Here is a 56,124-nt window from a genome sequence, read left to right on the forward strand (position 1 = left end):
CTCTGTGTGGACCCGAAGGTCCTCGCTCTTTCGAGCGGTCGCTCACTCTCAGAAAACTGACTGACCAGATCCGAAGATCCAGTCACGTTTTGCTGTGCGAGCACTGTATAACTTGTGAAGCAACACTGTCCGAAGACAGTGGCGTCCGCTACCCAGCGCCCACACTTATCGGTTGTTTGGTTGTTAAAGAACTTCGCCGCCGGCTTTGCCGTTCAGCGCCGCTGCGTTGTCTGCAGCAGAGAAACAAGATTATGCAGAGCTTTCTTCGTTTCGTCAACCGTTTCAGCATCTTTTTTCGCTGCGGCCAGCGCGCCAACTTCGCTGCGCCAACCCTTCCGGTCGACCCCGCAACCCTTGCTGCGTCTGCTTTGCAGCGCTGCGTTGTGTTGCGAGGGGGCGAATATTAAGTGACCGCAGCGGGGTTGGCAAGGGGTTTTTGAAAACTTCTTCGTGCCACCATCAGCGCCGCCTTAGAATCGGCAAATGCCTGACATGCCTACCTACCTGCCGTCGCGCCTGCCAGCGGACGGGGCGCGCCTGCTCGACGCCCAAGCTCTCGCCGCGGCGCTGTCGCGCCCTATTGTCTTTGTCGACCTGGAGACCACCGGCGCGGACGCCCAGCGCGACCGCATTACCGAGATCGGCGTGGTCGAAGTCGGCCCGGACGGCATCATTGAATGGGACACCCTGCTCGACCCCGGCATGTCGATCCCGCCGTTCATCCAGCGCATGACTGGCATTACCGAAGAGATGGTGCGCGGCCAGCCGAGCTTCGAGTCACTGGCGGAATCGCTTGCCGAACGCCTGCAAGGCCGCTTGTTCGTGGCGCACAACGCGCGCTTCGACTATGGCTTCCTGAAGAACGCCTTCCGACGTGCCGGCGTGACCTTCCGGGCCGACGTGCTGTGCACGGTAAGGCTGTCGCGCTCGCTGTTCCCCTCCGTGGAACGCCACGGCCTGGATGCGCTGATCGCGCGCTTCGGCCTGACGCCCAAGGGCCGCCACCGCGCGCTGGCCGATGCCGAGCTGCTGTGGCAGTTCTGGCAGAAGATCCATGCCACGTATTCGGTCGACCTGGTGGAATCGGCCGTGCGCACGCTGGTGCGGCGGGCCAGCCTGCCGGCCGGCCTGGACGAAACCGCGCTGGAAGACGTGCCGGCGGCGCCCGGTGTCTATATCTTCTATGGCGACCAGGACGTGCCACTCTATATCGGCAAGAGCGTGCACCTGCGGCAACGGATCGGCGCCCACTTCTCCGGCGACTACCGGTACGGCAAGGATATGCGGCTGGCCCGGCTGGTACGCCGTGTGGAATGGCGCGAGACCGGCGGCGAGACCGGCGCGCTGCTGCTCGAAGCCCGGCTGGTCAAGGCGATGCAGCCGGTGCACAACCAGCTGCTGCGCCGCAATGCCCGGCTCTATGCCTGGGAACTGCCGCAGCAGCTGCCGGTGCCACGCCTGCGCTCGGATCGAGATACGGATTTCTGCCGGCATCGCGACCTGTTCGGCGTGTTCGGCAGCCGCGGCGCGGCAGAGGATCGCTTGCGCGCGCTGGCGCAGGAACACGGCCTGTGCCTGGCCACGCTGTCGCTGGAGAAAACCACCCGCCGTGGCAGCCCCTGCTTTGCGCGCCAGGTCCATCGCTGCGCCGGTGCCTGCGTCGGCGCCGAGCCGTCGGGCGCGCACCGCGCCCGGCTGGCCGCCGCGCTGGCGCCGATCGCGCTGATGCCCTGGCCCTTCGATGGCCCGGCTGCCTGGCGCGAGCAGCACGACGGACGCACCTGGTGGCATGTCGCCGACGACTGGTGCTACCTGGGCTGCGCAGCCACGCTGGAAGAAGCGCAGGCGTTGGCGGCAGCACCAGCGCATTTCGACCTCGATACATACCAGATCCTCGCGCCGCGGCTGGCGCAATGGATGCCGCAGGCGGTGCCGCTGTCCGTGCACAGGCCGTTCACGCTGACCGCCCCCGAGGCCCCCGCCCGGGCGCCACGCCCGGCACGCATCCCGGCCGGACAGACTGCCCGCAAGGCGCCACCGGCTGCCGCACAGCAACCCCTGGGCCTGGTCTCCGACTGAAGCCGGCCACGCTCTGTGCGTCATCGCGCAGAGCACGCTTGCAGCGAGGCACGCGGCTCCGCTAGCCTGCACAGGCCGGCCCTTGCAGCCGGCTGCGCCGATGCGGAGCCTACATGCCAGCCAACCCAATCCTTCCGGCCGAAACGGCCCGCGGCGCCGTCAGCGTGCGTGCAAGCCTGGCCGTCTTGTGGGCGGCTGCCATCACCGGTGCCTGCGCCGGCCTGGAGGCCAGCGCCATGCAGGACGTCTTCGATTCCTGGAAAAACGTCCCCGTCGATGAGGCGAAGCGCCAGTGGGGTCCGCCGCAATCGGTGCAGGTCCTGCCCTCCGGCACGGCCTATGTCTGGAACGATTCGATTGCGCCCGCGCGCCCCCCGGGCAGCGGCCCGCGCGATGCCGGCATGGAGCGCACGCCGGTACCGGGCCAATGCCAGCGCAAGCTGGTGACCGGCCAGGACGGCATCGTCATCGGCGGCGAATGGCGCGGCGATGCCTGCTGCATCACCGCGCTCGTCGGCCACTGCGCAAGCCTGAAATATCGGGGCCGCAGCTGAGCCATGAGCCACGGCACCCGCGGGTGCCCGCCCGGGGCTCAGTCGATACTTGCGCCCGACGCCTTCACTGCCTGCCCCCAGCGCTTCTGCTCCGCCGTGATCGTGGCGGCAAATGCCTCCGGCGACTGCCATGCGGGCTCGGCACCCTGCTGCTCGAGCTTCGCCTTGGTGTCGGGGTCGGCCAGCACCGTGCGCAAGGCACCGGACAGGCGTGAGACCACCTCCCTGGGCGTGCCCGCCGGCGCCAGCATGCCGTAGAAGCCAACCACCTCGAAGCCCTTCAGCCCGGCCTCCTGCATCGTCGGCACATCCGGCAGCGCGGGCGAGCGCTGCGGCGACGTCACCGCCAGCGCACGCACCTTGCCTGCCTTGATGTACTGCGTGAACAGCGGGATCGAGTCGGCCATCATCTGCGCCTGGCCGCCCATCACGTCGGTCAGCGCCGGCGAGCTGCCCTTGTACGGGATATGGACGATGAACGTGCCCGAAGCCTGCTTGAACATTTCCGGCATCAGGTGCGAGATGCCGCCATTGCCGCCCGAGGCAAAGTTCAGCTTGCCCGGGTTGGCCTTGGCATAGCTGATGAACGCCTTCAGGTCGCGCGCCGGCACGTTGTTGTTGACCACCATCACCAGCGGGATCAGCGCCGTGCGTGCCACCGGCGCGAAGTCCTTCGGCATGCTGTAGGGCAGCTTGGGATAGAGCGAGTTGTTGATGGCCATCTGCCCAGTGTTGGCCAGCAGCAGCGTGTAGCCGTCGGGCGCGGACTTGGCGACGTTGTCCGAGCCGATATTGCCGGCGGCGCCGGCCTTGTAGTCGATCACGATGGTCTGGCCCAGGATCGGCTGCAGCTTTTCGGCCAGCAGGCGCGCGTGCGTGTCGACCGGGCCGCCGGGCGGGAATGCCACCACCAGCCGGATCGGCTTTTCCGGCCAGGCCGCTTGCGCGGTCCCCGCCGCCAGTGCCAGCGGCGCGGCGGCCAGGGCCAGCAGTGCGTGTCTCAGGATGTCCCGGCGGGCTTGCGGCTTGTTCTTCGTCTTGTCCACGGTTGATTTCTCCTTGATACAGGGCTGCCCGCCAGCGCCCTGGTTCCGGGTGCTACGAACAGTCGCCAGCCGCCATTGTGACTCTTTTGTGACTTTATGATGTCATTTTTATGACAATCTCCCGGACTACCGGACTCAACGCACCGGCCACGCGCCCGTGTCCGCCAACACCGGCGAGTATTCGCGAAAACCGAAGCGCAGCGGCAATACCGCCGCACGCCGCACCACGCGCTCGACATGCAGCCGCACCAGCCGTTCGGCGCCGGCGTATGACGCCAGTTCATCGCCCTCCCAGATCACCTCGGCGCGCCCGCCCACATGCAGCAGCGAGCCATCGGCAAAATCCGGCACCACGATCCCGGCTTGCGGATTGGCCAGCAGGTTGCCGACCGTATTGAAGAAGTTGTTGCCGTTGAAGTCCGGGAACGTCAGCGTGCCGGCCTCGTCGACGCGGATAAAGCCAGGCTTGCCGCCGCGGTGCGAGACATCGGCGCCTCCGGTGTGCTCGCCCTCGTCCTGCGGAGATGCGGTGTGGCTGGTGGCGATGAACAGGGTATCGGCGCCGCGCAGCCAGGCCACCGCCTGCTCATCCAGCGCGTCGCCGTGCCAGGCGGGCGGCGCGGGCGCCGGCTCGGCCAGGCTCACGTCGCGCAACTGGATATAGCGCGGGCAGTTGCCAAAGCTCTGCTCGACCTCGACTGTCATCCCGCCCTCGTCGCGCGCCACGATGACCCCGTTCAGGCGGTTGCGCCGGCGCGTAGGCAGCTCGATCCCGAGCAGGCCGATGCGCGCGCCCTGCGCCAGCGCCGGGGCCGCCGGGTCGCCGGGCAGCGGCACGGCGTCGATACGCAGGTGGGTGGCATCAGGCGTATGCGCAAACCCCGGCGTCCCGGCCAGCATCGTGGCCCAGGGCTGCCCGTCGGCATCGACGGCGCCAACCAGCAGGAACGGCAGCTGCGCAAAGAACGTGCGGTGCTGCTCCGGCATCTCGCCACGGATTACCCGCGGGCCGGACGCGGCCATGCGTTCGCGCTTGCCGGCGCGCTCCTGGGCGGCCAGTTCGCCGGCGTGGAATGGCAGGCCGGCGTGCGGCCATGTGGGCAGATCCATGACTAGCTCCTTTTCCTTGTCGGATCGATTGGCGATACGCGGGTCCGGCAGGCGCTACGCCGCCAGGCCGACCTTCGACACCAGCATCGGCACGAAGCCGGGCAAGGCTTCGATGCGGCGCAGCCAGTCGTTCAGCGCGGGGTACGGCGCCAGCGGCACGTTGCCTTCCTCGGCGCGGGCGATATAGCTGTAGGCGGCAACGTCAGCAATGGTGGCATGGTCGGCCGCCAGGAACGGCTGCCCGGCGAGCAGGATTTCCATCAGCGTGAACAGCCGCTGCGCGCGGGCGATGGCATCGTCCATCGCCACCGGCCTGCCGAACAGCACGCCCAGGCGCGCCGCCGCCGGCCCGAAGGCAATGTCGCCGGCGGCCACCGATAGCCAGCGCTGCACGCGCGCCGCGCCCACCGGATCGCGCGGCAGCCAGCGGCCGTCGTCATAGCGCGTGGCCAGGTAGACCAGGATGGCGTTGGAATCGCCGACGACCACGCCGTCGTCATCCAGCACCGGCACCTGGCCGAACGGGTTCAGGCGCAGGAAGGCCTCGCCGCGCTGCTCGCCGCCGCGCAGGTCGACGTCCACCAGCCGGCAGGGCAAGCCCAGCAGCCCCAGGAACAGTTCTGCGCGATGGGCGTGGCCGGACACCGGCGAGCGGTACAGCACCAGCGGCTTGGCGGGGCGATTGGTTTCTTGCATGGCACTCTCCTCAACGGTTGGGATAGCCGGATTCTGGGCGCCGAAGCCGTTGCAATAAATAGGGCAATTGATATTTGACTACTCCAAAGAATGGAGTAATGTGTGGCGCCATGGACAAGCTACGCGCGATGCAGACCTTTGTGCGGATCGTCGACGAGGGCAGCCTGACGGCAGCCGCCACGACGCTGCATACCTCGTTGCCGGCGGTGGTGCGCACGCTGGCGGCGCTGGAATCCGAGTTGCAGGTCCGGCTGCTCAACCGCACCACGCGGCGGCTGTCGCTGACCGGCGAGGGGCGCAGCTACCTGGACAGCTGCCGGCGCATCCTGGCCACCATCGACGAGGTCGAGGCCGGCCTGACCGCCAGCCATGTCGAACCCAGCGGCCAGCTCACGCTGACCGCCTCGGTGCTGTTCGGCCAGATGTATGTGGCGCCGGCGGTCACGCGTTTCGTGCAGCGCTATCCGCGCGTGCGCTGCCGCATGGAATTCACCGACCGCGTGGTGAACCTGCTTGAAGAAGACCTGGACGTGGGGGTGCGCATCGGCCCGCTGGCTGATTCCACGCTGGTGGCGCAGACCGTCGGCAGCATCCGCCGCGTGGTGGTGGCCACGCCGGCCTACCTGCGCAAGCACGGCGTGCCACGCCATCCCGAGGAACTGGCCAGCGCCAACTGCGTGCGCTTCACCGGCAACCACGCGCACTGGTGGACCTTCCAGGAGGACGGCCGGGAGTTCCACGTGCAGGTCAGCGGCAACCTGGAATTCAACCAGACCGCGCCCGCCGTGGCTGCCTGTGCCGAAGGCGCGGGCTTCGGCCACTTCCTGTCCTACCAGGTCGCGCAACTGGTCGAAGCACGCAAACTGCGCATCGTGCTGCAGGATTTCGAGCAGCCGGCATGGCCGCTATCGCTGATCTATCCCCATGCGCGACTGTTGCCGGCACGCACGCGCGCCTTTATCGAATGGATGCGGGATGACCTGGGCCCGCGCTTCAACTGACAACGCTCCATCGCAAAAGGACCATGCCCCTGTCGAGCGCCCCCACTCCAACCGGCTTCGGCACCCGCGTACGGCGCCTGCTCCATCGACCGAGCGGCAACGCCTTGCGCGCAGCCGTGCTGGGCGTCAACGACGGGCTGGTGTCCAGCTTCTGCCTGGTGATGGGCCTGGAGGGCGCGGCGGCCTCGCGCGAGGCCGTCATCCTGGCCGGGCTGGCGGGCCTGGCGGCGGGCGCTTGCTCGATGGCGCTGGGCGAATGGCTGTCGGTGACCAACAGTCGCGAGATGAACAACAAGCGCCTGCGCGACATGGCGCACGAGCTCGCGCATGATGCCACCCGGGCCCGACAGCGGCTGGTCACGGTGATTGTGGGCAAGGGCGTGCTGCCGGCCGATGCCGAGCGTGCCGCCGACGAGATCATGCGCAACCCGCGCGCGGCCCTGGACACCTTTGCGCGCGAAGTGCTGGGCATCAACCCGCAGGAGCGCGGCGGCAACCCGGTGCAGGCGGCGGTAATTTCCTTCGTGCTGTACAGCAGCGGTGCGCTGGTGCCGTTGCTGCCGTTCCTCGTGACCGCAGGGCCATCGGCGCAGTTCGGCAGCATCGTCGCGTGCCTGGCCGGCCTTGGCCTGGTTGGCTGGGGCACCTCGTCGTTCAATGGCCGCCCGGGATGGTTCTCGGCGCTGCGGCAGGTGCTGATCGGGGGCATGGCGGCAGCCTTCACCTACGGACTGGGCACCGTGTTCGGATCGCTCTGACCCGCGCCGAGGCAAGCGGCACATGCGCGCCGCAACGCCACCTCCGGCGCAGCCCACCCACCCGCCACGCCGGGCTGCCACCCGACAAAATCCTTGACGCGTCGCGGCACGCACCGGTATTTTCAAATTCGAATCAGAATTCGAATACGGAGTGCCAATGTCAGCGACCCAATCCGGCTTCACCGCCAACGCCTCCTTTCCCCGTATCGATACCCCCTCGATCCTGCAGCCGCCGCGCCAGCGCCGTGCGCGTGAGACCGAACAGGCCTTGCTGGGCGCGGGCCGCGAACTGCTTGCCTCGCGTGACTTTGCCGCCGTTTCCGTGGCGCAGATCGCCGCGGCGTGCCAGGTATCGGTGGGTGCCTTCTATGGGCGCTTCCGCGACAAGATGGCCTATTTCGAGGCCTTGCGTGCGCTGGTCATGGAAGAAACCGCCGCGTCGACTGAGCGCTACCTGGCGCAGGAGCGCTGGGAGGACGTGCCGACACCGGTGCTGCTGGAAAAGGCCACGCGCTTCATGGTGCTCGGCACGCTGGCCAACCGCGGCGTGATCCGGGCATCGCTGCGGCATGCGTCCACGCGGCCCGAGGAATGGGTGCCCCACCGCCAGAGCGGCGAAGCCATCGTGGAGCGCATGGTGCAGTTGCTGGTGCCGCGGCTGGCGATGCCTGCCGACACCGCCGAGGTGCGCGTGCGCTTTGCCATGCAGGCGGTGTTCAGCGTGCTGGTCAATGCCGTGCTCAATGATTCCGGCCCACTGCACCTCGACGACGAACAGATGATCCCGGAACTCAACCGCCTGATGGCCGGCTATCTCGGCGTCCCCTGCGCAGAGCCGGCCTGAGCACACCACCGGCCCGCGCCACCCGCGGTAATGCAGCCAGGCCATGGCTGCCATGAATTGCGCAGCGCTTGCTTGGCTGGCGCGCCGGACCTCCCTAGAATGTGCCCACGCCGGGCGCCGTGCCCGGCGCCCCCGGCCTGCCGCAAAACGGCGCGCCGGGCGCAGCCCTATCCGCCTCACGTTTACCGGGACCGCTCATGGCCACGCTTTTCCTCGTCCGGCACGGACAAGCCTCGTTTGGCGCCGCCAACTACGATTGCCTGTCGCCGACCGGCCGCCAGCAGGCGCGCTGGCTGGGCGAGTATTTCCAGGAGCGCGGCGTCAGCTTCAGCCGCGTGGTGTCCGGCACGCTGGTGCGCCAGCAGGACACCGCCAGCGAGATCCTGGCCGGCATGGGTCAGCCGCAGACAGCGATCGTCTCGCACGCGGGCCTGAACGAATACGACGGCGAGGCGCTGTACCGTTGCCACACCGGCGGCGCCGACCACCGCGCGCACCAGAACGGCGACTACAACGACTACTGGCGCACCTTCCGCGCGGCCTACGCCGCATGGACCCAGGACGGGCTGGCCGAGATGCCCGAGAGCTGGGCCGATTTCGGCGCCCGCATTACCGGCGCCCTGGCGCACGCAAGCGAAGGCATGACGCGCGAGGATGCCATCCTGGTGGTGAGCTCCGGTGGCGCCATCGGCCGCGCCACGGCCGACCTGCTTGGCGCACCTGCACAGGCCGCCATCGAGATGAACCTGCAATTCCGCAATACGGCGTTCTGCGAGATCATCGTCGGCCGCGGCGTGCAGCGGCTGCTGAGCTTCAACAACGTGCCGCACCTGGAACGCGCCGACCGGCGCAGCGCAGTGACGTTCGCCTGACGCGCGCGACACACCGCAAACAAGAAAAGCCGCGAAAATCGCGGCCCCCTTTTCCGGCTGCTGGCGCGGGCACTCTGACATGCCCGCGCCGCCGGTCCTTCTCCCTTTACTACTCCTTGCTGCGGCGATCCATGCGCTGCGTGCCTGTGCGGCACGCAGCGACTCTCACAGCTTTACAGGCGCTCGACGATGGTCACGTTGGCCAGCCCGCCGCCTTCGCACATCGTCTGCAGGCCGTAGCGCTTGCCGTGCGTATGCAGCGCATGTACCAGCGTGGTCATCAGCTTGGCGCCCGAGCCGCCCAGCGGATGGCCCAGCGCGATCGCGCCGCCATGCACGTTCAGGCGCGCCGGATCGGCGCCGGTGGCCTTCAGCCAGGCCAGCGGCACCGGGGCGAAGGCTTCGTTGACTTCGAACAGGTCGATATCGCCGATGCGCAGGCCCGCCTTCTTCAGCGCGACTTCCGTGGCCGGCAGCGGCGCTTCCAGCATCACGACCGGATCATGGCCGATCACCGTCATGGCGTGCACGCGCGCCAGCGGCTTGACGCCAAGCTTCTTCAGTCCGGCCTCGTTGACCACCATCAGGCCGGCGGCGCCGTCGCAGATCTGGCTGGCGGAAGCGGCAGTCACGCGGCCGCCTTCGGCGATCAGCTTGACGCTGCCGATGCTTTCCAGCGTGGCGTCATAGCGGATGCCTTCGTCAGTGGTGTGCATTTCACCGTTGGCACCGTCGGCCGTGCGCACTTCCACCGGCAGGATTTCGGCGGTGAAGCGGCCCGACTTGGTGGCGGCGATGGCGCGCTGGTGGCTCTGCAGGGCGTAGGCATCCAGCTGCTCGCGCGACAGGTCGTACTTGCGCGCAATCATTTCGGCGCCGGTGAACTGGCTGAACTGCACGCCGGGATAGCGCGCCTCGATGCCGGGGCTCTTGGGCACACCGAAACCGTTCTTGGCCGGCAGCTGCGACGACAGGCCCATCGGCACGCGCGTCATGCTTTCCACGCCGGCGGCGATGACGATGTCCATCGCGCCCGACATCACTGCCTGCGCGGCAAAGTGCAGTGCCTGCTGCGACGAACCGCACTGGCGGTCCACCGAGGTGCCGGGCACGCTTTCAGGCAGGCGCGAGGCCAGGATGGCATTGCGCGCCACGTTGCCGGCCTGCTCGCCGACCTGGCTCACGCAGCCCATGATGACGTCTTCGACCAGCGCCGGGTCGGCGCCGGTGCGTTCCACCAGTGCGTCCAGCACCTGTGCGGCCAGGTCGGCCGGATGCCAGCCCGACAGCTTGCCGCCCTTGCGGCCGCCGGCGGTACGGACCGCCGCGACGATATATGCCTCTGCCATGTGATCTCCTTGGTTCGGTGCAGGCTGCCGGGGCAGCCATGGTGTTGTCCGGAGTGCCGGCATCTGGCGCCGGCAGTGTCGCTTTGCATTGTTGCGCCGCGGGTGGTGGCAAGCGTCGTCGGAAGCGACGAAGTTTGCCGCAGGCCTCAGGTGCGCGGCGCCAGCACTGCAAAGATTGCGGTCGCGCGCAGCAGGCAGCGCTCGCCACTGACCAGCCGGCAGGTGCCATAGCGCAGGCGCGAGCCGAGCTTGTCGAACTCCACGCGGGCCTCGACCCAGTCGCCCAGGCGCGCGGAATCCAGGTAGTCCAGGCTCAGGTTGACGGTCACCGCGCTTTTGGAGCGCCCGGTTTCCAGCGACATCATCATGCCGATGGCGGTATCGGCCAGCGTCGCCAGCATGCCGCCGTGCGGGATGCCCAGGTTATTCAGGTGACTCTCGTCGATGCGCACCGCCAGCGTGCGGCGCTCCGCATGCAGGTAGAGCTGGCCGAAACCTGCCATGTAGCCGCTCATGCTGCGCAGCGGGACGAAGCCCTCCGGCACGTCCCCGCCGGCAGCTTCGCCCGGCGCGGCGATGGCCTGGGTCATCGCCCGCTCGATTTCAGCCTCGGCCATGGCGTCAGGCAAAGAAGCGCGAGGCCACGCTGAGGTGCTCTCGGCAATCGGCCACCATGCGCGTGATCAGTTCTTCGCAGCTGGGCACGTCGTCGATCAGGCCCACGCACTGGCCGGCGCTGATGATGCCACTGTCGGTCTCGCCCGCCTTGAGCGCCGCCTTGCCGCGCACGCCGGCGACCAGGTGCTTGACGTCCTCGAACTGCGCGCCGCCCGGGCGGCGTTCAATGCTCACCACCTCGTCCGACACGGCGTTCTTGAGCACGCGCGCGGTGTTGTGCAGCGTGCGGAAGATCAGGTTGGTATCGCGCTCGCTGGCCTGCACCAGCGCCTTCTTGACGTTGTCGTGGATCGGCGCCTCGCGCGTGGCGCAGAAGCGCGTGCCCATGTTGACGCCCTCGGCGCCCAGCACCAGTGCCGCCGCCATGCCGCGTCCGTCGGCGATGCCGCCGGAGGCGATCACCGGGATCGACAGCTTGCGCACCGCCTGCGGGATCAGCACCATGCCGGGCACGTCGTCCTCGCCGGGGTGGCCGGCGCACTCGAAGCCGTCGATCGACACCGCGTCCACGCCCAGGCGCTCGGCCGACAGCGCATGGCGCACCGCCACGCACTTGTGGATCACCTTGATGCCGGCGGCCTTGGCGCGCGCGATATGTTCCTTGGGGTTGTTGCCGGCGGTTTCCAGCACCTTGATGCCGCTTTCGATGATGACGTCGAGGTAGCGCGCGTACGGCGGCGGGTTGATCGACGGCAGCAGGGTCAGGTTCACGCCGAACGGCTTGTCGGTCATCTCGCGGCAGCGGCGGATCTCTTCGGCCAGCGCCTCGGGCGTGGGTTGCGTCAGCGCCGTGAGGATGCCCAGCCCGCCGGCGTTGGAAACGGCGGAGGCCATCTCGGCGTAGCCAACCCATTGCATGCCACCCTGGATAATCGGGTAGCGGATGCCAAGCAGTTCGGTGATTCGTGTCTTCATGGTTGTCCCTTTGCTGTCTGCGCCGGCAGGCGCGCGGTAGTGCCGGCCCTGCCGCTTGATCGGGGTCAGTCTACGGCCAGGTGCCGATTCCGAGCCTCGTCGGAAGCGACGATTGCGGGCGGCGCATTCTGCACTAGTGTTGACCGAGCCCCGTGCCGGCGCCCCGCCCCGGCACACTTCCTCCCATATTCGCAGCATCCCGGCAGGAGCCCCCCATGACGCAAGCCACGCCTTCGTTCGAAACCCTGCGCTACGCCGTTGCAGACGGTGTCGCCACCATCACCCTGCACCGCCCGGACCAGCTCAATGCGTTCACCGCGCAGATGATGCATGAACTGATCGCCGCGTTCGACGCCACCGATGCCGACGACAACGTGCGTGCCGTGATCGTCACGGGCTCGGGCCGCGCCTTCTGCGCCGGCGCCGACCTGTCCGGCGGCAGCTCCACCTTCGACTTCGAGAAGCGTTATGGCGCCAGCCCCGACAGCGCGCACCGCGACGGTGGCGGGCGCGTGTCGCTGCGCATCTTCCGCAGCCTCAAGCCGGTGATCGCCGCGGTCAACGGCGCCGCGGTCGGCGTGGGCGTGACCATGCAGCTGCCGATGGATATCCGGCTGGCGTCGACCGACGCCAAGTTCGGCTTTGTCTTTGCGCGCCGGGGCATCACGCCCGAAGCGGCGTCGTCGTGGTTCCTGTCGCGCGTGGTCGGCATCTCGACCGCGCTGGAATGGTGCTATACCGGCCGCGTGTTCTCGGCCCAGGAAGCGCATGAGCGCGGCCTGGTGCGCTCGCTGCACGCGCCGGAAGACCTGCTGCCTGCCGCCCAGGCCATTGCCCGCGAGATCGCCGCCAATGCCGCGCCGGTTTCGGTAGCGATCTCGCGCCAGCTGATCTGGCGCATGGCCGGCGCCAGCCACCCGATGGAAGCGCACAAGCTCGACAGCCGCGCGATCCAGTCGCGCGGGCGCTCCGCCGACGTCAAGGAAGGCGTCAGCGCCTTCCTGGAGAAGCGTCCCGCCGCCTTCCCGGAAACCGTGTCGCACGACATGCCGGACTTCTTCGACTGGACCAGCGAGCCGCCCTTCATCTGAAGCGCGCCCGTCGATCAACTTTTCCGGAATTCGCATGAAAGTCAGCCAAGCCGTCGCCAGTCGCAAGTCCGTCCGCGGCTTCCTGCCCCGGGCCGTTGCGCCCGACACCATCCGCCGCGTGCTCGACGCCGCCGCGCGCGCCCCCTCGGGGGGCAACCTGCAGCCCTGGCATATCCATGTCATCGGCGGCGAGGCCCTGGAGGGGCTGCGCGCCATCATGCGCAAGCGCATCGCCCAGGCGCCCGCGGGTGAAGAGCGCGAGTACGACATCTACCCGCGCGAGCTGGTCTCGCCCTACCGCGACCGCCGCTTCCAGGTGGGCGAGGCGCTCTACCACTACCTCGGCATCCCGCGCGAGGACAAGGCGCGGCGGCTGGCGCAGTTTGCCAACAACTTCACCTTCTTCGGCGCGCCGCTGGCGCTGTTCTGCACCGTGGACCGCCGCATGGGCCCGCCGCAATGGTCGGACCTGGGCATGTACCTGCAGACGGTGATGCTGCTGCTGCGTGAAGAAGGGCTGGACAGCTGCGCGCAGGAATGCTGGGCGATGTACCCGCAGACCCTCGGCAAGTTCCTGTCGCTGCCGGCCGAACGGATGCTGTTCACCGGCATGGCGATCGGCTACGAAGACCCCGAGGCGCCCGCCAACCAGCTGCGTTCCGTGCGCGCACCGCTGGAGGAATTCACGGAGTTCATGGGCATCTGAGCCGCAAGCGCGCGCGGGCTGACCTGCGCGCGCGGCCTCAGAGCAGCCCGAGCTGGCGTGCAATGGCCACCGCCTGGGTGCGGTTGCTGGCGTGCAGCTTGGCGCTGATATTGCGCAGGTGCGTGCGCACCGTGGTTTCGGACACGAACAGGCGCTCGGCCATGGCCACATTGGAATAGCCCTCGGCCAGCAGTTGCAGCACCTTCTGCTCCTTGGGCGTCAGCGGCTCCACCAGCGCCGCCGGCGCCGGCCGGCCGGTACCGGCGGCCTGCTCGCTCCCGGCCTGGCCGCAGGCCTGCAGCAGCCTTTCCACATAGGGGGCAGGCAGGCTGGCCGACTGGCGCGAGCAGGCATCGGCCACCAGCCTGCGCACATCGTCGCCCTCGTCGGCAAAGATGCGGACAAAGCCTTCGGCAGCGCCGAAACGCAGCGCCTCGCCCATCACCACCAGCGCGTGCGCGCCGTCGCCGGTGCGCTGGCACGCCTGCGCCAGCAGGATGCGCAGCTTGAGCGCGCGGCGCATCAGCTGGTTGCCGGCGGCAGCCGCCAGCTCGCGCTCGATGACCTCGCGCACCGGCGTGCCCGGGCGCGCATACAGGTCCAGCCGCAGCCGGCCAAGGGTGATGTCCTCGACATCGCTGGCAAAGGAGCTGACCCCGGGCCGCGTGCGCCACAGCGCCGGATCGGCGGCGCGTTCGATCGCCTCCTGCGCCGCGTGAACATTGCCCTGGCGCAGTGCCAGCCGTGCGCGCTCCAGCATTGCCGCCATCACCAGCCGCGTCAGCCCGCGGTGGTGCCCCAGCGCTTCCAGTTGCGCCAGCCATTCATGCGCCTGGTCGGCTTCGCCGCGCTCGAAGGCAATGCGGGCCAGCACCGTGTGCCCGGTGATGATCTGGTCAGGCAGCCCGAGGTCGCGCGACAGCGGCAGGTAGACGTTGAGCAATCGGCTGGCGCGCTCGGAATCACCGCTCTCGTACAGGCCTTCGGCCAGCAGGATGCCGGCCATGGCATTGCCGTTGGTGGGCCCGAAGCGGTTCGGCAGCATCGTGCTGGCGGCGATGCGAAACCGCGCCAGCGCCTGCTGCAGCCGCCCCTGGCGCAGGTCGATCAGCCCTTCGACCGATTCCGAGAAAATCTTGTTGAAATTGCTGTCCGAGCCTCGCACCGCGTGCCGTGCCACCTGCAGCAGCCGGCGCGCCTCCGGGTAGTCGCCGGCGACCGCAGCCAGGCGTGCCATCGACGTGCCCAGGATCGCATCGGGGAAGGCATAGCCCATCGGCAACGGCGGCAGCTCATTGCGGGCGAAGGCGCGCGCATCGTCGAAGCGGTCCATCATGTTCAGCAGCATGTGGCGCAGCGCGCGGATATGCGCCAGCAGGTCGCCGGCCGCGCCCTCGGTGGGGATCTGCTGCAGCAGGGCGATGGCTTCGGCCGGGCCGCGCGTGAACGACACCGCCCACACGCGCGCGATCTGCAGCTTGGGCCAGCGCGCCAGTTCTTCCGCCGGCACCGCCTCCAGCCAGCGCGTCAGCAGGCGCATGCGGCCCTGCGCCAGCAGGTCGTCCGCGGCGCCGTCCAGCAACGGCAGCGCGCGCGCCAGCGCACCGGCCGCGAAGGCATGCTCGATGGCGGGCACCGGGCGCCCCTGCGACTCATACCAGCGCGATGCCGACAGGTGCAGCTGCGGCACGGCGTCAGGCATGGCCTGCGCCAGCTGGCCGCGCAGGAAGCCGGAAAAGAGGCTGTGATAGCGGTACCACTGCTCCGATGCCGCACCGGAGCCACGCTCGCCATAGCGTTCGCTCTCCAGCGGCAGCAGGAACAGGTTGGCGCGCTCCAGCCAGGCCAGGATCTCGTCGCTGCTGCCAGCTGTCGCGGGCTTGCACACGGCGTCGCACAGCGGTCCGCACAACTGGTCCAGGATCGAGGTGCGCAGCAGGAAGTCGCGCACCGCCTCGGGCAGGTGCAGGAATACGTCTTCGACCAGGTAGTCGGCAATCGCCGCGTTGGAGCCGGAGAAGCCGGCGATAAAACCCTCTGGCTGGCTGCGCCGCTCCAGCGCGACTGACGCCAGCCACAATGCCGTGGCCCAGCCCTCGGTACGCCGGTGCAGCACGCTGATGGCCGCCTGCTCCAGCTTCAGCCCGCGCGCACGGCGCAGGAAGGATGCAGTTTCGCTGGCGGAAAAACGCAGCTGCGCGGGTTCGATCTCAAGCAGCTCGCCGCGCGCGCGCAGGCGGCCCAGGCCGGATTCCGGAACCCAGCGCGTGCCGATCACCACGCGGCAGCCGGGCGGCAGGCTTTCCACCAGTTGCCAGACCAGCCCGGTCACGGCGGCGTTCTGGATCGCTTCGAAATCATCGAGGAACAGCGTGAAGGCGCCGTTATGGCTGGCCAGGCGGTCGATCAGCGCGAGCGCCTGCTCGCCGGGATCCTGTGCCAGCGTCGCGTGCGCGGACCGGCCGGGGCCGCCGCCGCCCAGGCCCTGCGCGATGGCAGCTTCGACCGACCCCAGAAAGCGCGAGGCATCATTGTCCGACCGATCCAGCGTCAGCCAGGCGGTGCGCCCGCCCGCGGCCTCCAGGCGCGCGCGACACTGGAGCATGGCCGTGGTCTTGCCGAAGCCCGCCGGTGCACGCACCAGCACAAGCTTGACGAAACCGGCCGCGCACACGGTCTCGCAGATCGCCGCGCGCTCGACCTGGAACGGGGTCAGCAGCGGCGGACGCAGTTTGGCCGCCAGCGATGCGGCGCCGGCGGGCGGCGGCGCGCGCCGTCCGGTCTCCTCGATACTTGCCATTGGCTGTTGTCGTCTCCCGCACATCGCTGCCGTTGCAGGCCGCGCGATGCGCCCGCCCGCGCTGCGGATGCAGGCAGGCGGGCCGTGGCTGTGATGTAACGGAGGATTATGACGTAAACCGCCGCACTCGCGAAAATGCGGGCAGCGGCAGGCGGCCCTACACCAGCTTGTTGGCGTGGCCGCCCCAGTAGCGGTCGCGCAGCAGCCGCTTGAGCAGCTTACCGGTCGGCAGGCGCGGCAGCTCGGACGCGAAGTCGACCGAGCGCGGGCACTTGATGGCCGACAGGTTGGCGCGGCAGAACGCGATCAGTTCCGCGGCCAGCTCGGGACCGGCCTGGCTCATGTCGACGGGCTGCACCACGGCCTTGACCTCTTCGCCGAAGTCCTCGTTGGGCACGCCGATCACGGCCACGTCCATCACCTTGGGATGCGTCATCAGCAGGTTCTCGGCCTCCTGCGGGTAGATGTTGACGCCGCCGGAGATGATCATGTTGGCCTTGCGGTCGGTCAGGTACAGGTAGCCGTCCGCATCCACGTAGCCGACATCGCCGATGGTGCTCCAGTCCGGCTGCTGCGGGTGGCGCGACTCCGCGGTCTTGGCCTCGTCGTTGTGGTACGAAAAGTCGCGGCCTTCGGCAAAGTAGATCGTGCCCGATTCGCCCGGCGGCAGCAGCGCGCCGTCCGGCCCGCAGATGCGCAGCTTGCCGACCATGGCCCGGCCCACCGTGCCCTTGCGCTCCAGCCACTCCGGCGTGCTGACCACGGTCACGCCGTTGCCCTCCGTCCCGGCGTAGTACTCCCAGATCACCGGCCCCCACCACGCGATCATGGCTTCCTTGACCTGCACCGGGCACGGCGCGGCCGCGTGGATCGCCACGCGCAGCGACGACACATCATAGGCCTGGCGCTGCGCCTCGGGCAGCTTGAGCATGCGCGAGAACATCGTCGGCACCAGCTGCGTATGCGTGATGCGGTGCTGCTGCACCAGCTGCAGATAGTGCTCGGCATCGAAATGCTCCATCACCACCGCGGTCCCGCCCAGCGCCTGCACGGTCATGTTGTAGCGCAGCGGCGCCGCGTGGTACAGCGGCGCGGGCGACAGGTAGCGCGTCTCGGCATCGAAGCCATAGAGCCGCTGGCACAGGCTGGTCAGGGTCGTGGGATCGTCGATATTCGGGCTTGATGGCGGCGCATACACTCCCTTGGGCCGGCCCGTGGTGCCGGACGAATACAGCATGTCGCCGCCGGTCACTTCGTCATCGATGCGCGTTGCCGGGCAGCGCGCCAGCGCGGTCTCGTACGCGTCATAGCCCGGCATTGTGCCGTCCAGCATCAGCCTGCCGCGCAAGGCCGGCGTCTGCCCGGCCAGGGCTGCCGCGACCTCGGCCTGCGCGTGCGTGGTGACCAGCAGCCTGGCGCCGCTGTCATTGATGATGTGGGCGGCATCGGCCACGTTCAGCCGCGTGCTCAGGCAGACATAGACAATGCCGCTGCGCTGCGCGCCCCAGCACAGTTCGAACAGGCGCGGATGATTCTCGACCATGAACGCCACGCGGTCACCGGGCTGCAGTCCCTGGCTGCGGAACAGGTGGGCGACCTGGTTCGAGCGTTCGTCCAGTTCGCGGTAGGTGACGACTGCGCCGCTGCCACCCATGATGACGGCTGGTTTTTCGGGTGTGCGCTGCGCGTGGATGTGCGGATGCATGGCGTTGGACTCCTCGAGGGTGTCGGTGTGTTGGCGGATGCCGGTACCGCATTCTCGGAACCCCAGCCGGTTCAACCATCGTCGGAAGCGACGAAGCGGCACCGCCACCGTTTTGCCGCAGTGCCACAAAAAAGGGCTGCGTTCGCGCCGGAACAGCTTCGTCCGATGCGACGATGCGCCACCGGGCGGCCTGGCAGGATGATGCCCGCCAGACTACTGCAATCACGCCTCACCCCCATTCCGAAGGAGCCAAGGTGGATTTCCAGTTCAGCGAAGAACAGTCGATGCTGCGCGACACGCTCGCGCGTTACCTGGCCGACCACTATGATTTCGAAGCCCGCCGCGCTGCCGTGCAGTCCGCCGCGGGCTGGCGCCCGGACTGCTGGCGCGCATTCGCCCGCGAGCTCGGCATTCTCGGCGCGGCCTACCCCGAGGCGCTCGGTGGCCTGGGCGGCGGCGCGGCCGAGCACATGATCGTGATGGAACAACTGGGCCGCCACCTGGCGCTGGAGCCCTACCTGGGCACCGTGGTGCTGGGCGGGGGCGCGCTGATGCACGGCAGCCCCGAGCTGGCCGCGCAGTGGGTGCCGGCCATCATCGGCGGCGAAGCCACCGCCGCCTGGGCCCACGCCGAACCCGCCAGCCGCTACTGCCGCCACGACGTGCAGGCCGGCGCCACGCGCCAGGGCAACGGCTACAAGCTGAGCGGGCACAAGCACGCCGTGGTCGGCGCGCCGTTCGCCACCCACCTGGTGGTCAGCGCCCGCACCTCCGGCGCGCGCCGCGACCGGGACGGCATCAGCCTGTTCTGGATTGCGCGCGACACGCCGGGCGTGACGCTGCGCGAGTACCCGACCTTCGACGGCCTGCGTGCTGCCGAGGTGCTGCTCGACAACGTGCAGGTGCCGGCGAGCCAGCGCATCGGCGCGGAAGGCGAAGCCTTTGCCCTGATCGAACAGCTGTGCGACGAAGCCATGGTCGCGCTCTGTGCCGAAGCCAATGGCGCGATGGCGCGCATGCTGGCCGACACCATCGACTATGCGCGCCAGCGCAAGCAGTTCGGCGTGCCGATCGGCACCTTCCAGGTGCTGCAGCACCGCATGGCCGACATGTACGTGCAGCTGGAGCAATCCGTGGCGCTGACCCAGGTGGCGGCGATGCAGGCTGCCAGCGCGCCGCAGGCACGCGCCCAGGCGGCGTGCGCGGCCAAGATCCAGGCCGGCCAGGCCGGTGCCTTTGTCGGCCAGGCGGCGGTGCAGATCCACGGCGGCATGGGCGTCACCGAAGAGCTGGCCGTGGGCCACTACTTCAAGCGCGTCACCGCGATCGACCTGCAGCTGGGCTCGGCCGAGCACCACCTGCGCCGCTACGCCGACCTGCTCTACCCCGCCCTGGCCGCGGCCTGAAGCCGGCATCCCCGAACCCAGACGATTACCCAGCGAGGCCCGTCGATGAATCTCGATTTCTCCCCGCAAGATCAGCAGTTCCGTGAAGACGTGCGCGCCTGGATCGCCCAGGCCTATGACGCCGACCTGCGCGCGATGATGGCGCAGTCCAAGAACGGCTACCTCGACAAGGCCGCGCAGCTGCGCTGGCAGAAGGCGCTGCACGCGCGCGGCTGGGCCGCGCCGAACTGGCCCAAGGAATACGGCGGGCCGGGCTGGACCCCGACCGAGCGCTTTATCTTCCAGTCGGAACTGGCCGCCGCCGGCTGCCCGCCAGTGTCGCCAATGGGCCTGAAGATGGTGGCGCCGGTGATCATGAAGTACGGCACGCCCGAGCAGAAGCAGCGCTTCCTGCCGCCGATCCTGAGCTCGGACGTGTGGTGGTGCCAGGGCTATTCCGAACCCAACTCCGGCTCCGACCTGGCCTCGCTGCAGATGCGCGCCGACCACGGCACCGACAGCGACGGCGAGCACTACATCCTGAATGGCTCCAAGATCTGGACCACGCATGCGCAGTGGGCCGACTGGATGTTCTGCCTGGTGCGCACCAGCCGCGAATCGAAGCGCCAGGAAGGGATTTCGTTCCTGCTGCTCGACATGCATACGCCCGGCATCACGGTGTCGGCGCTGCCGACGCTGGACGGTCCCATGACCGGCCAGCAGGAAGTGAACCAGGTCTTCTTCGAGAACGTGCGCGTGCCGGTGGCAAACCGCATCGGGGAGGAAGGCAAGGGCTGGACCTATGCCAAGTACCTGCTGGAGTTCGAGCGCGGCGGTACATATAGCCCGATGCTGCGCAAGCAACTGTCGAAGATCGCGGAGATTGCCGCGGAGCAGCCTGCCGACGACGGTGCCCGCCTGCTGGACGATCCCGCCTTCCGCCGCAAGCTGGCGGCGCTGCACCTGCGTGCTGCCGCGCTGGAAGCGGTTGAGTTGCGGGTGTTCTCAGGCGTGGAATCCGGGACCTCGATCGGGGCCGCGTCGAGCATGCTGAAGCTCACGGGCACTGAAACCCTGCAGGCAGCAAGCGAACTCGCGGTGGAAGCCGCGGGGCCGGCGGCGTTGCCGTTCGTGCAGGATACGTGGGCTGCGTTGCAAGGGCGCGAGGCCGCGCCGCGTGTCGGGCCGGATTATGCAGCCGTGCTGGCGCCGCGTTATTTCAACTATCGCAAGGCGTCGATCTACGGGGGGTCTAACGAGATCCAGCGCAATATCATTGCCAAGCTTGTGTTGGGGCTTTGAACGGTTCTGTTCCAGCCATGGTTTCAAAAGCAGCCGCCGTGTGCGGCTGCTTTTTTGGGACTTGGCGATATCGCATCAACGCCTTCGGCTGCGCCCCGCGCAAACGCAGAAAAAACCGACAGCGCACTTTGAGCCTGCGCAGCAGCCGTAGGCGTCCCCGCGATACGGTCGGCAGCAGGCGGCCTACACCCTGCATGGGGATCGTCCAATAGTGGGTTAACGCAGGCACTGCCCCACACTCACATGGCGTAGCAGGGTCGAACGGGCACCCACGCCCAAACGGCAAGCACCACCGCTCGAACCACCAACGCCGCGGAATTGATTGCCAGCCGCATAGGCGACGCGTTTTTTGGTTACTTTTTGTCGCTCGGACAAAAAGTGACTCGCCGGCCACGCCGGCGAAACAGCCACGCTGCCAGAAGCCACAAACCGACCGCATTGCCCCAACTCCATCCCCACCAAAGGACTGAAAACCACTCCCTAGGGTTCACCCTTAATTGACTGGCTACACCTGCGCTCATATATTTTTATGAACATATAGTTCATTTTTGAACACAACCAAGCAGGTAGACTAAATGCCCCTCAAGATCGGAATCAACGGCGCCGGCATCGGCGGCCTCGCCGCAGCCATCGCACTGCGCAAGCTCGGCATGGACGCAATCGTCTACGAACAAGCCCCCCGCTTCGCCCGCGTAGGCGCCGACATCAACCTGACCCCCAACGCCGTGCGCGTCCTCGACGGGCTAGGCATCGGCGACGCCCTGCGCGAAACCGCCGCACGCCCCAGCCACCGCATCAGCCGCACGTGGGACACCGGCGAAGAAACTTCCCGCCTGCCGATGCAGAAAGACGCCGAGCGCCGCTACGGCGCCCCGCAACTGACCATGCACCGCGCCGACCTGATGACCGCACTGGAAGCCGCCGTGCCGGCCGAATGCGTGCGCCTTGGCCACAAGGCCGTGGCGATCGAGCCGCATGCCGATAGCGCCACGCTGCGCTTCGCCAGTGGCGCAGAGGAGCGCGTCGATGTGCTGGTCGGCGCCGACGGCATCCACTCGACCGTGCGCACCGCCCTGTTCGGCCAGGAAAGCCCGATCTTCACCGGCGTGGTGGCCTACCGCGCGGTCGTTCCCGCCGAGCGCCTCGCCGGCGTGCCCAACCTGGGCGCCTTCACCAAATGGTGGGGCCCCGACGCCGCCACACAGATCGTCACCTTCCCGCTCAACCGCGGCCGCGACATCTTTATCTTCGCCACCGTCGCACAGGAAGCCTGGCGCCATGAGTCCTGGACCACGCCGGGCCGCGTGCAAGACCTGCGCAGCGCCTATGCCGGCTTCCACCCCGAGGCGCGCGCACTGCTCGATGCCTGCGACGAGGTGCTGATCTCCGCGCTGTACGTGCGCGACCCGCTGCCGGCATGGTGCGCCGGCCCGGTCACGCTGATGGGCGACGCCTGCCACCCGATGATGCCGTTCATGGCACAAGGCGCCGGCATGGCGATTGAAGACGGCGTGGTGCTGGCGCGCTGCCTTGCCGATGCCGCACCCGGCGGTGCCGCAGGCGTGCCCGCCGCGCTGGCACGCTACCAGGCCGCGCGCCACGAACGCACCAGCCGCATCCAGATCGGCTCGCGCGGCAATGCCTGGCTGAAGGAAGGCGGCAATGCCGACTGGGTGTACGATTACGACGCCTGGAACGTCGCCCTCGGCTGAAGCCGCGCCGATCGTTTCCGCCAGCACGGCCGCCTGCGCGGCCGTTTTCCGTTGACAGCAGACACCACCATGCCCAAATCCCGCCCACAGCCTGACCTTGCCGACGATGGCGATACCGAAGACGCCCGCGAAGCCCAGCTGGTCTCGCCGGTGATCCGCGGCCTGCGCCTGCTGCGCTTCATCGCCGAGGGCGGCGCCACCGCCAACCTGAGCGAAGTGGGCCGGCGCATCGACGTGAACCGCGTCACCGTGATGCGGCTGCTGGATACACTGGAGCATGAGGGCATGGTGGAACGCCTGCCGCAAGGCGGGCACCAGGTCGGCTTCAACTTCCTGAAGCTGGCCTCGCGCGTGCTGGCCAGCAATGACCTGACCAGCTTTGCCGCACGCGTGCTGGCCCGGCTGAGCGCATCGCTGCAGCTGTCGGCCTACCTGGCCGTGCGCGATGGCGGCGATGCACTCTACCTGCTGCGGCAGATGCCCGCGGCCTCGCTGGTCAGCAATATCCAGGTCGGCAGCCGCGTGGCCGCACACCTGACCACGCCGGGGCGGATGCTGATTGCCGAGCTGCCGCCGGAGACGCTGCGCGAGCTGCTGGGATCCGATCCCCTGCCGACGGTCACCGGCCAGAGCCCGGCCACGCACGCGCGGCTGGCTGATATCCTTGCCGCCGATCGCGAACGCGGCTGCGCCTGGAGCTTTTCCGCCTATGAACCGGGCATCGATTCCTGCGCGGCACCGGTGCGCGGCGCCGACGGCGACGTGATCGCCGCGATCAGCGTGGCGGGACCGCAGCAGCGCTTTGAAGCCGATGGCGCGCTGCGCGAGCGCGTGGAGAAGGAAGTCAGGCAGGCCGCGCGCGACCTGTCGGGCCTGATGGGATACCGCAGCGCCGCTACTCCGCGGTAATCCCGTACGCCTTGATCAGCTTCGCCCACGCCGCGGTTTCCTCGCGGATGCGGGCCTCGAGCGCCTGCGCCGTGCTGCCCACCGGCTCCATGCCCTGGCGCTGCAGCTCGGCCCGCACCGGGGGCGTGGCCAGCAGCGCGCGCACGTCGGCGCTGAGCGCATCGGCCGCCAGCTGCGGCGTGGCCCTGGGCACCAGCAGCGCATACCAGGAACTGACGTCGATGCCGGGCACGCCCTGCTCGGCCAGCGACGGCACGTTCGGCGCGGCCGGCGAGCGCCTGGACTGCGTCACCGCCAGCGCGCGCAGCGCGCCGGACTGGATAAACGGCGCCAGCGTCGGCCACGTGCCGAACAGCATCGGCACCTGTCCGCCCACCACGTCGTTGAGCGCCTGCGTGGTGCCTTTGTAGGGCACGTGCAGCAGCGTGATGCCGGCCTTGTTGCGGAACAGCTCGCCGGCCAGGTGCAGGCCGCTGCCGACGCCCGGGCTGGCGTAGCCCAGCGGCTTGCCGGACTTCTCTGCCTGCTGTGCCAGCCTGACCAGGTCCTGCACGGAATTCGCCTTTACTGACGGATGCACCGCCAGCACGTTGGGCGAGCCCGCCAGCAGCGACACCGGCCGGAAATCACGCTCGACGTTGTAGCTCAGCGCCGGCATCAGCGTGGGGTTGATGGTCAGGTTGCCGGCCGGGGCCACCAGCAGCGTGCAGCCGTCGCCCGGCGCGCGCCGCACCGTGTCGATGCCGATATTGCCGTTGGCGCCAGGCTTGTTGTCTACCACGAACGGCGTGCCGCGCCGCTGCTGCAGCCCGTGCGCCAGCGTGCGCGCGAGCTGGTCTGCCGGGCCGCCGGCCGGGAACGGCACCACGATGCGCACATTGGCGCAGCCGGCGGCTTGCGCCGCCTGCCACGGCACGCACGCCGCCAGCGCAGCGGCCAGCGCCGTGCCGGCCAGCCATTGCCGCCGGCGCGGCGGCCTGTTGTATGTCTTGCGTTGCTGCATATTGCTTCCCAATGGATGGCTGGCGGCGCGCGCTGCCGTCACGCGAACGGTTTCGGCACCTCCGGCCGGTAGTCGAGCAGGCTCGACAGCTCGGCCGCCGCCCGCCTGACCTGTTCCACCACATTGTCGAGCTGGTCCGGATCGATGCGCGAGGCCGGGATGGTCGCGCCCAGCGCCGCCACAACCTTGCCGCTGCGGTCGCGCACCGGCGCCGCGATGGTGGAGATGCTGGCCTCGAAGAACCCTTCATGCAGCACATAGCCGCGCTGGCGGTCGCGCTGGACCATGTCGTACAGCTCTTCGACAGTGCGCGGCGTGCTTTCGGAATACACCTCCAGGCGCTCTTCCGGATACAGCGTGCGCAGTTCCGCCAGCGACAGGTCTTCCAGCAGCACGCGGCCCAGCACGGTCGCATGCGCCGGCAGCCGGGTGCCAACGTTGACGGTGCTGGCAAACGGGCGCGAGGCCACCGACTTGGCCACATAGACGATGGAGCGCCCGTCGCGCACCACCAGGTTGCACGGATAGTGGATCTCGTCGCGCAGCCGGTCCAGCAGCGGGCGGCCCAGCTCGGTCAGCTCCAGCGAGGCCAGGTAGTCAAAGCCCAGCCGCAGCACCGCCATGCCCAGGCGGAATTCGCGCCCGCCGTCGGTGCGCTCGACAAAGCCCATCATTTCCAGCGTGGCCAGCAGCCGGAACACGGTCGAACGCGGCACCTTGAGCCGGCGCGCCAGCTCGGCCGCCGACAAGGTGCGCTCACGGCTGCTGAATTCGGCCAGCAGCCGCAGGCCGCGCTCCAGCCCCGGCACGATGTACTTCTCCTGGGCGCTCTCCGGGGCGCCCTCCTGGCCGCTTTCCTGCGTGTCTTCCTGCGGCGAATCGGTCGTCATGGTCTGTCTCTGCAATATTCGGTCTTGGCGTAACGCTCTCATATATCACGCCTGCACCCCGTAGGGTACCCGTATTGCCGGCAGACCCCGCCCTGGCTCCGCCTATGCCCCTGGGCGCAGGTAGTCGCGCAGCCAGGCCGCGCATTGCTCGCCCTGGGCGGCGGGCCACCGCACCACGATGGTCTCGTCGCTGCGGCGAAGCTCAACGCAGATGTCCGACAGCGGCCCGCGCGCGGCCTCGCCGCGCCCGAACAGCCGCGAGAACAGCCCGCCGGCGGCGGGTGCGGGCGCGGACCGTGTCGGCAGCACCGCATGGCCGTTGGCAGCCGCGGCCGATGCAACCGGTGCCGCAGGTGCGGACTTCGCCGCCGGCTCGGGCGCTGCCTGCGCCCCCTGCGGCGACAGCCGCGCCAGCAGGTTGGCGCCAAACTCGTCCCACATGCGGTCGGCCTTGGTCTTCATCACGCTCAGGCCGAAAGTGCCCAGCCGGCCCAGCACGTCCACCTCCACCCTGATGCGCAGCTGCGTGCCGCCATCGTCCAGGGCGGTCAGGAAGAGCTCGCTCGACTGGCGCAGCGAGCTGGCCACCGAGTCGTCCTCGCCGGTGCCCTCGGTGCGCAGGTAATGCGGCGCGCGCGTCTCGACGATCTTCGTATGCAGCCGGAAGCGCGCGTTGATGAAGGCGATCTTGACCGCCATATGGGCGATGTACTCGACATCGCTCAGCACTTCGATCGATTCCATGCCGGGCACGCACGCGCCCATCACGTTGGGGTCGAGCAGCAGCTCCCACACGCGCGCCGGCGGCGCCGCGGTGACCAGGGTCTTTTCAATTTCCACGCATTTTCTCCGCGGCGGACAGGACCGATTCAACGATGCCGACATAGCCGGTGCAGCGGCACAGGTTGCCGTTCAGGCCGTGCCGGACTTCGTCTTCGGTCGGGTTGGGGTTATTGGCAAGCAGCGCGCACGAGGCCATCAGGAAGCCCGGCGTGCAATAGCCGCACTGCAGCCCGCCGTTGTCCATGAAGCACTGCTGCAGCGGATGCAGCTGGCCGTCGGCGGCCAGCCCCTCCACCGTCATCACATGGCGCCCGCGCGCCTGCACGGCGAGCATCAGGCAGGACTTGACCACCTCGCCGTCGACCAGCACGGAGCAGGCGCCGCAGATGCCGGTCTCGCAGCCACGCTTGGTGCCGGTCAGGTTCAGGTCGTCGCGCAGCAGGTCGGACAGCAGGCGCCGCGCCGGCACCTCCACCTGGTGTTCCTCGCCGTTGACGGTGAGTTCGATGCTGACTTGGTTCATGGGGATTCCTTACTCCGATGCCACGCCGAACAGCTCGGCAATGGTGCGGCGCGCGACTACCCGCACCATCTCGCGCCGGTAGCTTTCGGACCCGCGCATGTCCGAGACCGCGTTGATGTCCGCGGCGACAATGGCGGCCGTCTCCTCGGCTAGTTCCGCGGTGACGGCCTTGCCGGCCAGCAGCGCTTCGGCGCGGCGCAGCCGGGCCGGGATCGGCGTGGACGCGCCCACCGCCAGCCGCGCCTCGACGCAGAACGCGCCCTCGCGCCGCACCGCCAGTGCCACGCTGGCGAGCGGCCGGTGCTCGGCGGCGGTGCGCAGGAAACGCGCATAGCGGCCATCGGCGCCGGCACCCGGCGCCGGCACGCGGATCTGCGTGACGATCTCGTCCGGCGCCAGTGCCGTGACGTAGTAGTCGACCAGGAAGTCCTCGATATCGATCTCGCGCTCGCCGCCTCGGCCGCTGACCACGATCCGCGCGCCCAGCGCCATCAGGCAGCCGGGCGGATCGGTGGCGGGGTCGGCATAGCAGAGGTTGCCGCCGATGGTGCCCTGGTTGCGCACCTGCGGATTGGCCACGCGCGAGGCCATGCTGGCCAGCATCGGGTAGTGCGCCTGCACCAGCGGCGAGCGCGCTACCTCGGCATGCAGCGTCAGCGCGCCGATGCGCAGGCCCTCGCGCGCATCGAAGGTGATGCCGCGCAGCGCCTTGAGCCGGCCCAGCGAGACCAGGTGGCCAGGCGTCAGCATGCGCTGGCGCATGCCGAGCATCAGCGCGGTGCCGCCGGCAAGGATGCGGCAACTGTCGCCCAGCTCGGCCAGCATCTGGCTGGCCTCGGCCACGGTGGCCGGCTCAAGGAAGGCAAAGTCACGCATGGACGGCCTCCTTCTGCTTCAGTTCGCGCAGGCCCGCCAGCACCTTCTCCGGCGTGATCGGCAGCGACTGGATGCGCACGCCCACGGCGTCGAAGACGGCATTGGCGATCGCCGCCGCGCCCGGCAGGATCGCGGTTTCGCTGGCGCCCTTGGCGCCATAGGGGCCGTTGGGGTCGTTCGATTCCACCACGTCGGTGCGCAGCATCGGCACCGCGTCGGCGGTCGGCATGGTGTAGTCGGCAAAGTTGCCGTTCATCAGGCGGCCATCCTCGTATTGCAGGTTCTCGTACAGGGTCCAGCCGATCGCCTGCACGGTCGCGCCGTGGGTCTGGCCGTGCACGGCGAGCGGGTTGATGGCCTTGCCGCAGTCGTCGGCGACAAAGCTGTCGATCACGGTGACCTGGCCGGTGCTGGTGTCGACTTCCACTTCCACCGCCTGTGCCGCGAAGGAGTGCGCGGGCGCGACGTTGCCGTAGTAGTCGGCGTCGTGCATCACCGTGGGCGCGTCATAGGTGGCGCGCACGTGGATGCCCTCGCCGCCGTGGCGGAAGATATGCAGCCGCGCGATCTCCGCCAGCGTGGCGGACTTGTCGGGCTGGCCCGGCGCGGCGATGCGGCCATCGGCAATCGCCAGTTGTTCCGCGTCCACGCCAAGCTTCTCCGCCGCGAGTGCCAGCAGTTTCTGGCGCGCCTCGCGCGCGGCACGCAGCAACGCATTGCCGGCGATGATGGTCACGCGCGACGCCAGCGAGCCCAGGCAGAACGGCGCGGTATCGGTATCCGGCGCCATCACGGTCACGTGCGACAGCGGGATGCCGAGCTCCTGCGCGCAGATCTGGCTGAGCATGGTGTTGGCGCCCTGCCCCATGTCGCACTCGCTGGTCTGCAGCATCGCGCGCCCGTCCTCGTTGATCTTGAGCAGGATGGTCGAGCCGTCCCAGTTGCCCAGCGTGCGGTTGCCGCTGACGTGCATGGCCGCGGCAATGCCCACGCCGCGCCGGCGCGTGCCGGTGCCGCGCGGCGCGGCGCGCTTCTCGTCCCAGCCGATGGCCTTGCGGGTCATTTCCAGGCACTCGGCCATGCCGGTGCTGCTGATCTTCCAGCCATGCACGCTGGTCTCGCCCGCGCCGATCGCATTGCGCTTGTGCACCTCCACCGGGTCCATGCCGAGCATGCCGGCCAGCACGGTCAGGTGGCAGTTCAGCGGAAACTGCATCTGCTGCCCGCCAAAGCCGCGGAAGGCGCCGCGCGGCGGGTTGTTGGTATAGGCCATGACCGCATGCGAGCGCACGTTCTGCACGCGGTGCATGTTGTCGCTGCGCATGGCGGTGACGTGCATCACATCACCGGCAAGCCCGGAGTAGGCGCCGCATTCGGCCGCGATGCGCACATCCTTGGCCAGGATCACGCCGTCTGCGGACAGCCCCATGCGCAGCCACACTTTCATCGGCACGCTGGCGCGCGCGCCCTGGAAGTCTTCCAGCCGGTTGTTGACCAGCCGCACCGGGCGCTCCAGCCGGCTGGCCAGGAAGGCGCAGATCAGGCTGTTGTTCTCCTCGACGATCTTGGCGCCGAAGCCGCCGCCGGTGGTCGCCTGCACCACGCGGATGGTCGAGACCGGCCGGTCCAGCGCCTCGGCCAGCCGCGCGCGCGCCAGGAACACGGACTGGGTCGAGGCCCACAGCGTGAGCCGCCCGTTGCCGTCCTGCGCCGCCACCGAGGCCATCGGCTCAAGGTAGCCCGGGTACTGCGAGTGCATGTCGTAGGTGGCCTCATACACTGCGGCGCAGGCTTCGAACGCGGCATCCACGTCGCCCCGCACGATGTGCATCTCATGGCCGATATTGCGCGTGCCGGCATGGATCTCGGGCGCGCCATCGGCCAGCGCCGCTTCCGGCGTCAGCAGCGCGGGCAGCGCCTCGTACTCGATGCGGACCAGGTCCAGCGCATCACGCGCGATCTCCTCGCTGACCGCCACCACCGCGGCCACTTCCTCGCCGACGTGGCGCACCACGCCGCAGGCCAGGATGCGCTGCTCCTTGCGGTGCGGGCCCCAGTTGCGGGCGGGCACATCGTGCCCGGTCACCACCAGCTTGACGCCGGGCAGCGCCTTCGCCGCGGAGGTGTCGATGCGCACGATGCGCGCATGCGGGTGTGGGCTGCGCAGCACCTTGGCATGCAGCATGCCGGGCAACTTGATGTCGCCGGCATACTGCGCGCGCCCCATGACCTTTTCCCGCGCGGTCACCTGCGGCGTGGAGCTTCCCACGATGGCCTTGCTCATGCCGGCCTCCTGCTTGTCTGGTTGCATGAACGCGATGCGCTGCCCTGCGTCATTCCGCCGTGATCGCGAGGTCGCGGATCACCTTGCCCAGCCGCTCGTAGTCGGCCGCGTTGACCTTTTCCAGCGCGGCCGGGGCGCCGCCCACCGGGCTGGCGCCGAAGGTGGCCATCTTCTCGGTCACGTCCGGCAGGCGCAGCACGTCGTTGAGCTGCTGGTTCAGCACCTTGACCACCTCGGGCGGCGTGCCCTTGGGCGCCATCACGCCATGCCAGGCGCCGACCACCACGTCCTTGTAGCCGAGCTCGGCCAGCGTCGGCACGTTGGGCAGCAGCGGCGAGCGCTTTGCGTCCGTGATCGCCAGCGGGATCAGCCGGCCGGTGTTGATGTACTGCGCCACCGGACCCAGCGTGACGTAGGCAAAGTTCACGTGCCCCGCCACCACGTCGTTGACCGCCGGCGCCACGCCCTTGTACGGCACGTGCTGGATCTTCACGCCCGCGGCGCGGTTGAGCATCTCGCCGGCGATGTGCATCGGCGAACCCGCGCCCGGGCTGCCATAGGTCAGCGTCTTGCCGCCCCTGGCCACGGCAATCATCTCGCCGACGGTCTTGATGCCGGCCTGCGGGTTGGCCACCAGCAGCACCGCCTGCACCGCGGTCTGGATCACGGGGGTGAAGCCGTGCAGCGGGTCATAGCTGGCCGACGGCGCCAGCTTGAGCACCATCGGCGCCAGCGTGAAAGGGTTGGGCGTGTACAGCAGCGTGTAGCCGTCCGCCGGCGCGCGGCTGACGAAGCTGGCGCCGACCACGCCGCCGGCACCGGGGCGGTTCTCGACGATGACCGGCTGCTTCAGGCGCGCCGACAGCTTGTCGGCATAGAGCCGGGCCATGGCGTCGGTGTCGCCGCCAGGCGGATAGGCCACGACCATGGTCACGGTCTTGGCCGGATACGCGGCGGTGGCCAGCGCGCTGCCCGCGGCAAGCGCAAGCGCGGCCATGGCAGTGGCTGCAAGGAAAAGGCGGCGGGGGCGTTCGTGTCTCATCAACAGCTCCTGTGGGGGCGCATTCGCGGTTGGAGTGGGCTGTTGTGCGCACCGCGAAAACAGGGTTGGCTCGGGTTACAACACTTTCGGTTGTTTTATTAGTAAAACGTACGTTCACACCAGGAACATTGATAATCCTATGTCGCCAATATTGACAACTCAACTTACGTTAAATACCTATTGACATGATTTAGTTTGCTTAATTCTCTTGCATGACACGAAAGCGACACCCGGTGGCGGAATTGGCGAGCGCCTGTGAGACAATCGGGCCCGCCAACCGGCCCGAACTCCGCGGCCGGCAGACCCTGACCAAGAGGAACGCATGCCCCGTGACGCCGCGCCCGCCAACGGCCAGCCCGCGCCAGACACCGACAACACCAGCCCGTGGACCGACCTCGACGAGGCCGGCAGCGGCCTGACCGTCGACAATTTCCTGACCACGATGCTGAGCCAGCTGGTCACCGCGCTGCGCAGCACGGTGACCAAGCCCTATGCGGAACAGTTCGGCCTGACCGTGCCGGAGTGGCGCATCCTGGCGCTGCTGGCGCACGCGCGCGAACTGCCGTTTGCCGAGCTGGTGACCCAGTCGACCTCGGACAAGGCGCTGGTGAGCCGCACGCTGCGGCTGCTGGAGGATCGGGGATTGGTGCGGCTGACCTCAGCCGGCAACACGCCGCGCAAGAAGCTGATCTGCGCGATCAGTGAAGCCGGTGCCGCGCTGCACGACCAGGTGATGCCGCTGGCGCGGCGGGGGCAGGCGCAGGTGATCCGGCAGTTGTCGCCGGAGGAGCGGGAAGCGGTTTACCAGGGGCTGCGCAAGCTGTTGCGCACGCAGGAATAAAGAAAAAGTGCCGCACCCGGATTGCGGGGCGGCCCGAAGGGAACGGGACCAGCACGCCCGTTCAGACCTCCAGTTCTTCCAGCACCCGCCCCTTGGTCTCGATGCCAAGGAAATGCACGGTGACAGCCGCCAGCGCCGGCACCACGGACAGCGCGAAGAAGGCGACGCTGAGGTTGCCGCTGCCAATGGTGCTGGCGATCAGGCCAGGCGCGAAGATCGCCGCCAGCTTCAGCCAGGCGCCGCCCAGGCCGCAGCCCATCGCGCGGACGCTGGTCGGGTACAACTCGGGCGTGTAAACATAGGCGGTGATAAAGCCGCTGGCCAGGAAGCCCATCGCCAGCGCGCAGAAGGTCGCTACCACATACACGTTCGAAGCGTGGAACACCCCCGCCAGCACCAGCGACAGCGCGCACAGCAGGAACGACACGTTGATCACCGGCTTGCGGCCCACCTTGTCGACAATCATCGCGCACACCAGCGAGCCGACCACGCCCAGCACCGAGGCGCCGGCGGCAAGGTTCAGCGCCAGCTGCAGCGGCGCGTGGTAGACGGTCTTGTAGACCGTGGGCAGCCACGTCGACAGCCCGTACTGGATAAAGCCGCAGGTTGCCCACAGCATCCATACCGCCAGCGTGCGGCCGAGGTAGGCCTTGCTGACCAGGTCACGCACGCGCCGGCGCGGGTGCTGGGTCATGCGGTCGTAGCTGCCGGCATTGACCGGCGGCGGCAGCGGATCCTTGGCGCGCGCCTCGAACGCACGCAGTGCGGCATCGGCTTCTTCAAGACGGCCTTTCTCCGCCAGCCAGCGTGGCGATTCCGGGATCACGCGGCGCAGGATGAAGAACAGCACCAGCGGCACGCCGCCGATGAAGTACATCACCTCCCAGCCGTAGTGCGGCACCAGCCAGGCGCCAACGCCGTTGGACACCATCAGGCCGATCGGGAACACCACCTCGTACAGCAGCACGAAGCGCCCACGGCCATGCGCGCGCGTGACTTCGTTGATATAGGTGGCGGCCACCGGCAGCTCACCGCCAAGGCCGAGGCCCTGCACGATGCGCAGCAGCAAGAAGATCTCGAACGACGGCGCGAAGCCGCAGGCAATGCTCATCAGGCCGATGATGCCCGCGCTCCAGCCGATCGAGCGCAGCCGGCCGAAGCGCTCGGCCAGCCCCGGGAACAGCAGCGCGCCGACCAGCTGGCCGACCGAAGGCGCAGCGATCAGCACGCCGATCTGGCCCGGCGTCAGCGACCACTGCGCGATCAGCAGCGGCAGCGTGGCTGCGATGGCGATGACGTCGAAGCCATCGAAGAAGGTGGCCAGGCCGATCAGCAGCCGGGCGCGGATATGCATGGCATTGCCCGGCATGCGCTCGATGCGGGCAACGATATTGCCGCGCGTGAGCGGGCCGCTGCGGGCCGCCGCCGCGCTCTGGCCGGCGCTGTCGGCCGTGGTCACGATACCTGCGGTGGCGGCCACCGGTGCGCCGGGGGACGCTGCGTCTTGTCTCTGGGTTAACACGGGGCTTCTCGGTTTGATTCTTCGGGGGTTGCTCCCCTCTCCCGCTTGCGGGAGAGGGGCCGGGGGAGAGGGCAGGCACTTGATAACGGCAGATGCCGCGGCTTGCCCGGCGGCCTGGGAAGAGGCAGTCGGGATTCGACAGCGCATCGGCTACGGCGTGCGCTGGCCCTCTCTCCCGCCCCTCTCCCGCGCGCGGGAGAGGGGAGAACACAATCGCGAAATTACAAGTCCAGCACCAGCTTGCTGCCCTTGCACCCCGACACGCACACCATCATGGTCTTGTTGCTGGCGCGCTCGCTGTTGCTGAGCACGCTGTCGCGATGATCGGGGCAACCTTCCAGCACCGCGGTCTCGCACGAGCCGCACACGCCTTCGCGGCAGCTGTAGTCCATCTGCACGCCGGCATCGAGCAGTGCGTCCAGCAGCGACTTGCCGGACGGCACCTTGACGGTGGTGCCGGTGCGCGACAGCGACACGGTGTACTCGCCCTCCTGCACCGCCTCGGTCGAGGGGTCGGCGGCAAAGCGCTCGATATGCACGTTCGGGTAGCCATGCGCTTCGCAGGCAGCCTCGAACGCCTTCAGCATCGGACCGGGGCCGCAGCAGTAGAAGTGCGTCTGCACCTCCTGGCCGGCCAGCATCGCGTTCAGGTCCGGCGGCACGCCGGCCTCGTCGTCGAAGTGAAAGTGCACGGCATCGCCATGGGCCGACAGCTGTTCGACGAATGCGGCCTCGGCACGCGAACGGGCGCAGTAGATCAGCGTGAACGACCTGCCCAGCTCGGCCAGGCGGCGCGCCATGCAGACGATCGGCGTGACGCCGATGCCGCCGGCGACCAGCACGGTGTGCGCGGCGCTTTCGTCCAGCTCGAAGTTGTTGCGCGGCGCCCCCACGGTCAGCGTGGCGCCCACGCGCAGCTGCTCATGCACGTAGCGCGAACCGCCGCGGCTGCCGCGGTCCAGCAGCACGCCCACGGTATAGCGCCGGCGCGCTTCGGGCGCGCCGCACAGCGAGTAGCTGCGCACCAGGCCGTTGCCCAGGTGCAGGTCGATATGGGCGCCCGGGCTGTACTCGGGCAGGGTCTTCCCTTCGGGATCTTGCAGTTCGATGCTGACCACGCCGCGCGCTTCATAGCGCATGGCGTGGACGCGCAGGGTCAGGGACTGGTGGGCACTCATTGCTGCTTCCTTCGATTGCTGCTGACTTACCGCTTCTCGGTCAGGAACTTGCCTGCCGGTCCGCCCGCGTTCTTCTGGCGGCGGGTGTTGCCGTCGATGCCGCCTTCGATCGCCCATTCGGCGAACATGGTCGGGCCCGGCTCGAAAGCGCGCGGCTCCCAGTGTTCGTCGAGCTGGTCTTCGTCGGCGTAGTACTCGATCAGGCCGCCGGCCGGGTTCTTGAAGTACCAGAAGTAGGCCGACGAGATCGGGTGCCGGCCCGGGCCGAGCTGCGTATCCCAGCCCTTGCGCGAGACATGCATGCCGCCGCCGAAGACTTCGTGGATGTCGCGCACGGTGAAGGCGACGTGATTCAGGCCGCTCTTCGGTTCCGGCAGCTGCAGCAGGAACAGGTCGTGGTGGCCGCCTTCGGGCGTGCAGCGCAGGAAGGCGCCGCGGTCCGGGTAGCGGTCCGACGGCACGAAGCCGAACTTCTCGACATAGAAGCGCTCAGTGGCCTTGACGTCCTTGACGAAGAACACCACGTGGCCCACTTCGATCGGGGTGGCATGGTCGTAGATCGGGCTGCGCTGGTTCAGGCGCGGCTTGTCGTTCCACGTGTTCATCAGCGCGCATTCGACCTGCACGTCATGCTTGCGGGTGACCTGGAAACGCACGGCCAGGCCGTTCGGATCGGTGCAGCCCACGCGCAGCGTATCGCCCTCGCCTTGCTTCACGAAGCCCGGTGCATCAGCGATTGCCTTGGCGAGCTGGTCCAGCGAGGCCTGTGACTCGACGCCCCACACCACTTCGCGCAGCGTCGGGCCGGCCTCGATCGCGGGCGGCAGCGTGGCATCGTCGATGCGGCGCACCAGCACGCGGCAGCCGTTCAGCGTTTCAAAATCCAGGCCCTGCGCATCGTCGCGCTTGATGGCCAGGCCCCAGTCGGTGAAAAAGCCACGGCAGGCGTCAAAGTCATCCGCGCCGTAGACGATCTCGTCGATCCCCAATACCTTGATCATTGCTTCTCTCCAGCCTGCCGGGTTCAGTGGTTGGCCCACGGCAGCGGTTGTTCGTTCAGACCCCAGTACACGCTCTTCTGCTCCATGTACTGCAGGATGCCAAGCCGCCCCTTCTCGCGGCCCAGGCCGCTGTCGCGCCAGCCGCCGAACGGCGTCGCGATCGAGAATTGCTTGTAGGTGTTGATCCACACATTGCCCGCCTGCACGGCGCGTGCCACGCGCCAGGCGCGCTTGTAGTCGCGCGTCCAGATGCCCGCGGCAAGCGCATAGACGCTGTCGTTGGCCTGCGCGATCAGGTCATCCTCGTCGTCGAACGGGATTGCGACCAGCACCGGCCCGAAGATCTCTTCCTGGCAGATGCGGGCGTTGTTATCCAGCCCTTCGATGATGGTCGGCGTGTAGAAATAGCCGTTGGGCAGGCCGGCCACGTCTGGGCGCAGGCCGCCGGTGCGCAGCTGGCCGCCCTCTTCCACGCCGGCGGCCACGTACGACTCGATGCTGTCGCGGTGGCGGTCGGTAATCAGCGGGCCCATCTGGGTACGCTCGTCGGCGGGGTCGCCCACGCGCAGGTGCGCGGCGCCCGCGGCCAGGCGGTCGATAAAGGCCTCGTACTGCGAGCGCGCCACGAACAGGCGCGAGCCGGCGATGCACGACTCGCCCGACGAGCTGAAGATGCCGTACAGCACGCCGTTGACCGCGTGGTCCAGGTCGGCATCGTCGAACACCATGGTCGGCGACTTGCCGCCCAGTTCCAGCGACACCGGCATCATCTTGTCGGCGGCGATATGGGCGATGTGCTTGCCGGTGGTGGTGCCGCCGGTGAACGACACGCGGCGCACCAGCGGATGCTTGGTGATGGCGTCGCCGATGACCGAACCCTTGCCGGGCAGCACGCTGAGCAGGCCCTTGGGCACGCCGGCCTCTTCGCAGATGCGCGCCAGCTCCAGCGCCATCAGCGGCGTGACCTCGGCGGGCTTGACCACCACGGCGTTGCCGGCGGCGAGCGCGGGCGCCATCTTCTGCGCCTCGCTGGCGATCGGCGAGTTCCACGGCGTGATCGCCGCAACCACGCCCATCGGCTCGTACACGCTCATGGTCAGGCAGTCGCCGCGCTGCGGCGTGATGGTTTCTTCCAGCGTCTCGCAGGCGGCGGCAAAGAACTGGAAGGTGCCGGCGGCGCTGGCCACCAGGGCGCGCGTCTCGCTGATCGGCTTGCCGTTGTCCAGGCGCTGGCGCTGGGCCAGCTGCTCGCCCTGGGCGCGGATCAGCTCGGCCACGCGGTACAGCACGGCGGCGCGCTCATGCGGCTTGCGTTGGGCCCAGCCGCTGGTGAGGAAGGCCTGATGGGCGCCCTGCACCGCTTCTTCCACGTCCGCCAGGCTGGCGGCGTTCAGTTCTGCCACCACTTCGCCGGTAGCCGGATAGCGGGTGCCATAGCGGTCGCCGGTCCCCAGGCGCCATTCGCCCGCGATGCAGATGGGGAGTACTTCTTGCGTCTTCATTGTCGTTGCCTGCTAAGTCTGTGGGGCGTTGGCTGCCGGGACTAGATCGATACCGCGTGCGCCCGGTTTCCCAGTGCGCGCACCACGCTGAACACGGTCAGCGCGGAAGTCTTGGGATTGGCCGCCAGCGGCTTGCCGCGCATCGTCAGCTCGAAGCCGCCGAAGGCGCCGCGCGCTTCCACGTGGTGCACGTTCTCCACCGCATGCGGGTCGGCCAGCAGCTTGACCGAGGTGCGGTCCAGCCCCAAGCCTGCCAGCGACACCGTGGCGGCCACGTTGGCGTTCTTGGGATACAGACGCGCCGCGTCGCGGGCCGTGCCTTCGAAGATCACGGTCGCCTCGGTCAGCGCATCCAGGTCGAAGAGCTGCTCGGCCGGCGTGCCGGCCCAGGCGCGAGCCGGCTTGCGGCCGGTGTAGATGACTTCGTCCAGCCCGCCGACACGCGCCGCGGCCAGCGCATCGATCGCGCCGATCGCACCTGACAACAGCTGCACCTGGGTGCCGCCGCGGCGCGCGGCCGCTTCCAGCCGCTCGGCCATGCCGGGCTCGGACAGCGCGCCCACCGACACCACCATGCACGGGATGCCGCGTTCCAGCGCCGGCACGATGTGCTCTTCCAGCGCATGGTGGCCGGCGCACTCGACCAGCAGGTCGGGACGCTGGTCGTCCAGGTGCGTCGCCACGCGGGCGCCCGGCGCCAGCGCGGTGACCGCGTCGCGGGCCTCGTCCATCGTGTGCTCCGGCACGATCACCACGTCGAACACCACCTCGGGATCGCTCTTGAGCAATTCCATCACGCCGCGGCCGATCGCGCCGCAGCCAACCATGGACACATGCAGCATCTCCGGTCTCCCTCAGGCGGTGACAGTGGTTTGTTCGCGCGCCGGCTCTTCGTTGTCCTTGTTCACCGGGGGGCCGGCGAAGATGGTCTTGAAGGAACCGATCGACAGCATGTCGATCTCCAGCAGGAACGGGCCCGACTCGACCGTGGCCGCTTCCAGCGCGGCGCCGACCTCGGCCAGGTTGCTCACGCGCGCATGGCGCAGCGACAGCGACTTGGCCAGCGTGGCGTAGTCCGGGGTATGCAGGTCCACGTAGTGGCGGCGGCCGCCGTACTGGGCGTCCTGGATGTTCTTGATCACGCCGTAGCCCTTGTCGTTCATCAGCACGATCACCATGTCGGCGCGTTCCTGCACCGCGGTGGCCAGTTCGCCCAGGTTCAGGATAAAACCGCCGTCGCCGGCCAGCGTGAAGGTCTTCTTGCCCGAAGCGGTCGCCGCAGCACCGATCGCGGCGCCGATGCCCATCGCCAGGCCCTGGCCGATGCCGCCGCCCAGCGCATGCACGCCGGCACGCGAATCGAAGATGCGCAGATGGCGGTTGCCCCAGGTGCTGTTCGACACGGTCACGTCGCGCACCCAGTTGAAGCTGCGGCCGACCGCGCCCTGCAGCGCCTGCACCAGCGCCGAGTACGGGCCCAGGCCGTCGACCAGGCTGTTGACGGCGGTGTCATGGGCGCGGCGCAGGTCGGCGGCGAAGGCCGGGTCGATCTGCATGCGCTTTTCAAGCCGATCCGCCAGGGCGTCCAGCGCCAGCGCGGCGTCGCCGCTGACAAAGTAGTCGCTCAGGTAGCAGCGGCCTTCGGCGGCCGGGTCGGCGTCGATGCGCAGCAGCGGGCGCGGCAGCTTCAGTTCGTACTTCAGGGTTTCATTGCCGCGCAGGCGCGAGCCCACCACCAGCATCGCGTCGCAGGTCTGGTAGAAGGCCTCGACCGGCTTATGCAGGTTGTAGGCGCCCAGCGAACGGGGATCGTCTTCCGGCACGATGCCGCGGCCTTGCGTGCTGGTGACCACGCCGAAGCCCAGGTCCAGCAGGCGCTGCACCTGCTTGCTGGCGTGGCGCGCACCGCCGCCCAGCCACAGCAGCGGGCGCTTGGCCTTGGCCAGGCGCTCGGCCAGCGCGTCCAGCGCATGTGCCGACGGCACGTGCTGCGGCACCGGCAGCGGCTGCAGGTCGGCCGGCATCTCGATCAGCGCGGCCTGGATGTCGATGGGGATCTCCACGCTGACCGGGCCGGTCGGCGCCGTCAGTGCGGTCTGCACGGCCAGCTTGATGGTGCTGATGGCGGTGTCGGCGCTGCGGATGCGGAAGGCGGCCTTGGACACGGCCTTGAGCATGGTGAGCTGGTCCGGCGCTTCGTGGATGTAGGCGAGGCTCTGGTCCAGGTAAGGCGTTTCGATCTGGCCGGTGATATGCAGCATCGGCGTGCCGGCGGTCAGCGCTTCGACCATGGCGCCGGCGGCGTTGCCCGCGGCGGTGCCGGTGCTGGTCAGGCACACGCCCAGGCCACCGGTGGTGCGGGCATAGGCATCGGCCATATTGGTGCCGCCCGCTTCGCCGCGCGCCGGCACGAAGCGGATCTTGCCGCGCTCGCCCATGGCGTCGAGGATCGGCATATTGTGGATCGAGATCACGCCGAAGGCGGCCTTGACGCCGCACTGCTCGAGAAACGCCGTGATGGCGCAACCGACGGTGACCTGCTGTTGCTCGTACTGTTGTTGATTAGGCATGACGGGAGTGTCCTCCGGAGATATCGATATGGCTGCCCGTGGTGTACGAAGACAACGGCGAGGCAAGGAACAGGATGGCGCGGGCTGCCTCGACCGGCAGGCCCAGGCGGCCAAGGGGAATATGTTTCTGCTGGGCCAGGCGCGCGGTCCATGCGGCCCAGTCCAGGTGGCGGTCTGCTTCAGGGCGCGCCTCGAAGCGGCGGCGCCACTGGCCCGATTCGACCAGGCCGATCAGGATGCCGTTGACGCGGACGCCCTTGGGCGCAAACTCGGTGGCCATCGAGCGCACCAGGTTGAGCACGCCGGCACGCGCGGCGGAAGTCGCCACCATGTGCGGCTCCGGCTGCTGCGCCAGCAGCGAGTTGACGCAGACGATGGCGCCCTGGCCTGACTTCTCAAGCTGCGGCAGGAACGCGCGCGTCGGGTGGATCACGGAGAAGAACTTGAGCTGCAGTTCTTCCATCCAGGCCGCGTCCTCGGTGTTGGCGAAGGTGGAGACACGGCCCTGGCCGGCGTTGTTGACCAGCATGTCGACGTTGCCCAGCGTGGCCTGCACGGCAGCGGCAAAGGCGGCGACCTGTTCAGGCTTGAGCACGTCGCAGGTGGCGGCATGGAGCCGGCACCCGGGGAATTTCTCGCGCAGCTGCGCTTCGGCGCTGCGCAGTCGGTTCTCGTCGCGGCCGCACATGGCCACGGCGGCGCCCGCTTCGAGCAGCAGCTCGACGGTCGCCAGCCCGATGCCGGAGGACCCGCCGGTGACGACGGCAACCTTGCCGCCGAGTTCAATCATGGACATTGTCCTCACTCCCGATACAGATTCACCACCTTGGCGCCGCTGCTGCGCAGCGACGGGCGGTAGTCGAGCAGGCGCGACAACTCGCCCGCGGTATCCCTGACCTTCTCCACCATCGCATCCAGTTGCGCCGGATCGATATGCGCGGCGGGGATGGTGGCGCCCAACGCCGCCACCACCTTGCCGGTGCGGTCGCGCACGGGCGCGGCGATGGTGGAAATGCTGGCTTCGAAAAAGCCTTCCTGCAGCACGTAGCCGCGCTCGCGGTCGCGCTGCACGATCTCGTGCAGCTCGTCGACGGTGCGCGGCGTGCTCTCGGAAAACACCGCAAGCTGCGTCTCCGGGTACAGCGTGCGCAGCTCCGCCAGCGACAGGTCTTCCAGCAGCACGCGCCCCAGCACCGTGGCATGCGCGGGCAGGCGCGTGCCGACGTTGACCGAGCTGGCAAACGGCCGCGGCGACACCGCCTTGGCCACGTAGACGATCGAACGCCCGTCGCGCACCACCAGGTTGCTGGGATAGCCGATCTCGTCGCGCAGCCGCTCCAGCAGCGGGCGGCCCAGCTCGGTCAGCTCCAGCGACGCCAGGTATTCAAACCCCAGGCGCAGCACGGCCATGCCCAGCCGGAAATCCCGGCCGCCATCGGCGCGCTCGACAAAGCCCAGCATTTCCAGCGTGGCCAGCAGGCGGAACACGGTCGAGCGCGGCACCTTCAGGCGGCGCGCCAGTTCCGCTGCCGACATGGTGCGGTCCTTGCTGCTGAACTCGCTCAGCAGGCGCAGGCCGCGCTCCAGGCCCGGGACGATGTACTTGTCCGGGGTTTCGCTGGCGGCGGACGTGGCCGGGATGGGGTTGCTGCTCATGGCTTCGGTGGATGCGTGCTGACGGACGTTCGCCGGCATCAGCGCTTGATCTTCGTCAGCGGATGCTCGGGCGGGTAGGTCGGCGTGATCGGCTTCTTCGCGCCCAGCATCACGCACATCAGCGCGTCTTCCTCGCCGATGTTGATTTCCTCGCGGTAGACGCCCGGCGGCACCGAGACCAGGTCGCGGTCGGTCAGGATGGTCTCGTAGCGCTCGCCGTCCTTTTCCAAGATCAGCTTGACCTTGCCGCGCAGGATGAAGAACACCTCTTCCACGTCGGTGTGGATATGCGACGGGCCTTCATGGCCGGCCGGGATGATCATGGTGGAGAAGGTGAAATGCTCGCTCGGCACGGTGTTGGTGTCGGCGGCCACGCCGGTGCCGCCGGTGCCCAGGTAGCGCATCTGCGCGCGGCGGTACTTGGGGTCGTAGTCGGCCTGGAACTTCAGCGCGTCCCAGTCGTACTTGCGCGTGGAGAAGCGCGCCACGCGGCTTTCCATCCATTGGTCGAACGAAGCGTTCTCCGGCTGGTCCCAGGAACGCTTGATGTTTTGCGGTTGAGAAAGATCGCTCATTTGGATTCCTTCTGTTTTCAGTGGATCGGTTGGATCAATGCATGACAAAGCCGCCGTTGACCGCCAGCGTCTGGCCGGTCACGAAACGGGCGAGGTCGGACAGTGCAAACAGCACCGCGCCGCAAACATCGTCGGGCAGTTGCTCGCGCGTGATCGCGCGCTGCTCGCGGTACAGGTCGTGCCGGTGCTGCGGCACGTATTCGGTGGCTTCCACCAGCGTCAGGCCCGGGGCCACGGCGTTCACCGTGATCTGGTCCTTGCCCAGTTCACGCGCCAGCGAACGGGTCATGCCGATGATGGCGCTCTTGCTCGCCACGTAGGCAAGCAGGTTGGGCGCGCCCCACAGCGGCGTGTCCGAAGCCAGGTTGACGATGGCGCCGCGGCCGCTGGCGCGCAGCGCCGGCAGGCAGGCGGTGGTCATCAGCCAGGTGCCGCGCACGTTGACGTTCATCACGCGGTCCCAGGTGGCGATGTCGATGGCGGCGGCGTCACGGCCGCCGGAATCCGTCACGGCGGCGTTGTTGACCAGGCCGTCGAGCCCGCCCAGCGCCTTGACCGCGGCCTCGGCGCAAGCCTGCACCGAGGCCGGATCGGACAGGTCCAGCGTGACCGGCACCACCTTCAGGCCGCGGGCGCGCAGGGCGTCGGCTTCCTGCTGCAGGCGCTCGGCCAGGATGTCGGCCATGGCCACGGTGGCGCCGGCTTCGGCCAGCGCCTTGACGAAGGCCAGGCCCAGTCCGCGCGCGGCGCCGGTGACCAGCACCTTGCGCCCGGCCAGCAGCGTGTTGTTGGTGTTTGCCTCAGGCATGGCTGGCGGCTCCGGCGGGTTGCAGCATGGCGACGGGCTCGTCGGCCACTTCCTGCTCGGCGCGGCGCTTGAGCAGGCGGCGCACGCGGGTAATGCCGGCGTCGTGCTGGTACAGCATCTCGTGGTCGCGCGCGTTCGGGGCCATCATTTCCAGCACCACGCGGTCCTGCTCCAGCACGTCCCAGTGCAGCTGCTCCAGGCGGTTGCGGTACAGGAAGCGCCACACGTCGCGCTCCCAGCCCTGCACGTGGCGGGTACGCCAGAAGAACACCATGCAGTGGTCTTCATCCACCGGCGTGGCCATGCCGACGATGCCGAACGGGCCGCCGGGGCCGACGCTGGCGCGGTACGGAATCGCCAGGCGCAGCCACAGCGTGCCGGTCTCGCCAAATTCCACCCAGTCGAAATTGACGCCGCGCTGGCCGGTCTTCTCGAACACCAGGCCGTGCTCGGTCTCGCGCACCTGCATCACGGCGGACTTCTCGCCGCTGGCCATCGAGTGCGACACCGCATGCAGGTAGGCGCCGTGCATCGGGTCCATCACGTTGTCGATGGCGTAGCGGTAGTTGCAGTCCCAGTGCGCCACGCACAGGAAGTTGCTGTGTTCCTCGCTGACCAGTTCTTCCGGCAGGCGCAGTTCGTCGGGGCTGCCCTCGCCTTGCGGGGCCTGGTCCCCGAACCACAGGAAGATGGCGCCGGCCTTCTCCTGCACCGGGTAGCTGCGCACGCAGGTGCGGCCTTCCAGCGGGCAGCTTTCCACCGCCGGCACGCTCTTGACCTGGCCATCGCCGCCGACCTCGACGCCGTGGTACCAGCAGGCAACGCGGTCGCCCAGGTTCCAGCCCATCGACAGGCGCGCGCCGCGGTGCGGGCAGCGGTCTTCCAGGGCGTGGACCTGGCCTTCGCCGTCGCGCCACAGCACGATGTTCTGGCTCAGGCGGGTAATGCCGATCGGGGCATGGGACACCGCCCACGAGGCGGCGACCGGGTACCAGTAGTTGCGCAGGCCGGTGTTCAGGCGGGCTTCGGTGCGGGCTTGCTTGTTCGATTCCATGGTTTTCTCGCTTCGAGGCTGGACTTGGACTGGGGCGGGCTCAGGCACCCAGCCGGCGCATTTCGGACAGGAAGCGCTCTTCGGTCCAGGGCTGGCCGTCCACGCCCAGGAAGCCGGCGTCATTGAAGGCGCGCACGATGTCCTGCGGGTTCTGCGCGCCGCCTTCGAACGCGGCTTCGAGGGCATCGCCCAGCGCGTTCTCATAGGCGGTCGGCGCGGCGGCGCGGGTCTGCCAGACGATGTTGGCGACCTTGCCGGGCTGCTCGATATGGCCCTTGCCTGCCACGTTGTTCGGCGCCGGACGCTCCCAGGGCACCAGGTTCGGGTTGTACGAGAGGCTTTCCATTGCGCTTTGCTCCATGTCTTGCAGCGGGGGGACCGTGTTCCGCGTGCCTCGCCGACCGGTCTTGCGATCGCCTGGCTACGTTTTACTAATGAAACACTGGTTTAGATATTGAACACAGGTACGACTATAGACAACGCGGCCGCAAAAATTGACTGGGGTTAACCCGCGATCGGCATACGAAATCTGGAACGGGTGGCGCAAGCTGCGCGACACCGCTCGGGATGCGGCGGCAGGCGCCGCCGCGGTGGCTTCAGGTGGCGTCGTCCAGCACCGAGCGGATCAGCCGCGCGGTGGCGGCGGCCTGGTCGATATAGCAGGCGTGGCCGGCATCGGGGATCAGCGAGAACGGCAGGCCGAAGCGTTCGGCCAGCGTGCCGCAGGCTGGCGGCGTGGTGACGACATCGCGGCTGCCGCAGGCGATCTGCGTGGGCAAGGCATCGGGGCGCCGCGCCAGGTAGGCGTGGATGTCGTCGCCGCACAGCATCGCCACCGCCTGGCGGTAGCCGTCCGGGTTCAGCCGCTGCATGTTCCAGCGCACCCATGCCTGGGCGCCGGGGTCGGCTTCCTCGCTCAGCAGCCGGGCCGGGCCGCGTTGCGCCAGGCCATCAACGCCCAGGGATTCCAGCGCCTCCAGCCGCTGCCGCGCCACTTCCCTTGCCTGCGCCTCCCTGCCCGCGCCGCCGTAGCCTTGCGCCACGCTGAGCAACAGCAGGCGCGCGGGCAGCTGGCGCGCGTTGGCAACATAGGCCGCCGCCATCAGCGCGCCCAGCGAATGCCCGACGATCAACGCCGGCTGCACGCCCAGTGCCTGCAGCAGCCGGTCCAGCCGCTGCGCGTAGTCCGACGCCAGCGGCCGCGCCTGCGGCAGCGGCGACGAATCGCCATAGCCCGGCGCATCCCAGGCGATCACCCGCGCGTGCGCGGCCAGCAGGCTCGCGCACGGCAGCCACGACGCCGCCCCGGAACTGATGCCGTGCAGCAGCACGACCGCAGGGCCCGTGCTCCCGCCGCTGCGGTAAGCCACGCGCTCGCCGTCCGCGCCCACCTGCACCACGCGCTGGGCAAACCCGCTGTCGAGGGCTTCCAGCAACTGCCGGTCTGGCTCGGCCAGGATGTGGGGCTGATTTTGTTCCATATATAAAACTTAGGTTTGAGAATAAAACTTTTGAAGCATAGGCGTGTCGGAGCCCAGCCGGGATGAGGGTTAACGATAGAAAGATCGGAAACCTCCGCGCAGAGCCGGCGTTAGCCGTCGCGGCGTCGCCTCACTAGGGATAACCCTCCTCACATCTTGTGGAAACTCGCAGCTATATTTTGCTTGACGTTTCTTATGTTGTTTGATGTTTCATATATAAAACACAAAAGAGACCGAAACAGCATCCGCAGCCGCCATCCGCAGTGGCAGCGGACGACAAGACGACAAAACGGAAAACGGAAGGAAACTGGTAGATGAAACTTGCACGAATCGCCGCAGGCCTGGCCGCGGCTTTCCCCCTGCTGGCCTCGGCACAATCCTCGGTCACCCTGTACGGGGTCATCGACACGGGCGTCGAGTATGTGAGCAATGTCGGCGCCAACGGCGACGGCCTGGTGCGCATGCCCAACCTGACCGCGACCGTGCCCTCGCGCTGGGGCATCCGCGGCACTGAAGACCTTGGCGGCGGCCTGAAGAGCATCTTCGTGCTGGAGTCGGGCTTCTCGCCGGATTCGGGCACCTCCAACCAGGGCGGCCGCCTGTTCGGGCGCCAGGCGCTGGTCGGGCTGAGCAACCAGTACGGGCAGCTGTCGTTCGGCCGCCAGTACACCATGCTGTTCTGGGCCACGCTCGACAGCGATGTCCTGGGGCCCAACGTGTACGGCTCGGGCTCGCTCGACAGCTACCTGCCCAATACGCGCGCCGACAACGCGGTGTCGTACAAGGCCAACTTCAGCGGTTTCGTGGTGGGCGCCACCTACAGCTTCGGGCGCGATGCGGTCAACGCCGGCCCCAGCCCCTCGGGCACCAACTGCGCCGGCGAGAACGCCACCGACAAGAAGGCGTGCCGCCAGTGGTCGGCCATGCTCGGCTACGACAACAAGACCTGGGGCGTCACCGCCGCGTATGACTCGCAGCGCGGCGGCCCGGGCGCCTTCGGCGGCCTGACCAACAGCAACCTGACCGACGACCGCCTGTCTCTCGGCGGCTACATGCTGTTCCAGCGCACCAAGATCGGCGCCGGCTGGATCCGCCGCGACAACGAGGGCAGCCCCACCCCGATCAGCGACCTGTACTACGCCGGCGCGTCCTACGACATCACCCCCGCGGTCAACCTGGCCGGCCAGGTCTACTTCCTGAACTACCACGGCAGCGACAACCAGGCCATGCTGTATACGCTGCGCGCGATGTACAGCTTCAGCAAGCGCACCTCGGTGTACGCCACCGCCGGCTTCATCAACAACGGCGGCCAGCTGGCCATGTCGGTCAGCGGCGGCTCGCCTGGCTCGAACCCGCGCCCGGGCGAGAACCAGTGGGGCTCGATGATCGGCATCAAGCACGTTTTCTGATTTCCTCCGCGCCCCCCGGCGGTACCGTCCGGCGCATGCAAGGCGCCGGACGCCAACACAGCCATTGGCCCCGGCCCGTCCGGGCGCCACGTCTTACAGAGGTCTGAACATCATGAAGTCCGTACGCCGCAAAGTACTCGCCACGCTGGCCGCCGCGACCGCCCTGGTCGCTGCCACCGGCGGCACCGCCCTGGCCCAGGGTGCGTACCCGAACAAGCCCATCACCATCGTTGTAGCCTATCCGGCCGGCGGCGACGTCGACGTGCTGGCGCGCCTGTTCGCGGAAAAGCTCGCCCCGCGCCTGAAGCAGTCGGTGGTGGTGGAAAACCGCACCGGCGCCGCCGGCACCATCGGCAGCGCCTACGTGGCGCGCGCCAACCCGGACGGCTACACCCTGCTGCTGGCCCCCAACACCGTCGCCCTCGCGCCGCTGGTGCTCAAGGCCGGCACCGGCGCCAGCTATGACGTGCAGCACGACCTCACTCCCATCAGCCAGATCGGCACGCAGTCGCTGTTCGTGGTCGTCAACAAGGGCAGCGGCATCACCAAGGTCAGCGAGCTGGTGGCGCGCGCCAAGGCCGGCAAGGTGGAAACCTATGCCACGCCCGGCAATGGCTCGCCGATGCACATCATGGGCGAAATGTTCAACAAGTCCGCCGGCATCAAGATCAGCCAGGTGCCCTACCGCGGCTTGGCGCCGGCCATCGTCGACGTGATCGGCGGGCAGGTGCCGGTGACCTACATCACCTATGGCGCAATCTCGCAGTATGTCGGCAACGGCAGCCTGGTGCCGCTGGCGGTTGCGGACCAGAAGCGCTCGCCGTTCGCGCCCAACGTGCCGACGCTGGCCGAGCTGGGCTACAAGGACGTGGAAATCGGCGCCTGGCAGGCCCTGCTCGGACCCAAGGGCATGCCGGCCGACCTGGTGCGCACGCTCAACACGCACGTCAACGAGATCCTGAAGATGCCCGACGTGGTGGCGCGCATGGCCACCATCGCGGTCACGCCTGCGGGCGGCGAGCCGGCGGTGCTGTCGAAGCTGATCGCCGCCGACACCGCCCGCTACACCAAGGTGGTCAAGGAGTTCGGCATCCAGGCGGACTAGCCTGAGGCCGGACCGCCAGGCGTCCCCGCCGCGTGCGGGACGCCTGGCTTTCAGCGCAGCAAACCGTACGCGCCAGGTGTAAGAATTACCCGCGGCGCGGCGACTCCCGCGCCACAGCCGCCATCGTTGCAAAGTGGCCCGGAAGTTGCTGGGTAGCGCGCATGGACCTGTCGTTCGACTGGCGCGAAGCCCTCCTCCTGACCCTGTCCCCGCTCGAGATCATCGTGCGCGGCACGTTGATGTACTGGGTGCTGTTCCTGCTGTTCCGCTTCGTGGTCCGGCGCGACATCGGCTCGCTGGGCATCGCCGACCTGCTGTTGGTGGTGATCGTCGCCGACGCCGCGCAGAACGGCATGGCAGGCAACGGCGAGAGCGTCGCCGATGCCGTGCTGCTGGTGGTCACGCTGATCGCCTGGAACCGGCTGATCGACCTGCTGGCCTACCACTCCCCCGCTTTCCAGCGCTTTGCCGAACCCAGGAAGGTGCTGCTGGTGCGCAATGGCACCAAGCTGCGCGAGAACATGCGGCGCGAATCCATCACCGACGAAGAGCTCGAAGCCAAGTACCGGCAGGAGGGACTGGAATCGATCGACGAGGTCAAGGCGCTGTACCTGGAGGCCGACGGCAAGGTCAGCGTGGTCAAGAAGAAGTAAGCGCCTGGCCGGCGCATGGCACCGGCCGGCCGAGGCAGCCCTTGCTGCCTTAGAGATCGGCGAACCTGCGCCCCTGCGCCGCCAGTTCCTCCAGCAGTGGCGCCGGCGCGAAGTCCGCGCCATACAGCGCCTCATAGCGCCGCATCGCCGCCAGCACCTTGTCCAGCCCGATGGTGTCGGCATAGAACATCGGGCCGCCGCGATACACCGGCCAGCCGTAGCCGTTCACCCAGATCACGTCGATGTCCGAGGCGCGGATCGCCTTGCCTTCCTGCAGGATCTTCGCGCCTTCGTTGATCATCGGATAGATGCAGCGCTCCAGGATCTCCTGCTCCGACACCACGCGGCTGTTCCTGCCCTGTTTCGCGGCGAAGTCGCGAATGACCTGCTCGACCACCGGCGACGGCTTCGCGTTGCGCTGTTCGTCGTAGTCGTAGTAGCCGGCGCCGGCCTTCTGCCCGCGGCGGTCCATCTCGCACAGCACCTCGCGCAGCGTCGAGCCGCTGGACTTCTCGCGCACCCAGCCAAGGTCAAGCCCGGCGAGATCGCTCATGGCGAAGGGGCCCATCGGAAAGCCGAAGTCGTACAGCACGCGGTCCACGTCCCACGGCAGCGCCCCGTCCAGCACCAGCTTCTGGGCCTCGCGCTGGCGCTGGGCCAGCATGCGGTTGCCGACAAAACCCGGGCATACCCCGACCAGCGCCGCGACCTTGCCGATCTTGCGCGCGAGTTCCATCGCGGTGCGGATCACCGGCTTTGCGGTCTTGTCGCCGCGCACCACTTCCAGCAGCTTCATCACGTTGGCGGGCGAGAAGAAATGCAGGCCGATGACCGCCTCCGGGCGCGAGCTCGCGGCCGCGATCACGTTCACGTCCAGCGCCGAGGTATTGGTGGCAAGGATGGCGCCCGCTTTGGCGATCCGGTCCAGCTTGCCGAACAGCTCCTGCTTGACCTCCATGTTCTCGAACACCGCTTCGATGATCAGGTCGGCATCGGCCAGCAGCTGCAGGTCCAGCGTGGGCGTGAGCAGCGCCATGCGGGCCTCGACATCGGCCGCGCTCAGGCGCCCCTTGCGCGCGGTGTTGTCGTAGTTGGCCCGGATCGTCTTCAGGCCGCGGTCCAGCGCCTGCTGCGAGGACTCGACGATGGTCACCGGATAGCCGGCGTTGAGGAAGTTCATGGCGATGCCGCCGCCCATGGTGCCCGCGCCGACGATGCCGATGCGCCTGACCGCAAGGGCGGGCGTGTCGGCTCCCACATCCGGCACGTTCCATACCTGGCGCGAGGCAAAGAAGTAGTAGCGCTGGGCCGCCGACTGCGTGCCGTTGAGCAGTTCGGTGAACAGCTCGCGCTCGCGCTTCAGGCCGGCTTCGAATGGCAGCTCCACCGCCGCCTCGATGCAGCGGATATTGAACTCGGGCGCATCGAAGCCGCGAAAGCGCCGCGCATTGGCCTTGCGGAAGGCAGCGAACAGTTCCGGCTTGCCGCGCGCGGCCGCCACCTTGTCATCGGATTCGCGCACCTTGCGCAGGGGCCGCTTCTCGGCCACCACCTTGCGTGCGAACGCCACCGCGTCGGCACGCAACGAGGCGTCATCGGTCAGCAGGTCGACCAGACCCATCTCCGCCGCTGCGCTGGCCGCCACGTGCGTGCCCGAGGTGACCATCTCCAGCGCCTGTTCCGGGCCCACGATACGCGGCAGCCGCTGGGTGCCGCCCGCCCCCGGCAGCAGGCCGAGATTGACTTCCGGCAGCCCGCACTTTGCCGAGCGCGTGGCAATGCGGTAGTGGCACACCAGCGCCAGCTCCAGCCCGCCGCCGAGCGCGGTGCCGTGGATGGCAGCCACCACCGGCTTGGGCGCGTCCTCGATCATGGCCTGCACCTCCGCCAGCGACGGGCCCGCCGGCGGCTTGCCAAACTCGGTGATGTCCGCGCCCGCGACAAAGGTCTTGCCGGCGCAGATCAGCACCACGGCCTTGACGGCATCGTCGGCGAGCGCGCGCGCCATGCCGTCGCGGATGCCGCTGCGCACGGCGGCGGACAGTGCATTGACGGGGGGCGAGTCGAGGCTCAGGACGGCGATGTCGGCGTCCACCGTGAGGTCGGTCACGGCGTTGATGGCGGTCATGGATCGGTTCTCCTGGATTGAATCGGTGTGGGGTGCCGGTGCAGGCCCGGCGGATGCTCAAGCGCCGCCCTGCGCCGGCGCGGGTCGACAATGCGCAGGGCCAGCACGAAGGCGGCGCACTTGACCACGATGGCGAGCGCGAACACCACCCAGAAGCGCACGCCCTGGGCCAGCAGGCCGCCGCAGACCGGGCCGATGGCCATCATCGCGTAGGTGGCGGTATCGGACACCGCCAGCAGCATGGGCCGGTCCTTGCGGCTGCCGAACTCCATCACGAGGTTGTCAGCCGAGATGAAGAAGCCGCCAAAGGCGGCCCCCAGCCCACAGAAGGCAAGCAGGACGCCGGGCAGCGTGGTGCCGCACAACAGCAGCAGCGTTGCCGCCACCCACAGCGCGATGCTGGCCAGGAACACCAGCCGGTAGCCGTGGCGGTCGGCGATGCGGCCCCAGGCCAGGCTGCTGGTGGTCTGCGCCAGCAGGTAGGCCAGGCTCATGTAGCCCAGCACCGCACCGGACAGGTCGATATGGGTGCCGGCATAGATCGCATAGAACGGCATCGCCATCATGCCGGACGCCACCAGCGCGCGCGCCACGAAAAAGCGCACGAAATCGCGGTCCGCACGCAGCAGCGCCGGCACCTCGGCCAGGCGGCGCAGGAAGCCCGCCGGCAGGCGCACGTCGTGCAGGGTCGGCTCGCGCATCTGCGTGAGCGCTGAAATGCCGATGCTGGTCAGCACAAAGGCCGCCAGGAAGGTGGCGGCATAGCCGTTGCCCAGCACCTGGTTGCCCACCAGGTAGCGCCCGCCCAGCCACGCCACCGCGGCCGCGGTGAGCCCGCCGCAGAAATTGCGCAGCGCGGTCAGCCGGCCGCGGCGCGCCAGTGGGATGATCTTGGAGGTCAGGTAGTTGAAGCTGACGTTCTGCACGCCGTTGAGCAGCCCGAACAGCAGCAGGAAGATGCCCGCCGCGACCAGCGCCGCCTCGCCCGACAGCCACAGCGCCGACAGCGCCAGCCCCAGGATCTGCGCGCGCACCAGCCAGCCCACCAGATAGATCAGCGGCAAGACGCGCGGGCGGTGCTCGATCAGCGTGGCGCCCCAGATCGACGACGCGGCCATGCCCGCATATTGCGCGGACAGCACGATGCCGACAGTCAGCTTGGAGCCGGACAGCAGGTACAGGTAGGCCGGCACGAAGGTGGGCGCGGTCACCAGCCGGAACCCGGTCATGCCCAGCATGCCGTGCGCCAGGTACGCGCGGGCGTTGCGCGGCAGGTGCTGGTCGACATGCTGGAGATAGCACCGCTCAGCCTGCTCATGCGCGCTCAGGTCAGGCCCCTCGTCGGGGCCGGCTACCCGCTCGGGGGTCCGCTCGCCTGTCATGCGCCGAGACCTGTGCCGCCTGAATCCACCCAGCGCACGCGGTCCGGCGCCCGGGCACCGGGATACGAAACGGTTCGCTGGTCGAGCGAAGGCATGACGACGGGCACGGCTTGGTCTCCCTATGGCACCGGTCTGCGTTGGCAAGCTGCCTGTCCGGCATCGCACGCAACCGGCGTATCCCGTTTTTTAGTGATAACAGTATGTTTTGAATGGATGCTACCACAGGAAACATCTTCAACGACCGGCCTTCCTTTCACTGGGTGGCTACGTCGATTTACCGCTTATTTCCTCGGATTTTTCGTGCTGCAGCGCAACCTCAGACATGACCCATGGCCTGCAATGCACGCACATCGGAGATCCGGCCGCTGCTCCCGCCACATCCATTTTAGGTAATTGAGTATTGACGCTGCCAGATGCGACTTGTATAACGGGATACGCCGCCTGGCCGACCAGCCAGGTGCGGGCGACCTCACCGGCAGCGCGCCAGAGAAAGAGGCGTCCAGCGAAAGGCACCTGAGCACAAGGAGACACGCGTGGACGAGTTGGAGACCTTCCGGCAGCAAGCGCGCGCCTGGCTGGAGCAGAACTGTCCGGCCGAGATGCGGCAGCCGGTGCGCAACGAAGACGACATCTGCTGGGGCGGGCGCAGGTTCCGCTTCCAGTCCGAGGCCCAGCGCCAGTGGCTTGGCCGCATGGCCGACAAGGGCTGGACCGTGCCCGAATGGCCCACGGAATACGGCGGCGCCGGCCTGGCGCGCGAGCAGGCCAAGGTGCTGCGCGAGGAAATGGCCCGGCTCGGCTGCCGCGTGCCGCTGCAGAGTTTCGGCATCTCCATGCTTGGCCCCGCCCTGCTCAGGTACGGCACCGAAGCCCAGAAGCGCGAGCACCTGCCCCGCATCGCCCGCGGCGAAATCCGCTGGTGCCAGGGCTACTCCGAGCCCAACGCCGGTTCCGACCTGGCCGCGCTGCAGACCCGCGCCGAGGACCGCGGCGATCATTTCCTGGTCAACGGCCAGAAGGTGTGGACGTCCTATGCCGACCAGGCCGACTGGATCTTCTGCCTGGTGCGCACCGATGCTGCGGCGCAAAAGCACACCGGCATCAGCTTCCTGCTGTTCGACATGGAAACGCCGGGTGTGACGACCCGGCCCATCCTGCTGATCTCCGGCAAATCCCCCTTCTGCGAGACCTTCTTCGACGACGTCGCGGTGCCGCGCGCACAGCTGGTCGGCGAGCTCAACGGCGGCTGGGAGATTGCCAAGTACCTGCTCACCCACGAGCGCGAGATGATCAGCGCCATCGGCAGCCGCGGCATGCGGCAGCCGCTTGGCGCGCATGCGGCAAAGGCCATCGGGCTGGACGCCGCCGGCCGGCTCGACGAGCCGATGCTGCGCGCACACGTCGCACAGTTCGAGATCGACGAAGCCGCCTTTGCCGCGGCCGGCGAGCGGGTGCGCGACCTGGCCCGCCAGGGCGAGGGCATCGCGGCGTTCTCGTCGGTGCTCAAGTACTACGGCGCGGAACTGAACAAGCGCCGCTACGAGCTGCTGATGTCGATCGGCGGCAGCGACGCGCTGGAATGGGAAAGCGAGCGCAGCCAGCAGGGCGCGCTGGCACGCGCGTGGCTGCGCAGCAAGGCGAACTCGATCGAGGGCGGCACCAGCGAGGTCCAGCTCAACATCGTCGCCAAGCGCCTGCTCGGCCTGCCGGGCGCCTGAGCCCGGCCCCGTGCGCTTCCCCCGCTGCCCCGTACCCAGACACGAGTCCGCCCATGCCCATCGTACTGAACCAGACGCAGGAAATGCTGCGCGACAGCGCCCTGACCTTCCTGCGCGAATCCGCCCCGATCTCCGCGCTGCGCACGCTGCGCGATACCCGCGACGAGACCGGCTTCTCCCGCGCCTTGTGGCAGCAGCTCGCTGAACTCGGCTTCGCCGGCGTGCTGGTGCCCGAGCAATATGGCGGCAGCGGCCTGGGCGTAGTGGAGGCCGGCGTCATCATGGAAGCGATCGGGCGCACGCTGGCGCCCTCGCCATTCCTGTCCACCGCCGTGCTGGGCGCGGCGCTGCTCAGCCACTACGGCAGCGATGCGCAGCGCACGGCGATGCTGCCCGCCATCGCCGCCGGCCAGCACCTGACCGCGCTGGCACTGGAAGAGAGCGCCAGGCACCGGCCCACGCGCCATGCCCTGCGCGCAAGCGCCGACGGCGACGGCTTCCGCCTCGATGGCGACAAGGTCTTTGTCGTCGATGGCCACGTCGCCGACACCCTGATCGTGGCGGCGCGCACCGCCGGCGCGCGCGACGACCGCGACGGCATCACGCTCTTCCTGGTGCCCGCCGGCAGCGCCGGCCTCTCGATCGAGCGCACGGTCATGGCCGACGCCACCAATGCGGCGCGCGTGACCCTGCGCGAGGTCCGGCTGCCGGCCGCCGCTGTGCTGGGCACCCCCGGCAATGGCGCCGCCATGCTGGAGCGCGTGCTGGACGTGGGCCGCGCCGTGCTGGCATCCGAACTGCTCGGCATCGCCGACGAAACCTTCGACCGCACGCTTGCCTACCTGAAGGAGCGCCGCCAGTTCGGCCACATCATCGGCGAGTACCAGGCGCTGCAGCACCGCGCCGCGCACCTGTTCACCGAGATCGAGATCACCCGCGCCGCCGTGCTGCAGTGCCAGCAGCGGCTCGATGCCGGCACGGACGACACCGCCGGCCTGGTCTGCGTGGCCAAGGCGCGCGCTGGCACCACCGCGACTCTGGCCGTGCAGGAGGGCGTGCAGATGCATGGCGGCATCGGCATGACCGACGCGCTGGAGATCGGCTTCTTCATGAAGCGGGCACGCACCGCCCAGGAACTGCTCGGCGATACCAACGTCCAGTTGCAGCGCTGGGCGACGCTGCGCGGCTACTAGCCGGCGCGTCCCGCACACCGCCGCGGGACCATGGAAAACCACTAGCTTTTCCGCGCGGCAATCGGGTTGTTTTCGTTTCGAACGATCAGTATGCTGGGATCACGGCCTCGCAAGACCACCCGCAACGGTATTTCGCCACTGGCGCAATATCAAGAAATCACCCCCCCAGCAGCATGATCCGGTGCTGGCGGATGCAAGGGGATCGGGAGACAGGAGACGACATGTACCAAGCATCATGCAGATTCGTGTTGCCGGTATCTTCCGTTTCGGCTAGCCGCGCCAAGGCAGGGCTGCGATGAGCGCCTACGTGCTGCGCCGGCTGCTGGCGCTGATTCCCACGCTCTTGTTTGCCAGCCTGATCGTCTTCACCATCGTGCGCATGGTGCCGGGCGATGTGGTCGACCTGATGCTGAGCCAGAACGACATCAGCGCCGATACCCGTACCCGTGAAGACCTGGTCCGCGCCCTCGGCATGGACCGCCCGATGTGGCAGCAGTATGTGCACTGGGTCGGCGGCATCGTGCTGCGCGGCGACCTGGGCCAGTCGCTGTGGCAGGGCGAGCCGGTGCTGTCGATGGTGACCGCGCGCATTCCCGCCACCTTCTCGCTGGGCGTGATCGCGCTGGTGGTGGCGCTGTCGGTGGCGCTGCCGATCGGCGTGCTGTCGGCCATCCGCCAGGACAGCGCCGCCGACTATATCGCGCGCTCGTTCTCCATCCTGATGCTGGCCATCCCCAGCTTCTGGCTAGGCACCATGGTGATGGTGTTCCCGTCGGTCTGGTGGGGCTGGTCGCCCGAGGCCCGCTACGTGCCCTTCCATGAAGACCCGGTGCAGCATGTGCGCAACATGCTGATCCCCGCCATCGTGCTGGGCATGGCGCTGTCCGCCATCACCATGCGCATGACGCGCACCATGATGCTGGAGGTGCTGCGCCAGGACTATATCCGCACGGCCTGGGCCAAGGGCCTGAGCGAGCGCCTGGTGGTGCTGCGCCACGCCTTGCGCAATGCGCTGATCCCGGTGGTGACGCTGATCGGGCTGCAGGCGCCGCTGCTGATCGGCGGCGCGGTCATCATCGAGCAGATCTTCGCGCTGCCCGGCATGGGCCTGCTGCTGCTCGACGCCGTGCACCAGCGCGACTATCCGGTCATCACCGGCGTATTCCTGGTGGTGGGTGTCGCGGTGATGCTGATCAACCTGCTCGTCGACCTGAGCTACGGGCTGTTCGATCCGAAAGTGAGGCACCGCTGATGGCCAAGCCCGCCCTGCACCCCAATCCCGCCGCCCCCGCGGCCGCTGCCGCACCGGTCCGGCGCGCCGTGCCCGGCCGCGGGCTGCTCAGGCGGCTGTTCCGCGACAAGCCGCTGGGCGCCGCCGGCGCCGTCATCTGCGCCATCTTCCTGTTCTGCGGCGTGTTCGCCGACCTGCTGGCGC

51 protein-coding genes (1 of these 51 only partly in view) are annotated in these 56,124 nt (G+C 68.5%); 21 read left to right on the forward strand and 30 right to left on the reverse strand.

The features are described from left to right. The 3 genes from AC3WRI_RS08490 to AC3WRI_RS08500 form a co-directional block, all read left to right on the forward strand. The coding region (locus tag AC3WRI_RS08490) for a hypothetical protein (protein ID WP_492293114.1) at nt 1-407 on the forward strand (407 nt) is incomplete at its 5' end. Between the two features lie 76 nt (nt 408-483). Then, on the forward strand, nt 484-2,079 hold the full coding sequence (locus AC3WRI_RS08495; RefSeq protein ID WP_492293115.1) for an exonuclease domain-containing protein: 1,596 nt from the start codon (nt 484-486) through the stop codon (nt 2,077-2,079). Between the two features lie 113 nt (nt 2,080-2,192). Then, a complete protein-coding gene (locus AC3WRI_RS08500; protein ID WP_010811651.1) occupies nt 2,193-2,633 on the forward strand; it encodes a hypothetical protein in 441 nt (146 codons plus the stop codon). 38 nt (nt 2,634-2,671) lie between these two features. Here AC3WRI_RS08500 and AC3WRI_RS08505 read toward each other — a convergent pair whose 3' ends face one another. The 3 genes from AC3WRI_RS08505 to AC3WRI_RS08515 form a co-directional block, all read right to left on the reverse strand. After that, nucleotides 2,672-3,679 carry a Bug family tripartite tricarboxylate transporter substrate binding protein gene (locus AC3WRI_RS08505; RefSeq protein WP_010811652.1) on the reverse strand — a complete coding sequence of 336 codons (1,008 nt, stop codon included), beginning with the start codon at nt 3,677-3,679 and terminating at the stop codon, nt 2,672-2,674. Between the two features lie 135 nt (nt 3,680-3,814). Next, nucleotides 3,815-4,789 (reverse strand): pyridoxamine 5'-phosphate oxidase family protein, encoded by a 975-nt coding sequence (locus AC3WRI_RS08510; protein WP_492293116.1) that lies wholly within the window; start codon nt 4,787-4,789, stop codon nt 3,815-3,817. Nucleotides 4,790-4,843: 54 nt separating this feature from the next. Further along, nucleotides 4,844-5,485, reverse strand: a complete 642-nt coding sequence (locus AC3WRI_RS08515; protein WP_492293118.1) for a glutathione S-transferase family protein — start codon at nt 5,483-5,485, stop codon at nt 4,844-4,846. Between the two features lie 98 nt (nt 5,486-5,583). Between AC3WRI_RS08515 and AC3WRI_RS08520 the strand changes: the two genes are divergently transcribed. From AC3WRI_RS08520 to AC3WRI_RS08535, 4 genes are all read left to right on the forward strand, one after another. Next, on the forward strand, nt 5,584-6,486 hold the full coding sequence (locus AC3WRI_RS08520; protein WP_081645122.1) for a LysR family transcriptional regulator: 903 nt from the start codon (nt 5,584-5,586) through the stop codon (nt 6,484-6,486). Between the two features lie 23 nt (nt 6,487-6,509). Continuing rightward, a complete protein-coding gene (locus AC3WRI_RS08525) occupies nt 6,510-7,244 on the forward strand; it encodes a VIT1/CCC1 transporter family protein (protein ID WP_037024178.1) in 735 nt (244 codons plus the stop codon). Nucleotides 7,245-7,401: 157 nt separating this feature from the next. Next, nucleotides 7,402-8,088 (forward strand): TetR/AcrR family transcriptional regulator, encoded by a 687-nt coding sequence (locus AC3WRI_RS08530; RefSeq protein ID WP_010811657.1) that lies wholly within the window; start codon nt 7,402-7,404, stop codon nt 8,086-8,088. 197 nt (nt 8,089-8,285) lie between these two features. Next, entirely contained in the window at nt 8,286-8,960 is a 675-nt protein-coding gene (locus AC3WRI_RS08535) for a histidine phosphatase family protein (protein WP_010811658.1), read from the forward strand. A 173-nt stretch (nt 8,961-9,133) separates the two neighbouring features. Here AC3WRI_RS08535 and AC3WRI_RS08540 read toward each other — a convergent pair whose 3' ends face one another. The 3 genes from AC3WRI_RS08540 to AC3WRI_RS08550 form a co-directional block, all read right to left on the reverse strand. After that, on the reverse strand, nt 9,134-10,309 hold the full coding sequence (locus tag AC3WRI_RS08540; protein ID WP_058697868.1) for an acetyl-CoA C-acetyltransferase: 1,176 nt from the start codon (nt 10,307-10,309) through the stop codon (nt 9,134-9,136). A 146-nt stretch (nt 10,310-10,455) separates the two neighbouring features. After that, nucleotides 10,456-10,926 carry a PaaI family thioesterase gene (locus tag AC3WRI_RS08545; protein WP_010811660.1) on the reverse strand — a complete coding sequence of 157 codons (471 nt, stop codon included), beginning with the start codon at nt 10,924-10,926 and terminating at the stop codon, nt 10,456-10,458. Between the two features lie 4 nt (nt 10,927-10,930). Beyond that, nucleotides 10,931-11,902, reverse strand: a complete 972-nt coding sequence (locus tag AC3WRI_RS08550) for an NAD(P)H-dependent flavin oxidoreductase (protein WP_010811661.1) — start codon at nt 11,900-11,902, stop codon at nt 10,931-10,933. A gap of 215 nt (nt 11,903-12,117) precedes the next feature. Here AC3WRI_RS08550 and AC3WRI_RS08555 point away from each other — a divergent pair, with 215 nt between their 5' ends. Both AC3WRI_RS08555 and AC3WRI_RS08560 read left to right on the forward strand, forming a co-directional pair. Beyond that, nucleotides 12,118-12,993, forward strand: coding sequence for a crotonase/enoyl-CoA hydratase family protein (locus AC3WRI_RS08555; protein ID WP_010811662.1), 876 nt, complete (start codon nt 12,118-12,120; stop codon nt 12,991-12,993). 34 nt (nt 12,994-13,027) lie between these two features. Beyond that, nucleotides 13,028-13,699: a nitroreductase gene (locus AC3WRI_RS08560; RefSeq protein ID WP_011616787.1), complete on the forward strand. Its 672-nt coding sequence runs from the start codon at nt 13,028-13,030 to the stop codon at nt 13,697-13,699. A 37-nt stretch (nt 13,700-13,736) separates the two neighbouring features. On the opposite strand, the gene AC3WRI_RS08565 is transcribed toward AC3WRI_RS08560, so the two are convergent. Together AC3WRI_RS08565 and AC3WRI_RS08570 are read right to left on the reverse strand one after the other, a co-directional pair. Then, nucleotides 13,737-16,499, reverse strand: a complete 2,763-nt coding sequence (locus tag AC3WRI_RS08565) for a winged helix-turn-helix domain-containing protein (protein ID WP_011616786.1) — start codon at nt 16,497-16,499, stop codon at nt 13,737-13,739. 157 nt (nt 16,500-16,656) lie between these two features. Further along, on the reverse strand, nt 16,657-18,204 hold the full coding sequence (locus AC3WRI_RS08570; RefSeq protein ID WP_011616785.1) for an AMP-binding protein: 1,548 nt from the start codon (nt 18,202-18,204) through the stop codon (nt 16,657-16,659). Nucleotides 18,205-18,458: 254 nt separating this feature from the next. Here AC3WRI_RS08570 and AC3WRI_RS08575 point away from each other — a divergent pair, with 254 nt between their 5' ends. From AC3WRI_RS08575 to AC3WRI_RS08590, 4 genes are all read left to right on the forward strand, one after another. Continuing rightward, complete coding sequence (locus tag AC3WRI_RS08575; protein ID WP_010811666.1) at nt 18,459-19,610, forward strand: acyl-CoA dehydrogenase family protein; 1,152 nt, start codon at nt 18,459-18,461, stop codon at nt 19,608-19,610. Nucleotides 19,611-19,655: 45 nt separating this feature from the next. After that, the gene (locus tag AC3WRI_RS08580) at nt 19,656-20,891 is read left to right on the forward strand and encodes an acyl-CoA dehydrogenase family protein (protein ID WP_011616784.1); all 1,236 of its coding nucleotides are present in this window, start codon (nt 19,656-19,658) and stop codon (nt 20,889-20,891) included. 575 nt (nt 20,892-21,466) lie between these two features. Further along, the gene (locus AC3WRI_RS08585) at nt 21,467-22,603 is read left to right on the forward strand and encodes an FAD-dependent monooxygenase (protein ID WP_011616783.1); all 1,137 of its coding nucleotides are present in this window, start codon (nt 21,467-21,469) and stop codon (nt 22,601-22,603) included. Nucleotides 22,604-22,672: 69 nt separating this feature from the next. Next, a complete protein-coding gene (locus AC3WRI_RS08590; protein ID WP_010811669.1) occupies nt 22,673-23,512 on the forward strand; it encodes an IclR family transcriptional regulator in 840 nt (279 codons plus the stop codon). On the opposite strand, the gene AC3WRI_RS08595 is transcribed toward AC3WRI_RS08590, so the two are convergent. The 7 genes from AC3WRI_RS08595 to AC3WRI_RS08625 form a co-directional block, all read right to left on the reverse strand. Further along, complete coding sequence (locus tag AC3WRI_RS08595; protein WP_010811670.1) at nt 23,499-24,515, reverse strand: tripartite tricarboxylate transporter substrate binding protein; 1,017 nt, start codon at nt 24,513-24,515, stop codon at nt 23,499-23,501. The two genes, AC3WRI_RS08590 and AC3WRI_RS08595, sit on opposite strands and share 14 nt — an antisense overlap. 38 nt (nt 24,516-24,553) lie before the next feature. Beyond that, nucleotides 24,554-25,405 (reverse strand): IclR family transcriptional regulator, encoded by an 852-nt coding sequence (locus AC3WRI_RS08600; RefSeq protein ID WP_010811671.1) that lies wholly within the window; start codon nt 25,403-25,405, stop codon nt 24,554-24,556. Between the two features lie 102 nt (nt 25,406-25,507). Further along, nucleotides 25,508-26,245 (reverse strand): SRPBCC family protein, encoded by a 738-nt coding sequence (locus AC3WRI_RS08605; RefSeq protein ID WP_010811672.1) that lies wholly within the window; start codon nt 26,243-26,245, stop codon nt 25,508-25,510. Beyond that, nucleotides 26,235-26,711 (reverse strand): (2Fe-2S)-binding protein, encoded by a 477-nt coding sequence (locus AC3WRI_RS08610; RefSeq protein ID WP_010811673.1) that lies wholly within the window; start codon nt 26,709-26,711, stop codon nt 26,235-26,237. Before AC3WRI_RS08610 ends, AC3WRI_RS08605 begins: the two co-directional genes overlap by 11 nt. A 9-nt stretch (nt 26,712-26,720) precedes the next feature. Beyond that, nucleotides 26,721-27,587, reverse strand: coding sequence for an FAD binding domain-containing protein (locus tag AC3WRI_RS08615; protein ID WP_010811674.1), 867 nt, complete (start codon nt 27,585-27,587; stop codon nt 26,721-26,723). Continuing rightward, nucleotides 27,580-29,871, reverse strand: coding sequence for a xanthine dehydrogenase family protein molybdopterin-binding subunit (locus tag AC3WRI_RS08620; protein ID WP_011616782.1), 2,292 nt, complete (start codon nt 29,869-29,871; stop codon nt 27,580-27,582). Before AC3WRI_RS08620 ends, AC3WRI_RS08615 begins: the two co-directional genes overlap by 8 nt. Before the next feature lie 49 nt (nt 29,872-29,920). Then, on the reverse strand, nt 29,921-30,913 hold the full coding sequence (locus tag AC3WRI_RS08625) for a Bug family tripartite tricarboxylate transporter substrate binding protein (RefSeq protein ID WP_011616781.1): 993 nt from the start codon (nt 30,911-30,913) through the stop codon (nt 29,921-29,923). A gap of 322 nt (nt 30,914-31,235) precedes the next feature. Here AC3WRI_RS08625 and AC3WRI_RS08630 point away from each other — a divergent pair, with 322 nt between their 5' ends. After that, entirely contained in the window at nt 31,236-31,754 is a 519-nt protein-coding gene (locus tag AC3WRI_RS08630; RefSeq protein WP_010811677.1) for a MarR family winged helix-turn-helix transcriptional regulator, read from the forward strand. 61 nt (nt 31,755-31,815) lie between these two features. Here AC3WRI_RS08630 and AC3WRI_RS08635 read toward each other — a convergent pair whose 3' ends face one another. The 13 genes from AC3WRI_RS08635 to AC3WRI_RS08695 form a co-directional block, all read right to left on the reverse strand. After that, a complete protein-coding gene (locus AC3WRI_RS08635; protein WP_231881505.1) occupies nt 31,816-33,123 on the reverse strand; it encodes an MFS transporter in 1,308 nt (435 codons plus the stop codon). Nucleotides 33,124-33,497: 374 nt separating this feature from the next. Further along, a complete protein-coding gene (locus AC3WRI_RS08640) occupies nt 33,498-34,454 on the reverse strand; it encodes a PDR/VanB family oxidoreductase (protein ID WP_010811679.1) in 957 nt (318 codons plus the stop codon). Between the two features lie 26 nt (nt 34,455-34,480). Beyond that, on the reverse strand, nt 34,481-35,455 hold the full coding sequence (locus AC3WRI_RS08645; RefSeq protein WP_011616780.1) for a VOC family protein: 975 nt from the start codon (nt 35,453-35,455) through the stop codon (nt 34,481-34,483). A 23-nt stretch (nt 35,456-35,478) separates the two neighbouring features. Then, a complete protein-coding gene (locus AC3WRI_RS08650; RefSeq protein ID WP_010811681.1) occupies nt 35,479-36,957 on the reverse strand; it encodes an aldehyde dehydrogenase in 1,479 nt (492 codons plus the stop codon). Between the two features lie 41 nt (nt 36,958-36,998). After that, nucleotides 36,999-37,799 carry an aspartate dehydrogenase gene (locus AC3WRI_RS08655; protein WP_010811682.1) on the reverse strand — a complete coding sequence of 267 codons (801 nt, stop codon included), beginning with the start codon at nt 37,797-37,799 and terminating at the stop codon, nt 36,999-37,001. A 12-nt stretch (nt 37,800-37,811) separates the two neighbouring features. After that, complete coding sequence (locus AC3WRI_RS08660) at nt 37,812-39,527, reverse strand: thiamine pyrophosphate-binding protein (RefSeq protein WP_011616779.1); 1,716 nt, start codon at nt 39,525-39,527, stop codon at nt 37,812-37,814. Next, nucleotides 39,520-40,323 (reverse strand): SDR family oxidoreductase, encoded by an 804-nt coding sequence (locus AC3WRI_RS08665; RefSeq protein ID WP_011616778.1) that lies wholly within the window; start codon nt 40,321-40,323, stop codon nt 39,520-39,522. The genes AC3WRI_RS08660 and AC3WRI_RS08665 overlap by 8 nt, the downstream gene beginning before the upstream one ends. 5 nt (nt 40,324-40,328) lie before the next feature. Beyond that, nucleotides 40,329-41,183: an IclR family transcriptional regulator gene (locus AC3WRI_RS08670; RefSeq protein WP_041688341.1), complete on the reverse strand. Its 855-nt coding sequence runs from the start codon at nt 41,181-41,183 to the stop codon at nt 40,329-40,331. Between the two features lie 38 nt (nt 41,184-41,221). Further along, nucleotides 41,222-41,758: a cupin domain-containing protein gene (locus tag AC3WRI_RS08675; RefSeq protein WP_010811686.1), complete on the reverse strand. Its 537-nt coding sequence runs from the start codon at nt 41,756-41,758 to the stop codon at nt 41,222-41,224. Between the two features lie 34 nt (nt 41,759-41,792). Further along, nucleotides 41,793-42,566, reverse strand: coding sequence for an SDR family oxidoreductase (locus AC3WRI_RS08680; RefSeq protein ID WP_010811687.1), 774 nt, complete (start codon nt 42,564-42,566; stop codon nt 41,793-41,795). Beyond that, nucleotides 42,559-43,620: an aromatic ring-hydroxylating dioxygenase subunit alpha gene (locus AC3WRI_RS08685; RefSeq protein WP_011616776.1), complete on the reverse strand. Its 1,062-nt coding sequence runs from the start codon at nt 43,618-43,620 to the stop codon at nt 42,559-42,561. Before AC3WRI_RS08685 ends, AC3WRI_RS08680 begins: the two co-directional genes overlap by 8 nt. 40 nt (nt 43,621-43,660) lie before the next feature. Then, a complete protein-coding gene (locus AC3WRI_RS08690) occupies nt 43,661-43,966 on the reverse strand; it encodes a recombinase-like helix-turn-helix domain-containing protein (protein ID WP_010811689.1) in 306 nt (101 codons plus the stop codon). A 250-nt stretch (nt 43,967-44,216) separates the two neighbouring features. Next, a complete protein-coding gene (locus AC3WRI_RS08695; protein WP_010811690.1) occupies nt 44,217-45,101 on the reverse strand; it encodes an alpha/beta fold hydrolase in 885 nt (294 codons plus the stop codon). Nucleotides 45,102-45,415: 314 nt separating this feature from the next. Between AC3WRI_RS08695 and AC3WRI_RS08700 the strand changes: the two genes are divergently transcribed. The 3 genes from AC3WRI_RS08700 to AC3WRI_RS08710 all read left to right on the forward strand — a co-directional run bounded on the left by AC3WRI_RS08700 (nt 45,416) and on the right by AC3WRI_RS08710 (nt 48,268). Next, nucleotides 45,416-46,510, forward strand: a complete 1,095-nt coding sequence (locus tag AC3WRI_RS08700) for a porin (RefSeq protein ID WP_010811691.1) — start codon at nt 45,416-45,418, stop codon at nt 46,508-46,510. A 112-nt stretch (nt 46,511-46,622) separates the two neighbouring features. Beyond that, the gene (locus tag AC3WRI_RS08705) at nt 46,623-47,615 is read left to right on the forward strand and encodes a Bug family tripartite tricarboxylate transporter substrate binding protein (protein WP_010811692.1); all 993 of its coding nucleotides are present in this window, start codon (nt 46,623-46,625) and stop codon (nt 47,613-47,615) included. Between the two features lie 161 nt (nt 47,616-47,776). After that, nucleotides 47,777-48,268 (forward strand): DUF421 domain-containing protein, encoded by a 492-nt coding sequence (locus AC3WRI_RS08710; RefSeq protein WP_010811693.1) that lies wholly within the window; start codon nt 47,777-47,779, stop codon nt 48,266-48,268. A gap of 49 nt (nt 48,269-48,317) precedes the next feature. On the opposite strand, the gene AC3WRI_RS08715 is transcribed toward AC3WRI_RS08710, so the two are convergent. Both AC3WRI_RS08715 and AC3WRI_RS08720 read right to left on the reverse strand, forming a co-directional pair. Then, the gene (locus AC3WRI_RS08715; RefSeq protein ID WP_010811694.1) at nt 48,318-50,396 is read right to left on the reverse strand and encodes a 3-hydroxyacyl-CoA dehydrogenase NAD-binding domain-containing protein; all 2,079 of its coding nucleotides are present in this window, start codon (nt 50,394-50,396) and stop codon (nt 48,318-48,320) included. Then, nucleotides 50,393-51,778 carry an MFS transporter gene (locus AC3WRI_RS08720; protein WP_011616774.1) on the reverse strand — a complete coding sequence of 462 codons (1,386 nt, stop codon included), beginning with the start codon at nt 51,776-51,778 and terminating at the stop codon, nt 50,393-50,395. Before AC3WRI_RS08720 ends, AC3WRI_RS08715 begins: the two co-directional genes overlap by 4 nt. Nucleotides 51,779-52,311: 533 nt before the next feature. Between AC3WRI_RS08720 and AC3WRI_RS08725 the strand changes: the two genes are divergently transcribed. The 4 genes from AC3WRI_RS08725 to AC3WRI_RS08740 all read left to right on the forward strand — a co-directional run. Beyond that, nucleotides 52,312-53,496, forward strand: coding sequence for an acyl-CoA dehydrogenase family protein (locus AC3WRI_RS08725; protein ID WP_058697851.1), 1,185 nt, complete (start codon nt 52,312-52,314; stop codon nt 53,494-53,496). Nucleotides 53,497-53,549: 53 nt separating this feature from the next. Next, nucleotides 53,550-54,689 (forward strand): acyl-CoA dehydrogenase family protein, encoded by a 1,140-nt coding sequence (locus AC3WRI_RS08730; protein WP_492293120.1) that lies wholly within the window; start codon nt 53,550-53,552, stop codon nt 54,687-54,689. A gap of 295 nt (nt 54,690-54,984) precedes the next feature. Next, on the forward strand, nt 54,985-55,941 hold the full coding sequence (locus tag AC3WRI_RS08735) for an ABC transporter permease (RefSeq protein WP_011616772.1): 957 nt from the start codon (nt 54,985-54,987) through the stop codon (nt 55,939-55,941). Next, nucleotides 55,941-56,124, forward strand: the 5' end (the start) of a protein-coding gene (locus AC3WRI_RS08740) for an ABC transporter permease (RefSeq protein ID WP_010811699.1). 734 nt of this gene lie beyond the right edge of the window; 184 of the gene's 918 nt are visible here — the first part of the coding sequence; it begins with the start codon at nt 55,941-55,943; its stop codon lies off the right edge, out of view. The genes AC3WRI_RS08735 and AC3WRI_RS08740 overlap by 1 nt, the downstream gene beginning before the upstream one ends.

The organism is Cupriavidus sp. FW305-27 (assembly GCF_058787995.1).

Excerpts from the sequence above, each read along its gene's own strand:
- AC3WRI_RS08495 (WP_492293115.1), top strand. The coding sequence starts at position 484 with ATGCCTGACATGCCTACCTACCTGCCGTCGCGCCTGCCAGCGGACGGG.
- AC3WRI_RS08500 (WP_010811651.1), top strand. The coding sequence starts at position 2,193 with ATGCCAGCCAACCCAATCCTTCCGGCCGAAACGGCCCGCGGCGCCGTC.
- AC3WRI_RS08510 (WP_492293116.1), bottom strand. The coding sequence starts at position 4,789 with ATGGATCTGCCCACATGGCCGCACGCCGGCCTGCCATTCCACGCCGGC.
- AC3WRI_RS08515 (WP_492293118.1), bottom strand. The coding sequence starts at position 5,485 with ATGCAAGAAACCAATCGCCCCGCCAAGCCGCTGGTGCTGTACCGCTCG.
- AC3WRI_RS08520 (WP_081645122.1), top strand. The coding sequence starts at position 5,584 with ATGTGTGGCGCCATGGACAAGCTACGCGCGATGCAGACCTTTGTGCGG.
- AC3WRI_RS08525 (WP_037024178.1), top strand. The coding sequence starts at position 6,510 with ATGCCCCTGTCGAGCGCCCCCACTCCAACCGGCTTCGGCACCCGCGTA.
- AC3WRI_RS08530 (WP_010811657.1), top strand. The coding sequence starts at position 7,402 with ATGTCAGCGACCCAATCCGGCTTCACCGCCAACGCCTCCTTTCCCCGT.
- AC3WRI_RS08535 (WP_010811658.1), top strand. The coding sequence starts at position 8,286 with ATGGCCACGCTTTTCCTCGTCCGGCACGGACAAGCCTCGTTTGGCGCC.
- AC3WRI_RS08540 (WP_058697868.1), bottom strand. The coding sequence starts at position 10,309 with ATGGCAGAGGCATATATCGTCGCGGCGGTCCGTACCGCCGGCGGCCGC.
- AC3WRI_RS08545 (WP_010811660.1), bottom strand. The coding sequence starts at position 10,926 with ATGGCCGAGGCTGAAATCGAGCGGGCGATGACCCAGGCCATCGCCGCG.
- AC3WRI_RS08550 (WP_010811661.1), bottom strand. The coding sequence starts at position 11,902 with ATGAAGACACGAATCACCGAACTGCTTGGCATCCGCTACCCGATTATC.
- AC3WRI_RS08555 (WP_010811662.1), top strand. The coding sequence starts at position 12,118 with ATGACGCAAGCCACGCCTTCGTTCGAAACCCTGCGCTACGCCGTTGCA.
- AC3WRI_RS08560 (WP_011616787.1), top strand. The coding sequence starts at position 13,028 with ATGAAAGTCAGCCAAGCCGTCGCCAGTCGCAAGTCCGTCCGCGGCTTC.
- AC3WRI_RS08565 (WP_011616786.1), bottom strand. The coding sequence starts at position 16,499 with ATGGCAAGTATCGAGGAGACCGGACGGCGCGCGCCGCCGCCCGCCGGC.
- AC3WRI_RS08570 (WP_011616785.1), bottom strand. The coding sequence starts at position 18,204 with ATGCATCCGCACATCCACGCGCAGCGCACACCCGAAAAACCAGCCGTC.
- AC3WRI_RS08580 (WP_011616784.1), top strand. The coding sequence starts at position 19,656 with ATGAATCTCGATTTCTCCCCGCAAGATCAGCAGTTCCGTGAAGACGTG.
- AC3WRI_RS08585 (WP_011616783.1), top strand. The coding sequence starts at position 21,467 with ATGCCCCTCAAGATCGGAATCAACGGCGCCGGCATCGGCGGCCTCGCC.
- AC3WRI_RS08590 (WP_010811669.1), top strand. The coding sequence starts at position 22,673 with ATGCCCAAATCCCGCCCACAGCCTGACCTTGCCGACGATGGCGATACC.
- AC3WRI_RS08595 (WP_010811670.1), bottom strand. The coding sequence starts at position 24,515 with ATGCAGCAACGCAAGACATACAACAGGCCGCCGCGCCGGCGGCAATGG.
- AC3WRI_RS08600 (WP_010811671.1), bottom strand. The coding sequence starts at position 25,405 with ATGACGACCGATTCGCCGCAGGAAGACACGCAGGAAAGCGGCCAGGAG.
- AC3WRI_RS08610 (WP_010811673.1), bottom strand. The coding sequence starts at position 26,711 with ATGAACCAAGTCAGCATCGAACTCACCGTCAACGGCGAGGAACACCAG.
- AC3WRI_RS08615 (WP_010811674.1), bottom strand. The coding sequence starts at position 27,587 with ATGCGTGACTTTGCCTTCCTTGAGCCGGCCACCGTGGCCGAGGCCAGC.
- AC3WRI_RS08620 (WP_011616782.1), bottom strand. The coding sequence starts at position 29,871 with ATGAGCAAGGCCATCGTGGGAAGCTCCACGCCGCAGGTGACCGCGCGG.
- AC3WRI_RS08625 (WP_011616781.1), bottom strand. The coding sequence starts at position 30,913 with ATGAGACACGAACGCCCCCGCCGCCTTTTCCTTGCAGCCACTGCCATG.
- AC3WRI_RS08630 (WP_010811677.1), top strand. The coding sequence starts at position 31,236 with ATGCCCCGTGACGCCGCGCCCGCCAACGGCCAGCCCGCGCCAGACACC.
- AC3WRI_RS08635 (WP_231881505.1), bottom strand. The coding sequence starts at position 33,123 with ATGCCGGGCAATGCCATGCATATCCGCGCCCGGCTGCTGATCGGCCTG.
- AC3WRI_RS08640 (WP_010811679.1), bottom strand. The coding sequence starts at position 34,454 with ATGAGTGCCCACCAGTCCCTGACCCTGCGCGTCCACGCCATGCGCTAT.
- AC3WRI_RS08645 (WP_011616780.1), bottom strand. The coding sequence starts at position 35,455 with ATGATCAAGGTATTGGGGATCGACGAGATCGTCTACGGCGCGGATGAC.
- AC3WRI_RS08650 (WP_010811681.1), bottom strand. The coding sequence starts at position 36,957 with ATGAAGACGCAAGAAGTACTCCCCATCTGCATCGCGGGCGAATGGCGC.
- AC3WRI_RS08655 (WP_010811682.1), bottom strand. The coding sequence starts at position 37,799 with ATGCTGCATGTGTCCATGGTTGGCTGCGGCGCGATCGGCCGCGGCGTG.
- AC3WRI_RS08660 (WP_011616779.1), bottom strand. The coding sequence starts at position 39,527 with ATGCCTAATCAACAACAGTACGAGCAACAGCAGGTCACCGTCGGTTGC.
- AC3WRI_RS08665 (WP_011616778.1), bottom strand. The coding sequence starts at position 40,323 with ATGTCCATGATTGAACTCGGCGGCAAGGTTGCCGTCGTCACCGGCGGG.
- AC3WRI_RS08670 (WP_041688341.1), bottom strand. The coding sequence starts at position 41,183 with ATGAGCAGCAACCCCATCCCGGCCACGTCCGCCGCCAGCGAAACCCCG.
- AC3WRI_RS08675 (WP_010811686.1), bottom strand. The coding sequence starts at position 41,758 with ATGAGCGATCTTTCTCAACCGCAAAACATCAAGCGTTCCTGGGACCAG.
- AC3WRI_RS08680 (WP_010811687.1), bottom strand. The coding sequence starts at position 42,566 with ATGCCTGAGGCAAACACCAACAACACGCTGCTGGCCGGGCGCAAGGTG.
- AC3WRI_RS08685 (WP_011616776.1), bottom strand. The coding sequence starts at position 43,620 with ATGGAATCGAACAAGCAAGCCCGCACCGAAGCCCGCCTGAACACCGGC.
- AC3WRI_RS08690 (WP_010811689.1), bottom strand. The coding sequence starts at position 43,966 with ATGGAAAGCCTCTCGTACAACCCGAACCTGGTGCCCTGGGAGCGTCCG.
- AC3WRI_RS08695 (WP_010811690.1), bottom strand. The coding sequence starts at position 45,101 with ATGGAACAAAATCAGCCCCACATCCTGGCCGAGCCAGACCGGCAGTTG.
- AC3WRI_RS08700 (WP_010811691.1), top strand. The coding sequence starts at position 45,416 with ATGAAACTTGCACGAATCGCCGCAGGCCTGGCCGCGGCTTTCCCCCTG.
- AC3WRI_RS08705 (WP_010811692.1), top strand. The coding sequence starts at position 46,623 with ATGAAGTCCGTACGCCGCAAAGTACTCGCCACGCTGGCCGCCGCGACC.
- AC3WRI_RS08710 (WP_010811693.1), top strand. The coding sequence starts at position 47,777 with ATGGACCTGTCGTTCGACTGGCGCGAAGCCCTCCTCCTGACCCTGTCC.
- AC3WRI_RS08715 (WP_010811694.1), bottom strand. The coding sequence starts at position 50,396 with ATGACCGCCATCAACGCCGTGACCGACCTCACGGTGGACGCCGACATC.
- AC3WRI_RS08720 (WP_011616774.1), bottom strand. The coding sequence starts at position 51,778 with ATGACAGGCGAGCGGACCCCCGAGCGGGTAGCCGGCCCCGACGAGGGG.
- AC3WRI_RS08730 (WP_492293120.1), top strand. The coding sequence starts at position 53,550 with ATGCCCATCGTACTGAACCAGACGCAGGAAATGCTGCGCGACAGCGCC.
- AC3WRI_RS08735 (WP_011616772.1), top strand. The coding sequence starts at position 54,985 with ATGAGCGCCTACGTGCTGCGCCGGCTGCTGGCGCTGATTCCCACGCTC.